The sequence below is a fragment of the Sphingomonas sp. 320_CC genome (assembly GCF_059691795.1).
Genome location: NZ_JCAWAE010000001.1, coordinates 685625 through 743295, shown reverse-complemented (window position 1 = coordinate 743295; position 57671 = coordinate 685625). Strand labels below are relative to the sequence as shown.

The following is a 57671-nucleotide window of genomic DNA, read 5'->3' as shown; positions in this document are numbered from 1 at the left end:
TGTGCGGGCGGCTCGGCGGCGACGAGTTCGCGGTCATCGTGCGGGGCGCGAGCGACGCTGGAGCGATCGACGACCTTGCGCGACAGATCATTGAGACGCTGTCGCGACCCTATGAGATCGACGCGCACACGCTGTATATCGGTGCCAGCGTCGGCATCGCGATCGGCCCGCGCGACGGCCGCACCGCGGAAATGCTCGTCCGCTCCGCCGACCTCGCGCTCTACCGTGCCAAGGACGCCGGCCGCGGGGTGTACCGCACCTACGAGCCGGAGCTGCACGTGAAGGCGGAGGAGCGGCGTGTCCTCGAAATGGCGCTTCGCACCGCGCTCGAGAATGGCGAAATGCACCTCGACTACCAGCCGGTCGTCGATGCTCGCGGCGAGACGCTGGTCGCGTTCGAAGCCCTGCTGCGCTGGACCAGTCCACGCTTCGGTATCATCGCGCCCGAAAAGTTCATTCCGCTTGCCGAGGACGCGCGCCTGATCGCGCCGATCGGGGCGTGGGCGCTGAGGACGGCGTGCGAAGAGGTTGCGAAATGGCCGTCCGACATTCGCGTTGCGGTCAACGTGTCCGCCGACCAGCTCCAGAATCCCAATTTCGTGACGACGGTCACCTCCGCGCTGGCGAACACCGGCCTGTCCGCGGATCGCCTCGAACTCGAGGTTACCGAGAGCGTATTCCTGACCGAGGCGTTGGGCGCGACCAAGGTCCTGGAGCGACTGCTCGACATGGGCGTGCGGCTTAGTCTCGATGATTTTGGCGTCGGCCATTCCTCGCTCGGTTATCTCAGCCGTACGCGGTTCTCGTCTATCAAGATCGACCGAAGCTTCGTCCGCGACGCCGCCGCCGGGACGCGGGAAGCGGTTGCGATCGTCCACGCTGTGATCGCGCTCGCCCGGAGCCTCGACATCGACACGACCGCGGAGGGCGTCGAAACCGAAGCCGAGCACCGCATGGCGCAGGCGTTCGGTTGCACCAACGTCCAGGGTTTCTATTTCGGCCGCCCGATGCCCGTCGAACAGGCGCGCGCGCTGGCACATGGTCGCTGGAAAGCATCGGCCGCCGCCTAGGCAACCGATGTGCGCCTCGACGGGCAGTTACCGGGTCGGTCGGCGGTCGCGTCCGGCGAAGCTGACGAGGCTTTCCGCGCCCGTCGCCGACAAAGCGGACACGCCGACGAAATTGTCGTCCACCGGCACCTGCGTCAGGACCGTGCCAGTCCCGGTAACGTCGCGTGTCTCCGCCCAGCTCTGCGCATCGTTGCGACGCCACCGCACGCGGTAGCCCGCAGCGCCCGGTACCGCAGTCCACTTTACCGTCGTATCGCGGGACAATGCCCCGGCGATCGACACGTCTTCAGGGGCCGCGGGGGCGCTGGCAATCCGCGACAACGTCGCGACGTTGATCGCGGTCACCTTGGCGAGATACGGAAAGTCCATGCCCTCGATCGTGTCGCCGTAGACCACGCCCTTTTCGGTGCGCAGGTCCTGATGCTGGCGATCCCAGTTCTCGGCTGCGACCGAGAACCGCACCGCGGGGTAGCCGAGCTTCAGGAACGGCTCGTGATCGCCGCCACGGCCGAACCGGTCCGGCCGGCGATCGATCATCACGTCGAGGCCGCCGGGAATGTCGCGCGCGATACCGTCGATCGCCTTGGCTAGCGCACGGCTGGGGCCGTCATCCTCGCCGCCCTCGGCGCGGCGGCCCTGCTGGGCGACCAGATCCTCGGATGCGCGAATGCCTTCGGAGAACACCCGGACCTTGTCGGCGACGCGTACGCCGCCCTGCCCGACCGTGTTGCCGACGATATCGTTGTTGAGCATCGCCGAGACCTGCCAGCCGCGCGCCTTGGCGGTATCGGCGAGCAGTTCGGCGCCCCACAGGCCCTGCTCCTCTCCCGAAAACACAGCGTAGACGATCGTCGCGTCGAACTGGCGTTGCGACAACAGCCGTGCGGCCTCCAGCACCAGTGCGACGCCCGACGCATTGTCGTTCGCGCCGGGCGCGTCGGAGGTGACGTTCATCACGTCAGTCACGCGGCTATCGATATGCGCGCCGACGATCACCACTCGGTTCGGATCGCGGCCCTTCTGAATCCCGAGCACATCCTCGACCACCACGCCGGTCGGTGCGCGTGGTCCGGTGAAGCGGCGCGAGATGCGATCGACAGTGATGCAACCGCCACACGTCGCCGCAATTTCCTGGAACCGGCTCGCGGCCCAGTTTCGGGCGGCACCGATACCGCGTTTCGGGTCGGTGGTGATCGACGCAGTGTGACGCGTACCGAAGCCAACCATCGCGGTGACGTCCGCCTTCAGGCGAACCGAAGACGGAGCAGGGTAAGGGGCGGCGGCGGCAAGTAGCAGCGGGACGGCAAAAATAGGCATGAGCCGATCGTGGCCCGATCTCGCGCCACGCTCAAGAGGGTAGCGTCACAATCGTTCCCGGCGGGCAATTTTGTGTGCCGACAAGATGTTATGCAAAATGGACCGATCAAATGTTTGAGACTTTTTAAGCCAACCGCTATTATATGATCAAGAGCGCGAGGACCTAAGATGATCATTGGCCATTCTGTTTCAGACGGCGACGGCGTTATCCTCGCGATAGACGAACCGGTCGCGGCGGTGCTGCAACGCACGCAGAAACAGCTTGTGGGCCTTTCCTACCTTTCGATAACGCACCCCGACGACGTCGCGCGTAACCTGAGCCACGTTGCGGCATTGCAACCCAATGGCAATTCAGCCCGAATCCGGAAACGTTACATCGGCGGCGAAGGCGATATCATCACGCTGGAAGTCCAGGTTTCGCGACTGGGCAACGGCAAGCCGGGTAGACTAATCGGCACCCTGTGCACCGCTCCTACGCTCGCCGACACAATCAGTGGCGATGCCATGCCGCATCATCTTTGGCGCCGGGCCAAGGACTTGCTGGGAATTATCCGTGCGCGCGACGCGGTACTCGGGTCCGATCTTTTCGCCGATCATGCGTGGACGACGCTGCTGATCGTGTACGTCGCAGAAGCCGAGAGCCGAATCGCAAGCGTCGACATGGTTGCCGACCAGCTACGCCTGTCACGGTCGACGCTCGGTCGCTGGATTCGCGTGCTCCAGGCAAAGTCGCTCATTGAACCGCCAGACAGCAATCTCGATGCGTTGCAACTCACGCAGACTGGCATCAACAGCGTGGAGCGCCTGCTGGCCACGCATTCGGCAATGGCTGTCAGTTGAGGTACGCCCCACTCAACTGAGCCGGTCGATTGCCTCGCGCGTGAGCGATCCGGGAATGATCATGACCGGCACCGGCAGCGAACCCGCGTCGGTCCCCGCGAAATGCGCGATCAGTTCGCCTGGAGCACCAGTCGCCGCGGCGCCGAGGACCAGCGCCGCGATATCGGGATTTGCCGCGATCATTTCGCGGATGATCTTGGCGCTTTCCCCCTCGCGCACCGTGATCGACGGACGCAAGCCGGACTCCTCAAGCAACGTACCCGCAGCCCCCGCTACCAACCCCTCGGCATGCAGGCGCGCTTCTTCCTCGATCGTCGCTTGGACGCCGCCGAACGCGATGAACTCCTGCGGCGGGATCACCGTGAGGATCTCGACCCCACCGCCGGTCTTCACCGCACGCCGGGCCGCGAAACGCAACGCGATCCCAGCTTCCGGACTGTCGTCGATAACCACCAGATAAATGCGCATTTTTGCCCCCGTTATCGCCGGTAATTGGGCCGCAGCGGGTCGATACGCAAGTGCGTCGGGGTTGACCCGAGCGGACGAGGGCGCGAGTAGGCATGCCGTTACGTCACGCCCTGGGGAAATCCATGTCGATCGAGATCAAGATGCCTGCGCTGTCCCCGACCATGGAGGAGGGTACCCTCGCCAAATGGTTGATCAAGGAGGGCGACGTCGTGAAATCCGGCGACCTGATGGCCGAGATCGAGACCGACAAGGCGACGATGGAGTTCGAAGCCGTCGACGAAGGCACTGTGGTCAAGATCCTCGTCGCCGAGGGTACCGACAATGTGAAGGTCGGCACGGTCATCGCGATCATCGCCGAAGAGGGCGAGGATGCATCTTCGGTCTCATCTGCGCCGATCAAGAGCGAGACACCCGAGCCTGCCGCGAAGGAATCGGAAGCCAAGCCCGATCCGACGGACCCGAACAAGACCGGCACCGAGGCCAAGCCGGTCGAGCGGACCGAGGCTTCGGCCGAGGATCACGGTCGGCCGGATGACGCCGGTGCAGCCCAGCCTGCCGCCAGCGGCGTCCGCGTGAAGGCGAGCCCGCTCGCGCGCCGTCTCGCCGCCGACAAGGGGATCGATCTCGGCGCCGTATCCGGCTCCGGCCCCAAGGGTCGTATTGTCAAGGCCGACGTCGAGAGCGCAAAGCCGGGTGCCGCACCCGCTGCTGCGAAAACCGAAGCTGCTGCGCCAACTGCCGCTGCGGCTCCAGCGCCCGCCGCAAAGCCTGCGACCGTGCCGGATATCCCGCACGAGGCGACAAAGCTCAGCAACGTGCGGAAAACGATCGCGCGTCGCCTGACAGAGTCGAAGCAGACCGTCCCGCACATCTACCTGACCGTGAACATCCGTCTCGACGCGCTGCTCAAGCTGCGCGGCGAGTTGAACAAGAGCCTCGAATCGCGCAGCGTGAAGCTGTCGGTCAACGATCTGTTGATCAAGGCGCAGGCCGTCGCGCTCATGCAGGTGCCGAGCTGCAACGTGATGTTCACGCCGGACCAGCTGATCACCTTCCAGCGCGCCGACATCTCGGTCGCGGTGAGCACGCCGTCGGGGCTGATCACGCCGATCATCGTCGGTGCGGACACCGCATCGCTGTCGTCGATCTCGACGCAGATGAAGGATCTTGCGGGACGTGCGCGCGACGGCAAGCTGAAGCCCGAGGAATACCAGGGCGGCACCGCCTCGATCAGCAACATGGGCATGTTCGGCATCACGCAGTTCGATGCGGTCATCAATCCGCCGCAGGCGATGATCCTCGCGGTCGGCGCGGGCGAGAAGCGCCCGGTCGTGATCGGTGACGAACTGGCGGTCGCGACGGTCATGTCGGCCACCGGCAGCTTCGATCACCGCGCGATCGACGGGGCCGACGGCGCGCAGTTCATGAAGGCGTTCAAGCACCTCGTCGAGAACCCGCTGGGCATGCTCGCCTGAGATGGGTCTGGTGTCATCGTTCAGGTCGCTTTCGGGCACCACCATCGAGATCCTGCACATCCTCGGCGGGCTCGTGGCGGCGGTGGCGATGACCTGGGCGGCGGCATGGTCCTACCCGCTTGGGCAGGACGTGATCTGGTCTTGCGGGGCCGCGGCGATGCTCGCGACCGTGCTGATGGGCGTGGGCCCGTTGCGGCGCGCCCGCCGGCTCGACCGAACGACCCGCAGGAGTGAAGCGTGACCGACCTGCCCCCCAACAAAGCGCCGACGATCCGCGTCACTGCCATGCCCGCCGATGCCAATCCGTATGGCGACATTTTCGGCGGCTGGCTGATGGGCCAGATGGATTTGGCCGCCGGTTCGGTCGCCTCGCGGCGTAGCGGCGGCCGTGCCGTCACGATTGCGGCGGACGCGATGAAGTTCCACATGCCGGTCGTCGTCGGTGACGAAGTGTCGGTCTATGCCGAGCTGATCGCGGTCGGTCGCACCTCGATGACGATCGAAATCGAGGCTTGGCGCCGTGCGCGTCACAGCAACGACAGCTGCAAGGTGACCCAGGCTCGCTTCATCTTCGTGGCGGTCGGCGACGATCGCAAACCGCGGCCCGTGCCGCCCGAAACCAACTGATTTTCAAAGGACTCTACCGTGGCTGATACCTATGATCTCGTCATCCTCGGCTCGGGCCCCGGCGGCTACGTCGCCGCGATCCGTGCGTCGCAGCTCGGCCTGAAGGTCGCGATCGTCGAGCGCGAGCGCTTGGGCGGCATCTGCCTCAACTGGGGCTGCATCCCGACCAAGGCGCTGCTCCGCACGTCGGAAATCTATCACTACATGCAGAACGCAGAGAGCTACGGGCTCAAGGCGGACAATGTCGGTTTCGATCTCGCCAAGATCGTCGACCGCTCGCGGAAAGTGGCGGGTCAGCTGAACGCGGGCGTGAAGGGCCTGATGAAGAAGAACAAGGTGACCGTGGTCGAGGGCGTCGGCACGGTAACTGCGAAGGGCAAGCTCAGCGTCAAGCAGGGCGACAAGACGGTCGAGCTCGAAGCTAAGAACATCATCGTCGCGACCGGCGCGCGCGCGCGCGACCTGCCGTTCGCCAAGGCCGACGGCGAGCGGATCTGGACCTATCGCCATGCGATGGTGCCGACCGAGATGCCGACCAAGCTGCTCGTCATCGGATCGGGCGCGATCGGCGTCGAGTTCGCCAGCTTCTACAATGACATGGGCGCCGACGTGACGATCGTCGAGATGCTCCCGCGAATCCTCCCCGTCGAGGACGAGGAAGTCTCCGCGTTCATGGACAAGGCGCTGTCGAAGCAGGGCATCAAGCTGCTGACCCAGACCGGTCTCGAAGGGCTCGTCCCCTCGGCGAACGGCGTCACCGCCAAGATCAAGGCGAAGGACGGTAAGGTTTCGGAAGAGACCTTCAGCCACGCGATCACCGCGATCGGCATCGTCCCCAACACCGAGAACATCGGGCTCGAGGCGCTCGGCGTCGAGACCGATCGCGGCCACATCAAGACCGACGGTTACGGCCGCACCAACGTCGACGGCATCTGGGCGATCGGCGACGTCACCGGCGCGCCGTGGCTCGCGCACAAGGCCAGCCATGAGGGCATCATCGCGGTCGAGAAGATCGCCGGCGGTTCGCCGCACCAGATGGACAAGGCCAACATCCCCGGCTGCACCTATTCGCGCCCGCAGGTGGCGAGCGTCGGCATGACCGAGGCGAAGGCGAAGGAAGCGGGCTACGAGCTGAAGGTCGGCAAATTCCCCTTCATCGGCAACGGCAAGGCGATCGCGCTGGGCGAGGCCGAGGGCTTCGTGAAGACGGTGTTCGACGCGAAGACCGGCGAACTGCTCGGCGCGCACATGGTCGGCGCGGAAGTCACCGAGCTGATCCAGGGGTATGTGGTCGCGCGCCAGCTCGAGACGACCGAGGCCGAACTTATGGAGACGGTGTTCGCGCATCCGACGCTGAGCGAGATGATGCACGAGAGCGTGCTGGCGGCCTATGGTCGCGCAATCCACTACTAAAAGTGATCGATCCTCCCCCGCCAGGGGGAGGTGGCGCCGAAGGTGACGGAGGGGGAGGATACGAAGCAGGCGTGGTCGCTTACCTCCCCCTCCGTCTGGCAAGCGCCAGCCACCTCCCCCTGGCGGGGGAGGATTCTGGTTAGGTGTCGCATCCCGCAGTTACCCGTCATCATGACGAAAGTCAGGATCCAGGATACCGCCCGCAGCCCGTTGTGACTCTGGATCCTGACTGTCGTCAGGATGACGAGGTATGATGGCAGGCGTGCTAGCGGCCCTGTACCAGCGATATCCAGCCGACCGACCGATCCGGGCAAACCATCCCGTTTCGGCCCTATCTCTCTTGACCGCCGCGCATAACGCACCGAAAGGTCGCGCCAGCCATCAGGTCCGGCTGGAAGGATCTCGCGGCTAAAACCTCAACGTGCAGGACCCGCGAATGTCGATCGAACCTGCCGCTCGCCCCCAACAGCGCTACATCGCCATAGCCGCCGCGGCGCTGTGCATCGCCTCGCTAGCACTATTCTGGCCGGGTACCGCGATGTACGACACCGTCGCGCAATACCGGCAGGTCCTGTCGGGCGTGTACGACGACTGGCACCCGCCGGCGATGGCGCGCGTCTGGGCGCTGCTCGCGGCGTTCGGCCCCGGTGCGACGCCGATGCTGGTCCTGCAACTCGTCACCTATTGGCTGGGCCTTGGCATGATCGCGGCCGCGTTAGGCCGAGTCGGGCGTTCGCGTAGCGCTGTCGCCATCCTCGCGATCGGCTTGCTGCCGCCCTTCCTCGGTTGGCAGGGCGTCGTTCTCAAGGACGCGCAACTCGCCGGGGCACTCCTCGCTGCGGTCGGGATTATCGGCTGGTGGCAGCTCGCGGGTCGTCCGCTGCCCGGCGCGACGTGGGTTCCTCTCGCGCTGCTGCTCGCCTACGCCGTGCTCGTCCGCGCGAACGCCGTCTTCATCGTCGTCCCCCTGCTCGTGACTCTCGCCCCGCGCCCAATCTACCCTGTAGCAAAGCTTGCAACCGGCCTCATTGCGGTGGTGCTCGTGCTCGGCATCGCGCCTGTCGTGAACCACCGTCTGCTCCGCGCACAACCGAGCGGCGTCGAGGCGACCCAGGCGCTCTACGACCTCGCCGGCATTGCCGCGCGCGTCCCGACCAGCGACACCACCGGCCTCACGCAGTCAGAGGTGGCGACCGTGATCGCCCGGGGTTGTGCGAAACCGTTCTTTTGGGATCCGCTCGGCGACGAGGCGCATTGCGGGACGACGATGGCGCGGCTGCGCGCGTTGCCGACGGCGACGCTGTACGTCACGCTGGCGTCGGCGGCGCTGCATCATCCGATCGCCTATGCCGGACACCGCCTTGCGCACCTGAACTCGACCGACCGCTGGCTGGTCCCGTTCCACTGGCCGAGCGCTGCGCCACCTGCCGCGTCCGAGCCGAACACGCTCGGGCTCGCCAATCCCGGTGCCGGCGCACGCGCGTGGGAGGCGCTGACCGCGGTCGTCGTCGAGACGCCGCTCGGCTGGCCAATCGCCTGGATCGTCGTCGCGCTCATCGGGCTTGCCATGAGCGTGTCACGAGCGCGCGATTCGGTCCGCGATCTTGCCACTGCGCTGCTCGTGTCCGCGCTGGCGCTCGAGGCGAGCTTCGCGGTGCTGAGCATCGCGTCCGACCTGCGCTATCACCTGTGGCCGATGATCGCGACCGCGGTGGCGGCCGTGCTGCTCGCCGATCGCGCGCCGCCGAGAAAGATACTCGCGGTCAGCCTGAGCGTACTCGTTCTAGTCGTCGCCAGCGGCACTGCCGCACGCGTCATACTGCCCCAGCCGCCGCAGACTTATGCAGGCATGCTCGGCTGAGGCCTCTCAAGCCGCAGGTCAGCGCCGCCGGCGCACCGTGCTGCGCGGACGGGACACGGTGTCGTAATATTCGGTCGTGGTAGTCGTCGTGGTCACCGGCACGGACTGCACGATCACGGTCGTCGAACCGGCAGGATACGCCTGGCCACTGGTCGTCGTCACCGTCGTAACGCCGTCGGGCGATGTCCAGATGCCGCCCGGTGCCACGGTATCGCGACCGGGTTGCCGGTATTCGGGGGCATAGGAAGGCTGTCGCGGTGGGTAGTCGGCCGCATAGGACGGCGGTGCATACTCACGGGCATAGTCGGGGGCATAATCGACCGCATCCGCTGCATAGGCAGGCGGTTGTGCATAGCCGGCGCCATAATCACGGACCGGCGGCGGCGGTGCTCGGCGACCGCGATCCTCAGCCTTGTCGATCGCATAGCCGGTCGCAGCACCGACTCCTGTACCGATCAACGTCCCGCCAAGCCGATTGCCGCGACCACCGATGACGTTGCCGGCGACGCCGCCCGCGACTGCGCCAATGGCGGCGCCACCCACACCGGTATCACGGCGGGGCGCCGGGCGATTTGCGTAGGGCTGGACGTAGCCGCGGTCGCTCGGGCTGGCATAGACGGTGTCGTTGCGCGCATAGGCGCGTGGGTCTGCTGCGACATAGCCGCCACCGCCGGCACGATCCCAGTCGATGTCGCTTGTCGTATCGTAGACCGACCCGCGCGCGTCGATTAGCACCGCATCGTCGTAGTAGCGCGTCCAGTTATAGCCCTGCGGCGGCTGCGCGAGGCCGTAGTTCGACCAGTCGCCGACGTAGAAACGCGGTGCGTTCCAATAGGCGGGCACGGCCCAACCCCGATGCGGGCGGCGATAGCCCGCCCAGCCACCGGGGGCGTTGGCACCTGCCCACCAGCGCCCGCCGATCTTGCTGCCCCAGCGCGAGGACCGCGGCGCAGCGACCGGCCGTGTCGGCGCCTGCACCACGGGCATCTGCGCGGCGATCGGACCGGGGCGTTTTGGACGGGCCATCGGCGCCTGCATCGCAGTGTCAGGGGCGGTCCCAGGCGCGGGATAGCTTGCGCCGGGACGTTGCGCGTCCGCGACACCGCTTGCCAACACCAGCCCCGCGCTCGCGATCAAAAGCCTCCGCATGTCCGTCTCCCTGGTTTGCCACCCGATCCAGCGCAAACGCCGGATTTCTTAACGCGTTGCTTACCAAGTGTGCGGGGGAGTCGCCAGAAGGCGTGCTGTCCCGAAACGGGGCGCGTCGGGCGCGTGCTAGCCTAGCCGATCGGCGAGCAATGCCGCCAGCGCCTCGCACCCTGCCGCGTCCTCGGCATCGAACCGCGCGGGTTCGGGGCTGTCGAGGTCGAGCACGGCGATCAGCATGCCGTCCTTGGTCACCGGCACCACCAGTTCGGAGCGGCTGGCGGCATCGCACGCGATGTGGCCGGGGAAGGCGTGGACGTCATCGACCAGTTGCGTCTTCAGCGTCGCGGCGGCGGCTCCGCAGACGCCCTTGCCGACCGGGATGCGGATGCAGGCGACCTTGCCCTGGAACGGGCCGAGCACGAGTTCGCCTTCCACCAGCCGGTAGAACCCCGCCCAGTTCAGGTCAGGGAGATATTCCCACACGAGCGCCGCCGCATTCGCCATGTTGGCGATCGGATCGGTCTCGTCCTTCGTCAGAGCATCAAGCGCGGCAAGCAGGTCGCGGTAGAGATCGGCCTTGGTGCCGGCGGAGATATCGAACTTGTACATGGTGTCTTCCTTGATTGAGAGGCAGCTAACGCTCCCCCAAATCCGTCACCCAGCAAAAGCTGGGGTGACGCTGCGGCAATGTAGCGATCCTCCCCCGCCAGGGGGAGGTGGCGCCGCAGGCGACGGAGGGGGAGGACACGGAACATCCGACATCGCGGGCCTCCCCCTCCGTCTGGCTAGCGCCAGCCACCTCCCCCTGGCGGGGGAGGATTGCGAGGTCGTGCGCTTGGCTGGCCGACGGACGTTAGCGAGATGCCCATAGGCATGGCCCGCTCAATCGTCGCGAACCTTGCCGCGGCCCGCCTTGACGCCGCTCCGCACCTTCTTCGTGTCGACCCGCCGCGCCTTCGCCGCCTTGGACGGCTTGGTCGCGCGGCGTGCTTTCGGGACGATCGTCGCTTCCTTGATCAGTGCGACTAGGCGTTCGCGGACTTCCTGGCGGTTGAGCAGTTGCGACCGCGAGCCCTCGCTGCGTAGTACCAGCACGCCGTCGCGCGTGAGGCGCGATCCGGCGAGCACGGCGATGCGGTTCTTCACCGCCAGTGGCAGCCCGGGCGAGAGGCCGACGTCGAAGCGCAGGATGACCGCGCTGTCGGTGGTGTTGACATGCTGACCGCCGGGGCCGCCCGAGCGCGTCGTGCTTTCGATCAGCTCGCTGTCGTCGATCGAGATCGATCGGGTGATCGGGATCGCGACCATAAGCCCCTGCCCTCAGCCCGCTCAGTCGTCGGTGGAGTCGGGCGTCGTAACTTCGGCAACCGGTGTGGCATTGGCAACCGGAGCCGCCTCATCGGCGAACCCAGCCTTGGCGAACCGCTCGGGCAGCGGCGCTTCGGCGAGCACGTCGGGCTTGCCCGGGCGCGGCACGATCAGCCGTTGCGCATGGAGCATCATGCCAAGCCCATCCGCCTTGCCGTAGACGCCGTCGCCGACCACCGGCGCACCGAGGCCGCTCGCGGCGTGGACGCGGATCTGGTGCGTGCGGCCGGTCTCGGGCAGGAACTCGACGAGCGAACGCCCGTCCTTGATCTCCAGTACGCGCCAGTTGGTCCGCGACTTCTTGCCGTCGGGATCCTCGACCATCCGCCAGCCGGTTTCGGCGGTGCTGACCTTGCCGAGCGCCATCTCGATCAGCCCCGACGTGCCCTCGACAACGCCGTCGAGCAGCGCGACGTAGCGTTTCGAGACGAGGCCCTGCTCGAACGCCTGCTGCAACCGGGCATGCGCCTTCGGGTTGCGCGACAACAAGAGGCAGCCGCTCGTGTCGCGGTCAAGCCGGTGCACCGCCTTCGGCCAGCGCTGGAAGCCGAACTTCAGGCTTTCGAGATGATTTTCGAGGCTCAGCGAGCCATCGCGGGGCGGATCGACCGGCAGCCCTGCGGGCTTGTCGATCACCAGGGCCTCGCCGTCGAGGAAGAGTACGCGTTCACCATGCATGGCGCCGCCCTTGCCATCATTAGCGCCTGCGTGCCAGAGCCCGCGTCGATGTTGCACCGCACGCTGGCCCTCGCGCTCCTGTTCGCCCCGACCGTCGCGGAAGCACAATTGTGCGAGGGGCAGAGCGCGGTGATCGCGCCCGACGGTCGCGCGTTCGGGCATTTGCCGTATGGCGATGCGCCCGAGAGCGAGCTGGTGACGCTGCCGTCGGCGTATTCGGTCGGCAATCCGTGCGTGGTGCGCGCCGACATATTGCCCGACCTGTTGCGGCTGTTCGCGGCGGCGCAGGGCGATCCTTCGGTGATGGGTCAGCTCCGCGCGCTGTCGTGCCAGCGGTCGATCGCTCGGCAACGCAACGTCTTCTGTCGCGGCGAGACGAGCAGTCCGGCGGATCGCGCGATTTCGGTCGCGCCGCCGGGGTATAGCGAGCATTCGACCGGCTATGCGCTGGACTTCGCGGTGCGTCCGGCGAACGGGTGTCCCGATGCGGAGGCTTGCATGGCCGCTACGCCTGCGGCGCGCTGGCTGCGGATGAACGCGCCGCGGTTCGGGTTCGAGCAGAGCTTTCCCGGTGGGAACAAGCAGCATGTGAAGTGGGAGCCGTGGCACTGGCGCTGGGTCGGCGCGAGCGAGAGTGCGCCTGGGGCAGCAAAGGCCCGGTTCGTATTTGCGCGGGCTCGGCGGGAGTATCCGGCGGATCCGGGGGTGTTGCCGCTGGTAGTGAAGGTTACGGTGCAACCGCCGGTGCCGGTGGCGCCGGTGGTGGTCGTGCCTTCGAAGAAGAAGCGGCGGTAGTTAGCGCCAACGCCTTTTAAGCAATTTACTTTCCCAGCGACGGCACCACCCCGGCGAAGGCCGGGGCCCAATTGGGGGACCCCGGTGATGTAGCGCGGCGCTTCGTTTCCACCACCTGACCAATTGGGCCCCGGCCTTCGCCGGGGTGGTGCTATCTGGTAGACTTGCCCTGCTAAGCAGTGCCGGTCCCATGATCAATTAGTGCAGCACCAGCCCACCCGGGCGTACCACACCATCACGCAACGCGTGATCGTACAGCAACTCAGTCTCCAGCTTCACCTGATGCGACAACCGATCGAGCATCGACTCCGCCTGCACCCCGAACGCGGCCCAGTCCTTCGGCGAGATCGTCGGCAGCCAACGGCCGATGAACGCCTTCCAATCCGAACGGAGGATGTCGAGGTCCTCCTCCATCATCGCGATCGTATCGGCCGAGCAATGCGCCTCCATCGCCACGACGGTGCGATCGATGACCTCGTCCTCGACGCCGAGATGATCGGCGACCGTGACGGCAAGTTCGATCAGCTTGCGCGAGGCGAGCGCGCTCTGGGTGCTAGGCTGCCGCGCGAGCAGGACGAGGTCGGCGCACTGCCCGGCGATCTTCTCGTGATCGTCGATCAGCCGTGTCCAGTTCGCGCGATCCTGGTCGGATACTGTCCGCACTGCGATCCTGTCGTTCATGACGCCGCCTACTCCTTGCGAGGGCCACCCGGTGATACTGGAAATACGCATTACATCGTGTCAGGGATGCAGATAGCGTCGCCCAGCACCTGGTATCTATAGTATTTCCGGCAGTGCGACCGTGTCGAAACGACCGTTTGATGCGGGCCCCTTTGACATCACGCCGTGCCACGCCTATATCCGCCTCTCACCACAGCATCCGGGAAATGACATGCCGTCGCGCAGCGTGTCGATCGTATTGGATACCGAGGTTTCATACGCTGAGAGCCGCCGCACCTGATGCGCGCGGCCTTTTTGCGTGAACGTGCGTCTCGCTCGGGGGTTCCCGAGCACGAATTTTCGGCTGACGAGGCAAAATAAACCTATGGCATCCAAGGCGATCGAACACGGCACTGCAAAGCGCCGTATCCGCAAGGTTTTCGGCAACATCCACGAAGTCGTGCAGATGCCGAACCTGATCGAAGTCCAGCGCGAGAGCTACGAGCAGTTCCTCCGCTCCGACAAGTCGATCGGCCACGTCTCGGGTCTCGAGAAGACGCTGCGCAGCGTGTTCCCGATCCAGGATTTCGCCGGCACCGCCTATCTCGATTTCGACGACTACGTCCTTGAGCCGCCGAAGTTCGACGTCGAGGAATGCCGCCAGCGCGGGATCACTTACGCCGCGCCGATGCGCGTCACCCTCCGTTTGACCGCATTCGAGGTCGATCCCGATACCGAGGCCAAGTCGGTTATCGATATCAAGGAGCAGGACGTGTACATGGGCGACATGCCGCTCATGACCGAGAACGGCACGTTCTTCATCAACGGCACCGAGCGCGTCATCGTCAGCCAGATGCACCGTTCGCCGGGTGTCCTGTTCGATCATGATCGCGGCAAGACGCACGCATCGGGCAAGTACCTCTTCGCAGCGCGCGTGATCCCGTATCGCGGTTCGTGGCTCGATTTCGAGTTCGACGCTAAGGACATCGTCAACGTCCGCATCGATCGCAAGCGCAAGCTGCCCGTCACGGCGCTGCTCTACGCGCTCGGCATGACGTCGGAAGAGATCCTCAACTATTTCTACAACCGCGTGACGTTCGTCCGCGGCCAGGGTGGCTGGATCGTTCCGTTCCAGGTCGAGAACTGGCGTGGCCAGAAGCCGATGTTCGACATCGTCGATGCGAAGACCGGCGAAGTCGTGTTCCCGAACGGCCAGAAGATCAGCCCGCGCGCTGCCAATAAGGCGTTCAAAGACGGCCTGACCGACCTGCTGATTCCGACCGAGGAAATCTTCGGCCGCTATTCGGCATACGATCTGATCGACGAGTCGACGGGCCGTATCTACATCGAAGCCGGTGACGAAGTTACGTCCGAGAACCTCGAACTGCTCGACCAGGCAGGCATCGAGCGTCTCGACCTGCTCGACATCGATCACGTCGCGACCGGTCCGTGGATCCGCAACACGCTCAAGGTCGACAAGGCCGAGGAGCGTGAGCAGGCACTGTCCGACATCTACCGCGTGATGCGCCCTGGCGAGCCGCCGACGCTGGAGACCGCCGAGGCATTGTTCTCGGGTCTGTTCTTCGATCCGGATCGCTACGACCTGTCGGCCGTCGGCCGCGTCAAGCTCAACATGCGTCTCGACCTCGACGTCGAGGACACCGTGACGACGCTGCGCACCGAGGACATTCTCGAGGTCATCAAGACGCTCGTGAACCTCAAGGACGGCAAGGGCGAAATCGACGATATCGACAACCTCGGCAACCGTCGTGTCCGTTCGGTCGGCGAGCTGCTCGAGAACCAGTACCGCGTCGGCCTGCTCCGCATGGAGCGCGCCGTGAAGGAGCGCATGTCGTCGGTCGACGTCTCGACCGTCATGCCGAACGACCTGATCAACGCGAAGCCTGCGGTTGCCGCGGTCCGCGAATTCTTCGGCTCGTCGCAGCTGTCGCAGTTCATGGATCAGACCAACCCGCTGTCGGAAGTCACCCACAAGCGCCGCGTGTCGGCACTTGGACCAGGTGGTCTGACGCGTGAGCGCGCTGGCTTCGAAGTCCGCGACGTTCATCCGACGCATTACGGCCGCATCTGCCCGATCGAGACGCCGGAAGGCCCGAACATCGGTCTGATCAACTCGCTCGCCAGCTTCTCGCGAGTGAACAAGTACGGCTTCATCGAGACTCCGTACCGCAAGGTCGTTGACCACAAGGTCACCGACGACGTCGTCTACCTGTCGGCAATGGAAGAGGCCAAGCACACGATCGCGCAGGCCAACGCCGAGCTCGATTCGTCGAACGGCTTCGTCGAGGAGCTGGTGTCGTCGCGTCAGGCTGGCGAATTCCTGATGGCGCTGCCCGACAACATCACGTTGATGGACGTCAGCCCCAAGCAGCTCGTCTCGGTCGCCGCATCGCTCATTCCGTTCCTGGAAAACGATGACGCCAACCGCGCGCTGATGGGCTCGAACATGCAGCGTCAGGCTGTGCCGCTCGTCCAGGCCGAGGCGCCGTTCGTCGGCACCGGCATGGAAGAGACGGTTGCACGTGACTCCGGCGCCGCGATCTCGGCAAAGCGTGCGGGCATCGTCGACCAGGTCGACGCGGCGCGTATCGTGATCCGGGCGACCGGCGAGATCGATGCCGGCAAGTCGGGCGTCGACATCTACACGCTGATGAAGTTCCAACGTTCGAACCAGTCGACCTGCATCAACCAGCGTCCGCTGGTGAAGGTGGGCGATGCGGTTCGTGCAGGCGACGTGCTCGCCGACGGCCCGTCGACCGAGTTCGGCGAGCTGGCGCTGGGTCGCAACAGCCTCGTCGCGTTCATGCCGTGGAACGGCTACAACTACGAGGATTCGATCCTGATCTCCGAGCGGATCGTGAAGGACGACGTGTTCACGTCGATCCATATCGACGAGTTCGAGGTGATGGCTCGCGATACCAAGCTCGGGCCTGAGGACATCACGCGCGACATCCCGAACGTCGGCGAGGAAGCGCTTCGCAACCTCGACGAGGCGGGCATCGTCTACATCGGTGCAGAGGTCGAGCCGGGCGATATTCTCGCCGGCAAGATTACGCCGAAGGGTGAATCGCCGATGACGCCGGAGGAGAAGCTTCTCCGTGCGATCTTCGGCGAGAAGGCCAGCGACGTGCGCGATACGTCGCTTCGCCTGCCGCCAGGCGTGTCGGGTACGGTCGTCGACGTTCGCGTCTTCAACCGCCACGGCATCGACAAGGACGAGCGCGCGATGGCGATCGAGCGCGAGGAGATCGAGCGCCTGAAGAAGGATTCGGACGACGAGCGTTCGATCCTGAACCGTGCGACCTGGTCGCGTCTTCGCGAGATGCTGCTCGACCAGACCGCCACCTCGGCGCCGAAGGGCGTCAAGAAGGGCGTCGTGATCGACATGGATCTGCTCGACAGCGTCGACCGCCACGAGTGGTGGAAGTTCGCGGTCGCCGACGACAAGGTCCAGAGCGATCTGGAAGCGGTCAAGATCCAGTATGACGACGCAGCCAAGCTGATCACGGACAAGTTCCACGATCGTCGCGAGAAGCTGGAGCGTGGTGACGAGCTGTCGCCGGGCGTGCTGAAGATGGTCAAGGTGTTCGTCGCGGTGAAGCGCAAGCTGCAGCCGGGCGACAAGATGGCCGGCCGTCACGGCAACAAGGGCGTTATCAGCCGCATCCTGCCGGCGGAGGACATGCCGTTCCTCGCCGACGGTACGCCGGTCGATATCGTGCTCAACCCACTGGGCGTGCCGTCGCGCATGAACGTCGGGCAGATCTTCGAGACGCATCTGGGCTGGGCCGCACGTGGCCTGGGTCAGTCGATCACCGCGGCTCTCGAGACGTGGCGTGAAGAGAATCCGGACGCCAAGCCGGGTGCGATGCCGGAGGCGGTCCGCGATCGCCTTAAGACGGTGTACGGCGAGCAGTATCACGCCGAGATCGACGCCCGCACGGGTGACGAGATCGTCGAGCTCGCCAAGAACCTGAAGGGCGGCGTGCCGATGGCGACGCCGGTGTTCGATGGTGCCCGCGAAGCCGATGTCTCGGCGATGCTGGCGCTGGCGGGCCTCGACACGTCGGGTCAGTCGGACCTGTTCGACGGCCGCACCGGCGATCAGTTCGATCGCAAGGTGACGGTGGGCTACATCTACATGCTGAAGCTCCACCATCTGGTCGACGACAAGATCCACGCACGGTCGATCGGGCCGTACTCGCTGGTCACGCAGCAGCCGCTGGGTGGTAAGGCGCAGTTCGGTGGGCAGCGCTTCGGCGAGATGGAGGTCTGGGCACTCCAGGCCTACGGCGCGGCGTACACCCTGCAGGAAATGCTGACGGTGAAGTCGGACGACGTTGTCGGCCGCACCAAGGTCTACGAGGCGATCGTCAAGGGCGACGACACGTTCGAGGCCGGCATCCCGGAGAGCTTCAACGTGCTCGTCAAGGAAATGCGCTCGCTCGGCCTGAATGTGGACCTGAAGCAGTCGGAGCCCGGCTTCGACAGCGACGGCATCCAGATCGCGGCGGAGTAAGCCTCGCTCCTCCCCTCCCGCTTGCGGGAGGGGTCGGGGGAGGGCCTGTCCCCACAGGCACCACCCCGAGAGGCTACGACATCCCCTCCCCTAGCCCCTCCCGCCATGCGGGAGGGGAATGGAGAATAAAATGAACGAGATGACCCCCTTCGCCAATCCGGTCGCCAAGACCGAGACGTTCGACCAGATCCAGATCGGCATCGCGTCCCCGGACAAGATCCGTTCGTGGTCGTTCGGCGAGATCAAGAAGCCCGAGACCATCAACTACCGCACGTTTAAGCCCGAGCGTGACGGCCTGTTCTGCGCGCGCATCTTCGGTCCGATCAAGGACTACGAGTGCCTGTGCGGCAAGTACAAGCGCATGAAGTACAAGGGCATCGTCTGCGAGAAGTGCGGCGTCGAGGTTACCGTCTCGAAGGTCCGCCGCGAGCGGATGGGCCATATCGAGCTCGCCGCGCCGGTCGCGCACATCTGGTTCCTGAAGTCGCTGCCGTCGCGCATCGGCCTGCTGCTCGACATGCAGCTGAAGCAGCTCGAGCGCGTGCTGTACTTCGAGGCGTACATCGTGATCGAGCCGGGCCTGACCCCGCTCGAGAAGTATCAGCTGATGACCGAGGACGAGCTCCTCGACGCCCAAGACCAGTATGGCGAGGACGCGTTCTCGGCCGGTATCGGTGCCGAAGCGGTCCGCATCATGCTCGAATCGCTCGACCTCGTCGGTGAGCGTACCGCGCTGCTCGAAGAGCTCGCGGTCACCAAGTCCGAGCTGAAGCCCAAGAAGATCATCAAGCGCCTGAAGGTCGTCGAGAGCTTCATCGATTCGGGCAACCGCCCCGAGTGGATGATCCTCGAGGTCGTTCCGGTCATCCCGCCCGAGCTGCGCCCGCTGGTGCCGCTGGACGGTGGTCGTTTCGCGACGTCGGATCTGAACGATCTGTATCGCCGCGTGATCAACCGCAACAATCGTCTCAAGCGCCTGATGGAGCTTCGCGCGCCGGACATCATCGTCCGCAACGAGAAGCGCATGCTCCAGGAGGCCGTCGACGCATTGTTCGACAATGGTCGCCGCGGTCGCACGATCACGGGCGCCAACAAGCGTCCGCTGAAGTCGCTGTCCGACATGCTCAAGGGCAAGCAGGGCCGCTTCCGTCAGAACCTTCTCGGCAAGCGCGTCGACTATTCGGGTCGTTCGGTCATCGTCACCGGGCCTGAGCTGAAGCTGCACCAGTGCGGCCTGCCGAAGAAGATGGCGCTAGAGCTGTTCAAGCCGTTCATCTACGCGCGTCTCGATGCGAAGGGTCTGTCGATGACCCTGAAGCAGGCGAAGAAGTGGGTCGAGAAGGAGCGCAAGGAAGTCTGGGATATCCTGGACGAGGTGATCCGCGAGCATCCGGTCATGCTGAACCGTGCGCCGACGCTTCACCGTCTTGGCATCCAGGCGTTCGAGCCGGTTCTGATCGAGGGCAAGGCGATCCAGCTTCACCCGCTGGTCTGCTCCGCGTTCAACGCCGATTTCGACGGCGATCAGATGGCTGTGCACGTCCCGCTGAGCCTCGAGGCCCAGCTCGAAGCGCGCGTCCTGATGATGTCGACGAACAACATCCTGTCGCCGGCCAACGGCAAGCCGATCATCGTTCCGTCGCAGGACATGGTCCTTGGTCTCTATTATCTGTCGATGATGAAGGAGAACGAGCCGGGCCAGGGGATGCTGCTCGGTGACATGGCCGAAGTGCACCAGGCGCTGAACGCTCAGGCGGTCACGCTGCACACCAAGGTCATCAGCCGCGTTCCGCAGACCGACGAGAAGGGCAAGCAGTACCTCAAGCGGTACGAGACTACCCCGGGCCGCATGCTGCTGGGCGAGTGCCTGCCGCACAGCCACAAGGTGCCGTTCGATACCGTCAACCGCCTCCTCACCAAGAAGGACGTGGGCGACGTGATCGACGAGGTCTATCGTCACACCGGCCAGAAGGAGACCGTGCTGTTCGCCGACGCGATCATGTCGCTCGGCTTCCGCCACGCATTCCGTGCCGGCATCTCGTTCGGCAAGGACGACATGATCATCCCGGACGCCAAGGTTGGTCTCGTCGACGACACCAAGGCGCTCGTGAAGGACTTCGAGCAGCAGTATCAGGACGGCCTGATCACGCAGCAGGAGAAGTACAACAAGGTGATCGACGCCTGGAGCCGTTGCGGCGACCAGGTCGCGAACGCCATGATGGACGAGATCCGTGCGGTGAAGGTCGACGAGGAGACCGGCCGTGAAAAGCCGATCAACTCGATCTACATGATGGCCCACTCGGGTGCGCGTGGTTCGCAGGCGCAGATCAAGCAGCTTGCCGGCATGCGCGGCCTGATGGCCAAGCCGTCGGGCGAGATCATCGAAACGCCGATCATCTCGAACTTCAAGGAAGGCCTGACCGTCCTCGAATACTTCAACTCGACCCACGGCGCTCGCAAGGGCCTCGCGGATACGGCGTTGAAGACCGCGAACTCGGGCTACCTGACGCGTCGTCTGGTCGACGTCTCACAGGATTGCGTCATCATCGAACCGGATTGCGGTACGACCCGCGCGCTGGAGATGAAGGCCATTCTTCAGGGTGGTTCGACCATCGCATCGCTCGGCGAGCGCATCCTCGGTCGTACGACCGCGGAGGATATCGTCGATCCGAAGACCGGCAAGGTCGTCATCCCGTCGGGCACGCTGCTCGACGAGCCGATGATCACGACGATCGAAGGCCTCGGCACGCAGTCGTGCAAGATCCGCAGCCCACTGGTCTGCGAATCGAAGATCGGCGTCTGCGGCAAGTGCTACGGGCGCGATCTCGCCCGCGGTACGCCGGTCAACATCGGTGAAGCTGTCGGCGTCATTGCCGCGCAGTCGATCGGTGAGCCGGGCACGCAGCTGACGATGCGTACGTTCCACATCGGTGGTGCGGCGCAGCTCAACGAAACGTCGAACCTCGAGGCGCATGCCGACGGTACGGTGCAGTTCCGCGATCTGCGTATCATCGTCGACCAGCGTGGCCGTCGCGTGGTGCTCAGCCGCTCGGGTGAAATCGCGATCGTCGACATGGACGGCCGCGAGCTCTCGGTCGATCGCATCCCCTACGGTGCATACGTGCTGTTCGACGATGGTCACATCGTGTCGCGCGGCGACCGGATGGCCGAGTGGGATCCGTTCACCATGCCGGTGATCACGGAGAACCCGGGCACGATCAAGTATGTCGACCTGATCGAGGGCAAGACGCTCACCGAGCAGACCGACGAAGCCACGGGCATCGCCCAGCGCGTCGTGATCGAATATCGTGCGGCAACCAAGTCGAAGGAGGATCTGCGTCCGCGCATGACCCTGCTCGACGAGACGTCGGGCGAGACCGGTCGTTACATGCTGGCGATCGGCGCGACCCTGTCGGTCGAGGATGGCGCACAGGTGTTCGGCGGCGACGTCGTGGCCCGTGTCAGCCGCGAGAGCGCCAAGACGCGCGACATCACCGGTGGTCTGCCGCGTGTTGCCGAGCTGTTCGAGGCGCGTATCCCCAAGGACTCGGCGATCATCGCCAAGATCTCGGGCCGCGTCGTGTTCGGCAAGGACTATAAGGCGAAGCGCAAGATCGGCATCCAGCCCGAGGATGGCGGCGACGTCGTCGAGTATCTGGTGCCGAAGTCGAAGGTCATCGACGTCCAGGAAGGCGATTACGTCAAGCGCGGCGATAACCTGATCGGCGGTTCGCCCGATCCGCACGACATCCTCGAGACGATGGGCATCGAACCCCTCGCCGAGTATCTCGTATCGGAAATCCAGGAGGTCTATCGTCTCCAGGGCGTGAAGATCAACGACAAGCACATCGAGACGATCGTTCGTCAGATGCTGCAGAAGGTCGAGATCACCGACGGCGGCGACACCACGCTGCTGAAGGGCGAGCAGGTCGATCGCGAGGAAATGGACGCGACCAACGAGAAGCTTGAGAAGAAGCAGACCCGCGCACAGGGTAAGCCCATCCTGCTCGGGATCACCAAGGCGTCGCTGCAGACCCGCAGCTTCATCTCGGCGGCATCGTTCCAGGAGACCACCCGCGTCCTCACCGAGGCAGCGGTCCAGGGTAAGCAGGACATGCTGATGGGCCTGAAGGAGAACGTGATCGTCGGCCGGCTCATCCCGGCAGGCACCGGTGCAGGCCTCAACCGCCTGCGTGTCGTGGCCAACAGCCGCGACGCCGCGATGCGCGTCCAGCAGCGCAAGATGGCGGAGGTGTCGATCGTGGCACCGATGTCGGCTGCCGACGAGCATGCCGCCGAGCTGGCACGTTCGCCGCGTGATGCAGGCGGCACGGGTGAGGATCCGCTCGCAGCGGTCGTCACCTCGGGCACCGGCACCGACGCGGATGCCGGCGAGTATCTGAACGAGACCGAATAATTGGTTTCGTCAGACGCCTTCCGCGCTGACTAAAAGAATGGCCGCCGTCCGGGACACCGGGCGGCGGCCTTTTTCGTTTTCAGGCGCAGATGCAGAGAAGGACTGATCGACCTTCAAAACTTTGGAAGAGCTTCAGTCCAAATCTTCCCGGCCGGTTTGATGGGTTCGATGGGTGCAGCTGTCAGGCAAGCTGTTTCCCCGCGAAGGCGGGGATCCAGACTGAGCTCCCGCCTTCGCGGGAGAACAAGAGTGTGCCGCCGTCGAATTGCGAGCCGGCTCTTACTCAAGAGGGATACCGACGCGGTCCGGCGTTCACCTCCGCAAGACAAAGTCTTTTGGTTTTGCGCCACCGTGGGTGCCGGAACTTGTTCGGCATGACGGGAAAATATGATCTTGCGGTTCGAACTGACCGTAGATCGGCCCTACCCCCAGCGCATCTGGCTTCATGCCCCGCGCCACGGCACCGGCAATTCCCCGCAACAAAGGAGTCGCATTCCCGCTGTACGGCTTCGGCGGGTGCCGTGGAAATTCGCGACCGGGAAGGACAACACAGAGCCGATGCGAAAGATCGTCCTCGCCACGATCGGCTCGCTCGGCGACCTGCATCCCTTCATTGCGATCGGCCTCGCTCTTAAGGCTCGTGGGTTCACGGTCGTGCTGGCGGTACCGGCTGACCACGTCGCCAAGGTCGAAGCCGCAGGCCTCACCGGCGTGGCCATCGTCGGCGGGTTCGACGCGCTGACCGAGACGTTGGGCATGCCGCCCGACCAGGTCGCAAAGCGGATCATGTCGGATCAGACGTATCTGATGAACCGGATCCTGATGCCGTGGCTGGCCGACAGCACGACGGCTCTCGACGACGCGATGGAGGGGGCAGTCGCGCTGGTCGCCTCGCTGTTCGTGTTCGCCGCGCCGATCGTCGCGGAGACGCGCGGCGTGCCGCTGGTCAACGTCCTGCTCCAGCCGATGGCTACCTTCTCCGCCTATGCGCCCCCCCGCACGCCCGACTTCGCGATGATGGCCCACGCACCGACCGGGCCGATCGGTCGTGCCTGGAACCGGTCGGTGTACCGGGTCATGCGCGGCGTGCTGCGACATCGATATGGACGCCCCGTCGACGCGGTTCGCAAGACACGCGGCCTGCCGCCGTCACGCCAGGCGTTGCTGCTCGAGACGCCCGCGAGCGCCGACCTGACCTTGTGCTGCTATTCGCCGGCCATCGCGCCGCGCCAGCCCGATCTTCCCGACATCGCGCGCGTCACCGGCTTTGCGATCTTCGACAGCGACTCCGGAGCGCCCGAAACGCTTGAGCCAGCGCTAGAGGCGTTTCTTGCTGCCGGCCCATCACCGCTGATCTTCACGCTGGGATCCTTCGCGACGTTTGCGCCGGGCAACTTCTACGCCGCTGCAGCCTCGACCGCGCGAACGCTCGGGCTGCGCGCGGTACTGCTGACCGGTAGCGACGATCAGGCAGCAGCGAGCGAACACGTGCATGTCTGCCGCTATGCGCGGCACTCACTGCTGTTCCCGCGGGCCTGCGCGATCGTCCATCACGGCGGCGCGGGCTCCACCGGCCAGGCGCTACGGGCAGGCAAGCCGCAACTTGTCGTCCCGCACATGGGCGATCAGTACGACAACGGGCACCGCATCCAATCGATCGGCGTCGGCAAGACGCTGTCGTCGAGGCACTTCACGATCGCGCATGATGGTGCCGCGATCACCGCCATCCTGACCGACCGGATACGCGAGAAGGCCGCGCATGTCGGCGCGCAGGTTGCACTGGAGAACGGTGCAGAGGCCGCCGCGGACGCGATCGCGGCGCTCGTCGATGAGCGCGGCTGACTTCGTCGACAGTTTTCAGTGACCATGGTGACAAAAAGATCATCGACGCCGGGCGTTGCCGTCGCGCCTTGGCGGGGCTAGGCGGACTGCCGATGCGGTCGGCGTACCATCCTTCGTCGATCGAGACACGCGGTTCGACCCGACGGCGCAGCGGCGCGTTCGTGCTGACCGTCATCGCGCACGTCCTGATCCTCCTGCTGCTGTTACGATTGGCGCCCTCGGTTACCTCGAAGCCCGAGGAGCGCCGCGAACCGGTCACGTTCCAGATCGCCCCGGATCAGACTGCGCCTACGCCCGAGAAGCGCACGCCGTCGCCGACCAAAGCAAAGCGTGCGAGCGGCGGATCGCCGCAGCGTGCCGCACCCAGGGTCCCCTCCGCACAGGCACCCCCTGCCCCGCCGACATCGCCGCCACCGCTGCCGATCAAGATGCTTGGTGGGATGGAGATGTTCGATGCTGCCGATATCTCGAAGATGCCGTCGCACCCCGACGACCAGCTCGCCGGCGGGGACGGTGGCAGCGGGTCGGGCAAGGGTAAGGACATTGGTGCCGCCTATGGCCCCGGCGAAGGTCCGGGTGGCGAGCGGCTATACAAGGTCGAATGGTATCGCCGACCGACCGATGCGGAGCTTAACGGCTATCTGAAGAGCCCGCCTCCGCCGAACAGCTGGGCCAAGATCGCCTGCCGGATGATCGCGAATTACCAGGTCGAGAATTGCCGTGCGCTCAGCGAGTCGCCGGTCGGGTCGGGTCTCGCGCGGGCAATGCGCCAAGCCGCGTGGCAGTTCCGCGTCCGTCCCCCGCGTGTCGGCGGGAAACAAATTCTCGGCGGCTGGGTGGAGATCGATATCGAGTTCAATTCCGGGAAAGCACCGGACTAGGCAAGCTCCTGATCCTCCCCTGCAAGGGGGAGGTGGCTGGCGCTTGCCAGACGGAGGGGGAGGTAAGGGACAAACTTGGTTGCGTGTTCCTCCCCCTCCGCCGCTTCGCGCCACCTCCCCCTGGCGGGGGAGGATCGAAACTCTCGTCAGACTTCGCTCGTGATCGAGTGCTTCGCCTCGTCGGACAATGTCCGCGCCAACGTCTCGAACCGCCCGTTCTCCACGCGAATCTCGTTGAACGCAGGCGGGCTACCCCGCGTCCGCTTCGACAGCGTGCCCGCACCAATCATCCGAATGATCCGCCCTGCCCGCTCGACCGGCACGTCGAACGGGTCGTGGACGTGCCCCGACAACACGGCATGCGCCCCCGCTTCAGCCAATGCCGTCAGCGCCTCGTCGCCATTACGCGTCTTCGCAGTCCCGGTGGTACCGCCTTCGATCAGCGGATGATGAGCACCGATGAGGATCAAATTACCCTTCGGCACGTCCGCGATCATTGCCAGAGCACGCTTGAGCGACCCGGGACTAACGCGCCCCTTCGACCAGTTCCACCGCCACTGCGCCCGCGCCGTCGTCTTAAGCGGCACGACGGTAACGCCGGGAAGCTCCAGCGGCTTCTCGATCATCTGCTCGACCGCCGCGTAGCGCTGGTACGGCGCGAACAGCCGGCGGAACGGATCCCAGTAATAGGGGATGTCGTGATTGCCGACCTCCAGCGTCACTGGCACGCCCAACGAGCGCAACCAGTCGCCCCCCTGCTGAAACTCATCCTTCGTCGCGCGCATCGTCAGGTCGCCGGTCATGATGACCGCGTCCGGCTTCTCGTCGGCGACGCGTTCGGAGAACCAGGCGATCGCCGCCGGGTCCTCCGCACCAAAATGCACGTCGCTGACGTGGAACAGCTTAAGTGTACCGCCCCCCATCGTCGTGTCAGGCGAGTTCGGACAGCTTGGCGGGCTCATGCATCGGACAACCGTTGAATTTGCCGCGGAAATCCGCCGACTGTTTGTACGTGTCCTTGCGCGTGCGATTGACGCCGCCGAGCGGCTGATGCGCGGTGATGCCGTGCCAGATGCTGTACGACAACGCGTCGTCGGTATGGTCGGTAACGCCCTGTTCCCAGGAAAGCTGCGCCGGCACTTCGAGCGTCGCGACCGTCGCGAACGGGCTCTCCGCCTCGTCCCAGACCACCGAAGCGTTCTCGATCGGCATCTTTTCGAGATCGGTGTTCAGCTGCACGCGGAACTCCCACTTGCCGCCATGCTCGATGAGTTCCTCGCGCACGACTTCGCGCAGCGCATCCGGGCGCGCGGTGATGTCGACGAGATCGCCGGTCAGCCGCGTCAGCTCGGGCGAGACGGGGAACAGCGCGACCTTCGCGATATAATCGCCGAAGCGGAACGGCGTCTGCGAGTAATAGGTCTCGCCGAGCGGATGGACGGGCTTGGCACCGCCGAGCGTGGTCAGCGTCGCCGACTGGCCGCCGACCGCCTCGAGCGCGGACTCGACGACGCGGAAGGTGGCCGACATTGCCTTCTTCACGCCCTCGAAGCGGTCGGTCGTCTTCGCGAGCAGCTTCAGGTTCTTGGCGAAGGCCTTGGGGTCGGACGCGGAGAAGGCCGGGCCGTTGACCATGATGAAGTCCTGCGTCGTGTCGCCTTCCGACCCCGGCAGGCGGGCGCCATCGACATCGAGGATCTTTAGCGCGAGCCCACGCGGCAGGCTGATGCTGTCGTCGAGGATATCGCCGGCGTTAGTGGAGATCCGGATGATCGCCTCGTGGCGGCCGGGCGTTGCGAAGATACCCTGTGCGAGCTCGGGCGGCAGATTGTCGGCGATCGTGAACGTACCGCGCGCGATGCCGTGCGCCTTGGCATGGACCGAGCGGACCGCATGGCCGTAATCCTGCGAGGTCGTTTCCAAAATCTCCTGGAACGAGTCCTTCATGCCCTGCAAAGTCTCCTGCTCGTCGGGAGCGATCGTTTCGACGGACGGATCGAAACGGACGGGCTGGTTGCTGGGCATTGGGGTATCTCCGGTTAGTGCCTAGCCGTAACCCGTTGAGTCGGCAGACGTTCCGCTTCGTTGCTGCGAGCGGCCGTTGCAAAGCATGCGTCTGCGGTCGATGAGAGCGCGCGAAGGAGCCATCATGCACATCCCCACGATCACTGCGCCGACCGTCGCTATCGCCGGCACGACCGACCGCTTCCCCGTCCGCCGGATTTACTGCGTCGGCCAGAACTATGCCGACCACGCCCGCGAGATGGGCTCGGATCCCGATCGGCAGGAGCCGTTCTTCTTCTCCAAGCCCGCCGATGCGGTCGTCGCGGACGGCAGCACGCTCCCCTTCCCGCCGCAGACGGAAGACCTGCACCACGAAGTCGAGCTGGTGATCGCGCTCGGCACGGGCGGCAAGGATATCGCGGTCGAGGACGCCGCTGCGACGATCTTCGGTGCAGGCGTCGGCATCGACCTGACGCGGCGCGATCTCCAGGCGGCGGCGAAGAAGACCGGGCGCCCGTGGGACATGGCGAAGGGCTTCGATCGGTCCGCCCCCGTCGGCGCACTGACGCCAGGCGTGCCCGCAACTAAGGGCAGCATCGCACTCGCGATCGACGGCGAGACGCGCCAGTCCGGCGACCTGTCGATGATGATCTGGAGCGTGCCCGAGATCATCGCGACGCTGTCGACCTTCGTCGAGCTGGCACCGGGCGACCTGATCTTCACCGGCACCCCCGCCGGCGTCGGCCCGATCCGGCGCGGACAGACAGTGCACGCTACGATCGACGGGTTCGAAACACTGGAGGTGACATTCGCGGCGTGATCGCCCATCGTCCGGTGCATAAACAAAGCTAAACAGGGGGTTGCATGCCGGACACGAGAGACCTGGGCGCGGAGGGCTTTCTCAGCCGGGCGCGCACGGTTGCAGGCCCAGGCTTCAACCGGTGGCTCGTGCCGCCCTGTGCGCTCGCGATCCACCTGTGCATCGGCATGGCGTACGGGTTCAGCGTGTTCTGGTTGCCGCTGTCGCGCGCGATCGGGATCACGGATCCGGTCGCCTGCCCCAACCTTACGCTACTCGGCGCGCTGACCACCACGACCTGCGACTGGCGGGTGAGCGATCTCGTCTGGACGTACACGCTGTTATTCGTGGTACTCGGTGCCGCCGCCGCGATCTGGGGCGGCTGGCTCGAACGCGCCGGCCCGCGGAAGGCCGGCGTGGTCGCCGCATTCTGCTGGTGCGGCGGCATGGGCATTGCCGCGATCGGCATCGCGACGCATCAGCTCTGGCTGATCTGGCTCGGGTCGGGCGTGATCGGCGGTATCGGGCTTGGCCTTGGGTACATCTCGCCCGTCTCGACGCTGATCAAATGGTTTCCCGATCGCCGCGGCATGGCGACCGGCATGGCGATCATGGGCTTTGGCGGCGGCGCGATGATCGGCGGGCCGCTCGCCGACCTGTTGATGAAGCATTTCGCTAGCCCCGCAGGCGTCGGCGTCTGGCAGACGTTCCTCGTCCTGGCCTGCATCTATTTCGTGTTCATGATGGCCGGCGCGATCGGCTACCGCGTGCCTGCCGAGGGTTGGGCGCCCGCCGGCTGGACCGCGCCGACCAGCGCCAAGGCATCAATCAGCCGCTTCAACGTCGCGCTGTCGGATGCGCACCGCACGCCGCAATTCTGGCTGGTGTGGCTGGTGCTCTTCTTCAACGTCTCCGCCTCGATCGGGATCATCGGTATCGCCTCGCCGATGTTGCAGGAGCTGTTTGGCGGACGCCTGATTGATGCGCCGAGCGTGTTGTTCACCGCGTTCGACGACGACCAGAAGAAGGCGGCAGCAGCGGTCGGCGCTGGGTTCGTGGGTGCGATCAGCCTGTTCAACATCGGCGGGCGGTTCTTCTGGGCTTGGCTGTCCGATCGCATCGGGCGCAAACCCCTGTTCGCGACGATCCTCGCGGCGGGCGCGGTGCTCTACGGTTTCGCCGCACCGGCGCTGGCGGGCACGACCTTGGGCCTGTTCATCCTGGTCTTCTGCATCCTCGCCTCGATGTACGGCGGCGGGTTCGCGACTGCGCCGGCGTATCTCGCCGACCTGTTCGGGACGAAATATGTCGGTGCGATCCATGGCCGGTTGCTGACCGCCTGGTCAACCGCAGGCGTGGTCGGGCCGCTCCTCGTCGCCAACATGCGTGACCGCGCGATCGCGGCGGGCGTGCCCCGCAGCGATATCTATCCGCCGATCTTCCTCGTGCTGGCGGCGATGCTCGTCGCGGGGTTCGTCGCGAACCTGTTCGTCCGGCCGGTCGCGGCCAAGTTCCACATGGCGGCGGACGACCGGCCGATCGCGGTCGACACGGTGGCCGGTGGTACGGCTACTGCGGCAACCGGGACGTCGCCACTTGTCGTGTTCGCATGGCTGGCAGTCGGACTGCCGATCCTCTGGGGGATCTACATGACGCTGTCGAAGGCGTTGATCCTGCTCAAATAGGGCGCAACCTATCCGCGCCGGCATGGGTTGCTCCTGTTCATTCGACACAGGAGCACCCCATGGACGACCGGCTCACGATGCAGGATCCGCGCACGCAATATCCGCAGCCCCCCTTCCCGCAGCAGCCGCAGGAAGCGCCGGGGATCGCGTCGAAGATGGATCCGAAACCCAATCACGGCGAGACCAGCTACAAGGGTTCGGGCAAGCTCGCGGGGCGCAAAGCGCTCATCACCGGCGGCGACAGCGGTATCGGCCGTGCCGCGGCGATCGCCTATGCCCGCGAAGGTGCCGACGTCGCGATCGTCTACCTCCCCGCCGAAGAGTCCGACGCGAAGGAAGTCGTCGCGCTGATCGAGGCAGAGGGGCGCAAGGCGCTCGCGCTGCCGGGCGATGTGAAGGACGAGTCGTTCTGTCGCGCCGCAGTCCAGCAGACGGTCGATGCATTCGGCGGACTCGACGTGCTGGTCGTCAACGCGGGCCGCCAACAGACGCGACCGACCGTCGCCGAAATCTCGACCGACGATTTCGACCAGACGATGAAGACCAATGTCTATGCGTTGCACTGGTTCGTGCAGGCCGCCGTCCCGCATCTCCCCGTCGGCGCGGCCGTGATCACGACCGCGTCGGTGCAGGGCTATGACCCGTCCGACAATCTGCTCGACTATGCGACCACCAAGGCCGCGATCGTCGCCTACACCAAGGGTCTAGCCAAGCAGCTGATCGAGAAGGGCATCCGCGCCAACGTCGTCGCGCCGGGCCCGTTCTGGACGGTGCTCCAGCCCAGCGGTGGCCAGCCGCAAGAAACGCTCGAGACGTTCGGTTCGAAAAGCCATTTCGGCCGTCCGGGCCAGCCGGTTGAGATCGCCCCGGTGTACGTGCTGCTCGCCTCGCAAGAAGGCAGCTACATCACGGGTGAAGTCTACGGCGTAACCGGCGGCGCAGGGGTCGCTTGACTGCTGATCCTCCCCCGCCAGGGGGAGGTGGCTGGCACTTGCGAGACGGAGGGGGAGGTAAGGATTACCGTCGTTGCGCGTTCCTCCCCCTCCGTCACCTGCGGTGCCACCTCCCCCTGGCGGGGGAGGATCAGCTAGTAAGGCCCTAGCACCAACGTCGCTATTGCACATCGTTATCAAATCTGTACCTGTGCGCTGGTGACCGCTCAGCAGATCATACCCCTCATCGAAACCACTCCCCGCGCATGACCCGCGGTACGATCAAGACCTGGTATCTCGTCCACAAATGGACGAGCCTGATCTGCACCGCGTTCCTGCTGATGCTGTGCGTGACCGGCCTGCCGCTGATCTTCGACGAGGAGATCGACGGCTGGCTCGACCCGCCCGCGCCGATGGCCACGCTTCCGGCAAACACGCCATCGCTGTCGCTCGACGCCATTCTCAGCCGCGCTGCGAAGGCGGCGTCCGGCGAGGTCCCCCTCTACATCAGCTTCGATGACGAGCGCCCGATCGTCTACGTGACGACCGGCCCAACGCCCGATGCCGCGCCCGCAGCGATGCATTTCCTTGCGTTCGACGCGCGCACCGGGGCAAAGATGCCGCCCTATGTCCCCGGCGTGATGGCGTTCATCCTGAAGCTCCACACCGACATGTTCCTCGGTTTCTGGGCAGAAATCTTCCTGGGCGTGATGGGCCTGCTCTTCTTCGCCGCGATCGTCTCGGGTGTCGTGCTCTACGCACCGTTCATGGCCAAGCTCGACTTCGGCACATTACGTCGCGGGCGCAGCAAGCGTCTCGGCTGGCTCGATCGCCACAATCTCCTCGGCATCGTCACGCTCACCTGGGCGAGCGTCGTCGGCGTGACGGGCACGATCAACACCTTCGTCGTGCCGATCACCGGTATCTGGAAGGCTAACGGCCTTGCAGAGATCATCGCCAGCGAGGCACGCACGCCACTGCCGGCCCAGCGCGCCTCGGTCCAGGCCGCGCTCGACGCGGTGCAGCGCGAGGCGCCCGAGATGAAGCCGCAGTTCATCGCCTTCCCCGGCGTCGTCTTCAGCAGTCACCATCACTACGCCGTCTTCCTGAAAGGCGCGACGCCGCTGACGTCGAAGATGTTGCTGCCCGGCTTCGTCGATGCCGCGACCGGACGGCTCGACGCGGTCGTGCCGATGCCCTGGTACATGCAGGCGATGCTGCTCGCGCAACCGCTGCATTTCGGGAATTACGGCGGCCTCGCGATGAAGATCGTCTGGGCGATCTTCGACATATTGACGATCATCGTGCTCGGTAGCGGGCTGTATCTTTGGCTGCGTCGTCGCGGTGGTCCGAGCGACCAACGCGTCCGCGAAGTCGTGATGGCGGGAGAAATGGCATGACACACAAGACCAACGGCCAGATCTTCGCATTGCCGATCCTGCTTGGCGTGTCGACCGTCGCCGGGCTCGGCGCAGGCCTGATCGGCGACGGCGTCTGGGATGTCGGTGCAGGCCTGCTGCTTGCGTTGCCGCTGGTCGTGACCGGCCGCTACTGGGTCCGCCCGCCCGAGCCGGCACAGCGCCGTCAACATCTCCAGCCCGCACCGATACGGCGATAACGCGGAGCCAGCATAATACCGGCCCCGCGCTGGTGTTGTGACCGTCAGGCGGCCGGCATCAGGTCGCCGGCGTACCCTGCCGGGCCGGCGCGGTCGTTGGCACCCCGACCGGAGGGGCAACGGGTGCGGGCGCGACTGCACCGTTAGCCATTGGCGGCGGCGGGGGCGCCATACCCACCGGCGGCGGCGGAGGGGCACCCGGACCGCCGGGAACCCCAGGACCTTCCGGCCCACCGGGGCCATCACGCCCCGGACCGTCGCGTCCCGGGCCACCAGGACCATGCGGGCCACGCGGCGGGCCGCCGACCGGGCCGAGCGCCATTACCTTGCCACCGGGTGCCACCAGGAACGAAGCGTGGACGAAGCCATCCTCGAACCGACCCTGGATCGTCACGGGCTGACCCGCCGCGATCAAGTTGCTGCCATCGCCTTCCCGACCGAGATCGACCAGCGCGCGACCGGTGCGGTCGGCCATCACGAACTTGTTGCCGTAGGTCTCCGCGACCGTGCCGCGGATCGTGACGATGCCGTCGGACTGGAGCGAACGGATCGCGGTTGGCGTGGCGGGCGCCATCGTCACGCTCGGGCGCGTGGCGGCAACCGTGACGGCACCCGCTGCACCGCCGACCACCAGCAAACCAGCCGCGGCGAGTGCCAGGCGATTGCGGCGGAGATTGAAGCGCTTGTTCGGCGCGATATGGGAATGTTCGGTCACGTGCGTCGTTCCTCTCATTGGTTGACGAATCACCGTCTAGGCGCGCGCTGCCGACGCCCGCTGAACCAAGCCGTTCAGTTTCCGTTGGGGTCTCAGGCATAGGGACAGGCGAATGCGGGTATTATTGGTCGAGGACGATGCGGCGATCGCCGACGGGTTGGCGCGAGCGTTGCGCGCGGAGCATTTCGCGGTCGACGTCGCGACCAACGGTGAGGACGGCGGTCATCTTGGCGCGACCGAAATGTACGACGCGGCGGTCCTCGATCTCGGCTTGCCCAAGCGCGACGGGCTGTCGGTCTTGCGTGACTGGCGTGCGGCGGGACGCGACCTGCCCGTCCTGATCCTCACCGCCCGCGACGGCTGGTCGGAAAAGGTCGAGGGCTTCAAGGCCGGTGCCGACGATTATGTCGTGAAGCCGTTCCGCGTCGAGGAGGTGGTCATGCGGCTGCGGGCGCTTGTCCGTCGTGCAGCCGGTCATGCGGCGGCGCGCGTCACGTGCGGACCGCTGACCTTCGACGCGCAGCTCGGCACGTTCGAGCTGAACGGCCTGCCGCTGAAACTCACCGCGTTCGAATGGCGCGTGCTCTCCGCCCTGATGCTCCGCCGCGAAGTCGTCATCGAGCGCGCCGACCTGATCGAGCGCGTTTACGAGGGCGATGCGGATGTCGACTCGAACTCGATCGAGGTCATCATCGGCCGGTTGCGGCGGAAGATCGGTGCGCAGATGATCGAGACGGTGCGCGGACGCGGGTATCGGCTGACGGCGGATGGGTCGTGATGACCGGACAAACGATTCGCCACAACAAAGACACCACCCCGGCGAAGGCCGGGGCCCAATTGGAAATGAATAGTAATGGCGCGTCGTCCATCATAATCGAAACCTCTCCAATTGGTCCCCGGCCTTCGCCGGGGTGGTATGTGACGGGCGGTTCACTCGACACCAGCGCGCGAAGCCGGCGATGACCCGCCTCCGCCTCATCCCCCGCTCGCTCTTCGGCCGCATGCTCGCGATCGCCGCGCTTTCGACCGGGATCGCGCTGCTGTTCGCCGGCATCACGATCGGCCACGTCCTCGAACGCTTCGTCACGCGCGGGCTCGACGAACGCCTCGATGCGCAAGTCGCGGTGTTGGCGCGGGCTGTCCGCCCGGACGGTTCGCTAGACCGGATGCGCGCGATCGACCTGCCCGAGTTCGGCGAACCCGGGTCCGACTGGTCATGGCAGGTCGAAGGTCCCGCCGGTCGCTTCGATAGCGGCACGACCCCGCCCCCAACCATTTCAAAGCCAGCCTCAACCATTCCACCGCCGCCGCCCGTTCTACCTCGCAGTGAAGAGCGCCCGCTTCCACCCGGCCCCGGCGGGCAGGAAGACCGACAGGTTCACCCTGGCGAAGCGCGCGACCAAAGCGGCGAGCGGCTGCACTCGCGCAGCCTGGACGTCACCACCCCACGCGGCACGGTGACCATCACCGCGATCGGCCCCCGCCGGATCGTCGAGGAGCCGTTGCGCGAGGCGATGATCCCGCTGCTCGGCTCGCTCGCCTTACTCGGCGTCGGCCTTGCGCTGGCGACGCTGGTGCAGTTGCGCTTTGGCCTGCGCCCCCTGCGCGATCTCCGCACCTCGCTCGCAGCCGTTCGCGCCGGCACCGAGCGCCACGTCCCCGACGACCAGCCCGGGGAATTGCAACCGCTCGTCGCGGAACTCAATGCACTGATCGACCAGAACGCGGCCGGGCTCGCGCACGCCCGCCAACACGTCGCCAACCTAGCGCACGGGTTGAAGACCCCCCTCGCCGCGCTCTCGCTGAAACTGGCCGAAGCGAACGCCGACGCAGACGTCCGCGACATGGTCGACCAGATCGATCGTCGAGTCCGCCATCACCTCGGTCGCGCTCGCGCGGATGCGACCGGCGGCGCGCGCACCCGGACGCCGATCGCCCCCGCCGTTGCCGATCTCATCGCGGTCTTGCGCCGCATTCACGCCGATCGCCCGATGACGATCGACATCGCGATTCCCGACGACCTAGCCGTCGCAATCGACCCGCAGGACTTGGACGAGATGATCGGCAACCTCCTCGACAACGCATGGCGTCACGCGCGCGCCGCGGTTTCGATCACTGCGAACTCGGTCGACGGCACCGTCACGCTTGAGATTGCCGACGACGGTCAAGGTCTCGACGACACGGCGATGGCGCAAGCGGTCCTGCCCGGCCGTCGTCTCGACGAACGCGGCGACGGTCACGGCTTCGGACTGTCGATCACGCGCGAGCTCGCCGAACTGAACGGGGGCACGGTGACGCTCGACCGTTCCCCCGTCCTCGGCGGCTTGTTAGTCCGCCTGACGCTACCTCAGCGCGGCTGATTTCACAGTGCGCGGACGACGACCGGCGACGGCGAGGCCTTGGCCAGCGTGTTGCGCAACGGCAGCGTGAACGGCGGCGCCTCGATCTCGAAAACGTCGCCCTCCCGCGTCGTCACGCCTTCGCTGAATGACAACGTTGCCGTCCCGAAGAAATGGACGTGAACGTCGCCCGGCCGGCGAAACAGATCGTATTTGAAGTGATGCGCCTCGAGGTTGGCGATCGTGTGCGACATGTTCGCCTCGCCCGAGAGGAACGGCTTTTCCCAAAGCAACGCACCGTCGCGGTGGATGCGGCTCATGCCCTCGACATGGTCGGGAATTGGGCCGGTCAGCAATTCCGGACCGAGCGCCGCCTGCCGCAGCTTGGAATGCGCGAGCCAGAGGTAATTGTGCCGCTCGGTCACGTGATCGCTGAACTCGTTGGCAAGACAGAGGCCAAGGCGGAACGGCGTACCGTCCGGGCCGATCAGGTAGATGCCGGCGAGTTCGGGCTCCTCGCCGCCGTCCTGCGCGAAGGCCGGGCTGGTGAGTGCGCCGCCAGGCCCGACCAAACCCGATCCATCACCCTTGTAGAACCATTCGGGCTGCTGGCCCGTCTCGCCCACCGCCGGCTTGCCGCCCGCGACTCCGTCGAGAAACATGCGCATCGAATCCGTCAGCGTTTCGGCTGCAGCCGCAGCGCGGTGCATCTTGTCGCGCCCTTCCGCGGAACCGAGATGCGTCAGTCCGGTGCCGGTCATGATGAGATGAGCGGGATCGCCATGATCGATCGGTGACAGCAGGCGGCCGGCGGCAAGTTCGGCGGCGATTTCAACCGTCGCGCCGGTCCCACACGCCCGAACCGCCGTCGCAAGATCGGTGCCCGCTGCGATCGCGCGCGTCGCAAGTTCACGGACGCTGTCCACGCCCAGGACGAGGCTCGCGCCCTCGTCGGAAGCGGCGATCACCGACCGCGTGCCGTTCGCTGCGCGATGCTGCAATAGGCGCAAACTGCTCACTTCTAATTCTCCTGCTAACGAGCGAAGGGCATACCCTATTACTCGGACTGATTACAGCCGCTAGCGATGCCGATCGTGCTACTTTGAACCTTACTCAACTACGCAAGAGACACTAACCGGTCGGCTAATTGTCAGACCAAGAGGATCTGAGAGTGTTGGTCCTTTAGCGCACCGCTTGTTCCGGCAACGCGTTGGTCGTCCGCGATCCCCACACGGCGTAGAACAACACGTAGAGTTCGCACGCCGCGGTCAGCAGGAACGAGTTCTGGAGACCGTAGGTATCTGCGAGCCAGCCCTGGACGATGACTAGCGCGCCGCCTGCGATCGCCATGATGAGCAGGCCCGACCCTTCCTCGGTGAGCGGCCCAAGCCCCTTGATGCCGAGCGTAAAGATCGTCGGGAACATGATCGAGTGGAACAGACCGACGGAGATCAGCGCCCACATCGCGACGTGCCCTGTGGTGAAAGTAGCGATAAGCATCACGACGCAGGCGCCGATGCTCGCAAACGCCAGCACGCGCTCGGCAGGGATCGTGCGCATCACCACGCTGCCGATCAGGCGGCCGACCATCATCCCGCCCCACAGGATGAACAGGTAATGCGATGCCTGCTCGTGCGTCAGGTTGCCGATGTTCGGTTGGCTGACGAAATTGATGAACAGGTTGGCGACACCAATTTCGGCTATCAGATAAATGAAGATCGCCGGGATGCCGAATACGAGGTTGCGATGCGACCAGAGCGACTGGCCCTTGCGATCCGCCTTCGCCGAACGCTGCGTCGCAGACCCCATCGCGGGCAGCGGGAAGCGCGCGATCACGATCGCCAGCACGACCAGCACGGCCGCGACGATCAGATAGGGCAGCACCACTGACTGCGCGTCGGCAATCCGCTCGGCCTGCGTCAGCACCGCGGTTGAACCGGCGGCGGCCGTGCCGGAGGTCGAACGACCCAGGATCAGGTAGCCACCGAACAGCGGCGCGAGTGTTGCGCCCGCCGAATTGAACGCCTGCACGAGGTTCAGCCGCGACGACGCTGTCTCGGGCGGACCAACGACGGCGACGTAGGGATTCGCCGCAACCTGCAGCAGCGTGATGCCACTCGCGATCACGAACAGCGCGACCAGCGTCACGCCGTACGACGGCAGCCGCGCGGCGGGCACCATCATCAATGCGCCGACCGCCATCAGGCCGAGCCCGAACACCATTGCGCGCTGATACCCGACACGCTCGATCAGCTTGGCCGACGGGATCGAGGCGAAGAAATACGCGATGAACCAGACGCTCTCGATCAGTGTCGTCTGCGTATAGCTGAGGTCGAACACGCTGCGCAGGTGCGGCAGCAGCGTGTTGTTGATGACCGTGATGAAGCCCCACATGAAGAACAGGCTGGCGAGCAACGTGAGCGCGGATCGATAGCTCGGCGCGCCTCCCGCGGCATGCACCGCCCCGGCCTCAACGGGCTTTTGCGTCTGTATCGGCATCGCCATAGTCGTTTCATCCTCCGTGCCCTGTCGGTGACTGCAACAGTCTTTTCCCGCAAGGCTTGCCCAGAAATATATTGTCCGACTATATAGCCACACAAGGCGCGTCAACGGCGTCAGACGAATAAGGAGGGGAACCGGAATGCGCGCAATCACAAAGTCGGGGATCATCGTGGCAACCTTGCTGGCAGCGCTTTCGGCGCACGCAGCCGACGCGGCAGAGGCGAAGCGCACGCCTGCCGGTACGCTTAAGGACGGTACCACGATCGAGGCCGTGACGCTCAGCAACGCGCATGGCGTCTCCGCGCGCATCCTGTCGTACGGTGCCACGCTGCAATCGTTGATGGGCCCGGACCGCAACGGCAAGATCGCCGACGTCATGCTCGGCTATGACGACCTCGCCTCCTACGTCGAGCATCCCAATTTCTTCGGCGTGACGGTCGGCCGTTTCGCCAATCGCATCGCCGGTGGCCGCTTCACGCTCGACGGCAAGGCGTACCAGTTGCCGCTCAACGACAAGGTCAATTCGCTGCACGGCGGCGGCAAGGGCTTCGACAAGGTCGCGTGGAAGATCGTCTCGGCGACGAACGGCCCGACCGCGACGCTCGTGCTGGGCTACCGCAGCCCGGACGGCGATTCCGGCTATCCCGGCAATCTGGACGTCACCGTCACCTATACGCTCGACGAAGCCGGCAATCTCGGCATCGCGTATGACGCGAAGACCGACAAGCCGACGATCGTGAACATGACCAATCACGGCATCTTCGATCTCGGCGGCGAAGGCTCGGCGATGGGCGCGTATGGCCACCGGCTGACGATCCCCGCCAAAGCGATCACGCCGGTCGACGACAAGCTGATCCCGACCGGTACGCTGCAGCCCGTCGCCGGCACGGTGTTCGATTTCCGAAACGGCCGCATCGTCGGCGAGGGCATCCGCGATGGTCGCGACCAGCAGATCCGCTACGGCCATGGCTACGACCATAATTTCGCGCTCGACAAGGGTCTGACCGCCAAGCCCGAACTGGCCGCGCGGCTGGAGGATCCTGTCTCGGGCCGCGTGCTCGAAGTCCTGACGACCGAGCCCGGCGTGCAGTTCTACACCGGCAATTTCCTCGACGGCACGTTCATCGGCAAGAAGGGTCATCTGTACCGCATGGGCGACGGCATCGCGCTCGAACCGCAGAAATTCCCCGATGCGCCGAACAAGCCGAACTTCGTCTCCGCACGCGTCGATCCGGGCAAGCCGTATCATCACGCCATGATCTACCGCATTTCCGTCGCCCGCTGATATTTGATCTCCAGAAAGCTCCTCATGACCGACATGCCTAAGCTCCGCTCGCGCGCGTGGTTCGACAACCCCGAGAATATCGACATGACCGCGCTCTATCTGGAGCGCTATCTGAACTTCGGGCTGAGCCTAGAGGAACTGCGCTCGGGCAAGCCGATCATCGGGATTGCGCAGACCGGCAGCGACCTGTCGCCGTGCAATCGCCACCACCTCGTGCTCGCCGAACGCCTGCGCGAGGGCATCCGGGAAGCCGGCGGCATCGCGCTCGAATTCCCGGTCCACCCGATCCAGGAAACCGGCAAGCGCCCGACCGCCGGGCTCGACCGCAACCTCGCCTATCTGGCATTGGTCGAGGTGCTCTACGGGTATCCGCTCGACGGCGTCGTGCTGACGATCGGTTGCGACAAGACCACGCCCGCCTGCCTGATGGCGGCGGCGACCGTGAATATTCCGGCGATCGCGCTATCGGTGGGGCCGATGCTCAACGGCTGGCACAAGGGCGAGCGGACCGGTTCGGGGACGATCGTGTGGAAGGCGCGCGAACTGCTCGCGACCGGTGCGCTCGACGACGAGGGCTTCATCAAGCTCGTCGCGTCGTCGGCGCCGTCGACCGGCTATTGCAACACGATGGGCACCGCGACGACGATGAATTCGCTCGCCGAGGCGCTCGGCATGCAGTTGCCCGGCTCGGCTGCGATCCCCGCGCCGTACCGTGATCGCCAGGAGGTCGCCTATCGCACCGGCAAGCGGATCGTCGACATGGTTTCGGAAGATCTGAAGCCGTCGGAGATTCTGACCAAGGAGGCGTTCCACAACGCGATCGTCGTTAATTCGGCGATCGGTGGCTCGACCAACGCACCGATCCATCTCGCCGCGATCGCGCGCCACATCGGCGTCGACCTGCCGATCGACGACTGGCAGACGCACGGTCACAAAGTGCCGCTGATGGTCAACCTCCAGCCCGCGGGCGAGTATCTCGGCGAAGATTACTACCATGCCGGCGGCGTCCCCGCGGTGGTCGCCGAGCTGATGAAGCAGGGCCTGATCCACGAGGACGCGATGACCGCGAACGGCAAGTCGATCGGCGACAATTGCCGGACCGCGACGATCGAGGACGAGCGCGTCATCCGCCCGTTCGCGACGCCGCTGCTCGAGGATGCCGGCTTCATCGTGCTGCGCGGCAATTTGTTCGACTCGGCGATCATGAAGACCAGCGTGATCTCGCCCGAGTTCCGCGAGCGGTATTTGAGCAACCCGGACGATCTCGAGGCGTTCGAGGGCCCCGCGGTCGTGTTCGACGGGCCGGAGGATTACCACCACCGGATCGACGATCCGTCGCTCGGGATCACCACCGATACGTTGCTGTTCATGCGTGGCGCGGGGCCGATCGGCTATCCGGGTGCGGCGGAAGTCGTGAACATGCGGCCGCCGGCGTATCTGATCCGGGAGGGGGTGCATGCCCTCCCCTGCATCGGCGACGGTCGCCAGTCGGGGACGTCGGGGTCGCCGTCGATCCTCAACGCCTCGCCTGAGGCGGCGGCGATGGGGGGGCTTGCGTTGATCCGGACTGGCGACCGAGTTCGCATCGACCTCGCCAAGGGCAGCGCTAACGTGCTGATCTCGGACGAGGATCTCGCCGAACGTCGCCGTGCGCTGACCGAAGCGGGTGGCTATGCCTATCCGCGTTCGCAGACGCCGTGGCAGGAAATCCAGCGCGCCACGGTCGGCCAGATGGAGACGGGTGCGATCCTCGAAGGCGCCGAGAAGTACCAGCGGATCGCGCAGACGATGGGCCTACCGCGCGATAATCACTGAGGAGGACTTGCGCGCCGCTCGATCAGGGCGGTGCGCAGGCATTGGCACACGATCTCGTCGCGCTGGTTGATGAGCCGGTGCGTGAAGGTGACGATGCCCGCGTTGGGGCGCGACTTGCTGGGCTTGAGCTCGGTCACTTCGGTTTCGCAGCGCATCGTGTCGCCGATGAACACGGGCTTCGGATGCACCAGCTTATCGTAGCCGAGATTGGCGACGAGCGTGCCGAGCGTCGTCTCGCCGACCGACAGCCCGACCATCAGTGCGAAGGTGAAGGTGCCGTTGACGAGGATTTGGCCGAACTCGCTCGCCTTGGCGGCCTCGATATCGAGATGCAGCGGCTGCGGATTGTGCGTCATCGTCGAGAACAGCAGGTTGTCCGTCTCGGTCACCGTGCGACGGATCTCGTGCTCGATCCGGTCGCCGATGCTCCAGTCGTCGAAATAGCGGCCGGCCATTAGCTATCCTTCTCGATGCGGACGAGCATGGTGCCCTCGGTCACCTGCCCGCCCTCGATGGCGTTGAGGTCCGCGACTATGCCGTCGAACGGCGCTGTCAGCGAATGCTCCATCTTCATCGCCTCGAGCGTGACGAGCTTCTGGCCCTTCGCGACGGTGTCGCCCGCTGCCACGTCGACCGCGATGATGCGGCCCGGCATGGGCGACAGGATAGCGCCGTCCGCTGCTCCGCCCGCAGCGACACCCGACGCACGCCAAGGCTTGAGCTGCCAGGTCTGGCCAGCTTCGGAGATCAGGACGTCTTCGAACGCCGACGTCGTTCCGGCCTGTCCGTCGAGTTCGACCTCGACCGGTTCGCCGTCGAGCAGGAACGTCGCGCTGCGGCGGGGGGCGGCATTGAGACGGAAGCCGGCGATTGGATCGGCTGATACGAGCGCCCCGGCGGCGTCGGCCAACGCCTCTTCGGTCGGGTGCGTCGGCGGCATGAGCGTGTCGCCTTCGCGCGCGATCAGACCGGTGTCGAGCGTGCCCGCCACGAAGTCGGGATGGTCGAGCGCCTCGACGAGGAACCCCGCGTTTGAGCGTACCGGCCAGACGACCGCACCATTGAGCGCATACGCCAGGGCTTCGCGCGCAGTCTCTCTGTCTTCGCCCCAAGCGATGACCTTGGCGATCATCGGGTCGTAGAACGGCGAGATTTCAGCGCCCTGCTCTACCCCGGTATCGACGCGCGCGGTGGTGCCGAGATCGAAGCGTTGGAGCGTTCCGATCGACGGCAGGAACCCCTTGGCGGGATCTTCGGCATAGAGCCGTGCTTCCATCGCCCAGCCGTCTATAGCCAGTTCGTCCTGACGCTTCGGCAAGGGCTCGCCGGACGCGACGCGGAGTTGCCATTCGACGAGGTCCTGGCCGGTGATCTCTTCGGTCACCGGGTGCTCGACCTGCAGCCGCGTGTTCATTTCCATGAACCAGATGCGGTCGGCGCGGAGGCCTTCGCTGGCGTCGGCGATGAACTCGATCGTACCGGCGCCGACGTACTCGACTGCCGTGGCGGCCTTTACCGCGGCGGCGCAGATCGCTTCGCGGGTGGCGGCGTCCATACCGGGTGCGGGCGCTTCCTCGATCACCTTCTGGTGGCGGCGCTGGAGCGAGCAGTCGCGTTCGAACAGGTGGACGACGTTGCCGTGGCTGTCGCCGAAGACCTGCACCTCGATATGGCGCGGCGAGAGGATGTATTTCTCGATCAGCACGTCGGTGTTGCCGAACGACGACGCCGCCTCGCGCTGGCACGAGACGAGCGCGTCGGCGAACTCGGCGGCCGTATCGACGCGACGCATACCCTTGCCGCCGCCGCCGGCGACTGCCTTGATGAGGACGGGATAGCCGATCGCATCGGCCTCCGCCTTCAGACGCTCGGGAGACTGGTCCTCGCCGAGATAGCCCGGCGTGACGGGCACGCCGGCAGCGATCATGCGCTGTTTCGCGGCGTCCTTGAGGCCCATTGCGCGGATGCTATCGGGGTTGGGGCCGACCCAGATCAGTCCGGCGTCTAGCACGGCTTGGGCGAAGTCGGCATTCTCGGACAGGAAGCCGTAGCCGGGGTGGATCGCCTGGGCGCCGGTCTCCTTCGCGGCGGCAATGATGCGGCCGCCGACGAGGTAGCTTTCGCGTGCCGGGGACGCACCGATATGGACGGCTTCGTCCGCCTGGCGGACGTGGAGCGCGTTCGCGTCAGCGTCCGAATAGACCGCTATCGTGCGGATGCCGAGTGCCCTTGCGGTGCGGATGATGCGGCAGGCGATCTCGCCGCGATTGGCGATCAGGAGGGACTCGATCATCGATTCGCTCCGCGGAAGTGCACAAAGTGCAGACGCTCCAGCGATGTGCACATCGGGCTCGAAAGCCGCTCGACGGCAGGAAGATCGGCGGAAAGGGTCGACTGGTTCATCATGGTCATTCCGGCATAAGCCGATGCGGGCGGTGTAGGACAGGCCATGTCAGTTCGCACATCCGGTGGTGCGCTTGGACCAGGTGATGTTGGCGATCTTCCAGCGGCCGGCGTCGCGGACCATGTCGAAATGGTCGGTGCCGCAATGCGAGACCTTGCCGTCGATCGTGAAGACGTAGGGCGACCAGACCATCGCGATGTCGCCGTCGATGTCGACTGCGGGATCGGTCAGGCGCTCGGCGTAGCGCTCGGGGCCGGGCTTGATCGATGCGGCGAACTCGGGCCAGCTCGTGCGGCGGACCGAGCGCGTGCCGTCTGGCTTTTCCTCCGCGACGGTGGCGCCTCCGTCGGAGCGGACCTGCGCGAGGATCGCCTGGCCGTCGCGGGCGGCGAGCGCGGCGAAGAGCGCATCGATCGGGACCATGACGCCCGCCTCTTCGGTCACTACCGCGGGCGGCAGGCCGGTGCCTTTGACGATCGGCTGGACCGGGGTGATCTGACCGGCGGCGAGGAGAAGTGACAGCAGGATCATCGGGTTACATCCTGAACACGCCGAACGCGGGGCGTTCGGGGATGGGAGCGTTGAGCGTCGCGGCGAAGGCCAGGCCAAGCACGTCTCGCGTTTGGGCGGGATCAATGATGCCGTCGTCCCAGAGGCGCGCGGTGGCGTACCAGGGGTTGCCCTCGTCCTCGTATTTCTGGCGGACCGGCGCCTTGAAGGCTTCGGCCTGCTCGGGCGTCCAGCCGTCCGCGTCGCGGTGGACGGTGGCTAGGACGGAGGCCGCTTGCTCGCCGCCCATCACGCTGATCCGGCTGTTGGGCCAGGTGAACAGGAAGCGCGGCGAATAGGCCCGGCCGCACATGCCGTAATTGCCCGCGCCGAAGCTGCCGCCGATCAGCACGGTGATCTTCGGGACGGTCGCGGTGGCCACGGCGGTGACGAGCTTTGCGCCATGTTTCGCAATGCCTTCCGCCTCGTATTTGCCGCCGACCATGAAGCCCGAGATGTTCTGGAGGAACAGCAGCGGGATTCTGCGCTGGCAGGCGAGCTCGATGAAGTGCGCGCCCTTCTGTGCGCTCTCGCTGAATAGCACGCCGTTGTTGGCGAGGATCGCGACCGGGATGCCCCAGATGTGCGCGAACCCGCAGACGAGCGAGGTGCCGTAGAGCGCCTTGAACTCGTGGAACTCGCTGCCGTCGACGAGGCGCGCGATCACTTCGTGGACGTCGTAGGGCGCGCGGACGTCGCTAGGGACGATGCCGTACAGTTCTTCGGGGGCGAACTTCGGCGGCCTGGGCTGCTGGAGGTTCACCGCGGTCTGCGCCTGCGGTTGCAGCGTCGAGACGATGTCGCGGACGATCGTTAGCGCGTGCTCGTCGTTCTCGGCGACGTGATCGACCACGCCCGAGCGGCGGCCATGCGTGTCGGCGCCGCCCAGTTCCTCGGCCGAAATGACTTCGCCGGTCGCGGCCTTCACCAGCGGTGGGCCGGCGAGGAAGATCGTGCCCTGCCCGCGGACGATGATCGTCTCGTCGGACATGGCGGGGACGTACGCGCCGCCCGCGGTGCAGCTGCCCATGACGCAGGCGATCTGCGGGATGCCGAGCGCCGACATCTGCGCCTGGTTGAAGAAGATGCGGCCGAAGTGATCGCGGTCTGGGAAGACCTCCGCCTGGTGCGGCAGGTTGGCGCCGCCGCTGTCGACGAGGTAGATGCAGGGGAGCCGGTTCTCCTGCGCGATTTCCTGCGCGCGGAGGTGTTTCTTGACGGTGAGCGGGTAGTAGGTGCCGCCCTTCACCGTCGCGTCGTTGCACAGGATCATGCACTGGCGACCCGACACGCGGCCGATCCCGGCGATCACGCCGGCGCCGGGGACCTCATCGTCATAGAGGCCGTTGGCGACGAGCTGGCCTATTTCGAGGAACGGCGAGCCGGGGTCGAGCAGACGTTCGACGCGATCGCGTGGGAGGAGTTTTCCGCGCGCGGCGTGGCGCTCGCGGGATTTCGCGTTGCCGCCTAGCGCGGTGCGGGCGACGTTTTCGCGGAGGGTTTCGGCAAGCGCGCGGTTGTGGGTCGCGTTGGCGCGGAAGGTCTCGCTGTCGGGCGACAGTGCGGAGCTGAGGACGGGCGCGGTCACGCAAATCCTCCCCGACACGGGGAGGGGGACCGTTCGACCGCTTGGGCGAAGGGTGGAGGGGGGGCTTCTGCCAGCGTTACGTGCGGGGTGAGCCCCCTCCACCGCTACGCGGTCCCCCTCCCCGTTCCGGGGAGGATTTGCGGGGGCCATCACTGCGCCACCTTGGGGGCGGCTCCGATGAGTTCTCTGCCGATCAGCATGCGGCGAATCTCGTTCGTCCCAGCGCCGATGTCGAGCAACTTCGCATCCCGCATGAACCGCTCGACCGGCCAGTCCTTGGTGTAGCCTGCCCCGCCGAGCGCCTGGATCGATTCGAGCGACACTTTCACCGCGCTCTCGCTCGCCAGCAGGATCGCGCCCGCCGCATCGAACCGCGTGGTCTTGCCCGCATCGCACGATTTCGCCACCGCATAGACGTACGCGCGCGCCGAACTCAGCGCGACGTACATGTCGGCGACCTTTGCCTGGATCAGCTGGAACTGGCCGATCGCCGTCCCGAACTGCTTCCGCTCACGGACGTACGGGATCACCACGTCCAAGCACGCCTGCATGATGCCGAGCTGGATGCCCGCGAGCACCGCGCGCTCGTAGTCGAGGCCCGACATTAGTACGCCGACGCCGCCATTCTCGGGTCCCATCACGTTCTCGAACGGGACCTCACAATCGGTGAACACGAGTTCCGCCGTGGGAGACCCACGCATACCCATCTTGTCGATCTTCTGGCCGATCGAGAAGCCCGGCATGTCCTTCTCGATCAAGAACGCGGTGATCCCGCGCGAGCCCTCGCCGGTCTTCGCATAGACGACCAACGTGTCTGCATAGGCCGCATTGGTGATCCAGAACTTCGTGCCGTTGAGGACGTAGCCGGTGTCGGTCTTCACCGCCTTGAGCTTCATCGAGACGACGTCGGAGCCCGCGCCCGCCTCGGACATGGCGAGGCTGCCGACATGCTCGCCCGACACGAGCTTGGGGAGGTACTTCGCCTTCTGCTCGGGATTGCCCCACCGGCGGATCTGGTTGACGCACAGGTTCGAATGCGCGCCGTAGCTCAAGCCGATCGAGGCGGACGCGCGCGAGACTTCCTCGACCGCGACGACGTGCTCCAGATAGCCGAGGCCGAGGCCGCCAAACTCCTCCTCGACGGTGATGCCGTGGAGGCCGAGTTCGCCCATCGCCGGCCACAGCTCGCGCGGGAACCAGTCGTCGGCGTCGATCTTGGCGGCCAGCGGCGCGATCTTGTCGGTGGCGAAGCGGTGCGTGCTCTCGCGGATCATGTCCGCGGATTCGCCGAGCGCGAAATCGAAATCGGGTATCATGCAGCCTCTCCAGACCTTGTGTTGCTGGCATGATACCCGGTCGCGGCGTCCAAGAGAAATTGATACGACCGAACACATGCGATAGATCGTGTCTATGGTCGTATCGCTATGATCGAACGCGCATGATCGAACGCTATGTATTGCGCTATTTCCTGGCGGTCGTGGACCAAGGCAATTTCACGCGCGCCGCCGCGCAGTGCCGGATCTCGCAACCGACGCTGTCGGTCGGGATCGCCAAGCTCGAGGCGTCGCTCGGACAGACGCTGTTCCTGCGGACCAACCGGCGTATCGAACTCACGCCCTCGGGTACGCGGTTCGCGGTGCATGCGCGCCGGATCGAAGCCGAGTTCGCCGCCGCCGAGCGGGATTTGCAGGACACGGCTCCGACCAAGCTTGTCCGGCTCGGGATCGCTACGACGTTACCGCCGTCCTGGATAGCGGCCGCGCTAGGCCGGGCGCGACGCGCCTCCACCACCGAACGCCTCGAAGTCGTCGAGGGACGGAGCAGCGAACTCGTCGCGTTGCTCGATCGCGGGCGGATCGACGTTATGCTCGGCGCGATCGGCGACGATGCGCGCGGTCGCGTGCTGCTCGAGGAGGGTTTCGCGGTCGCGGTGGCGAACGACCACCGACTGGCCGGACGTGCCACGCTCGCGGTCGCCGACGTCGCCGAGGAAACGATGATCGTCCGCCGCCACTGCGAAGCGCTGGCCGAAACGAGCCGCTTCTTCACCGCGCGCGGCGTGCGACCGTTCATGGCCGCCCGCACCGTCAGCGACGACCGCGCGCTGACCTATGTCCGTGCAGGGCTGGGTATGACGGTCATGCCGCTGAGCTTTGCCAGCGAAGGCATCGCGATGATTCGGTTGACGGGCTTCGATCCGACGCGGCGCGTAGGCGTGCTGGTGGCGAACGATTCTGCCTCGCGCATCGAGGGAAGCGCCGTGGTCGCGGCGATCGAGGAGACGTTCAGGGACCTGCACGCGGCGCGGGCCGGCGCCGACGATCTCGACTAACGCTATGTAAAAAGCTGTCCCGGCGGACCAGTCATCAACGGAAATGGTGGAGCCGAGGGGGATCGAACCCCTGACCTTTCGCATGCCATGCGAACGCTCTCCCAGCTGAGCTACGGCCCCATTCCCGTTGGGAGGCGGGTCACTAACCGGACCCGCCCGGGTTGGCAAGCGGCGTAAATGCCGCCTGCCAAATTTATTCAAACTTAACGCTCGTGCTCGTCCTGCGGCGTCTCGACGCCGAGGTCGTCGTCGCCGCCGAGATCGACTTCGTCGTCCGCCGACGGCTCTTCGTCCTCGCCGGTGATCGAGGCGATGTCCTCTTCCTCGTCACCCTCGAGATCCGCGTCGGGCTTCTTGGTGTCGGGCTTGGCGACCTCGAACGGCAGCGGCTGCTTCGACTTCAGGATGGGCTCGGGCTCCCACGCATACCCGCATTCGATGCAGGTCACGGGGTCGGCTTTTTCGAGGTCGTAGAAACGCGTCGCGCATTTCGGGCACGAACGCTTCGTGCCCCATTCCGGCTTGATCATGCCGATAGAACCTTTCGGATGAATGGATTGCGGGGGGATACCCTCGCAAAGTGGGCGCGCCTTGCCATAGCGCAAGGCCACTGTCAAAAGCCCGGCCCCATGGCACACCCCCTCCCCACTTCGATGGACGTCGTCGCACGCGGTCCACTGACCGGTTCGATCGCGGTCCCCGGCGACAAGTCGATCAGCCACCGCGCGCTGATGTTCGCGAGCCTGGCGGTCGGCACCAGCCGGATCGAGGGGTTGCTGGAGGGCGAGGACGTGCTTGCCACTGCGGCTGCGATGCGCGCGATGGGCGCGACGATCGAGCGGGGCGAGGACGGGATCTGGGTGGTGGACGGCGTTGGCGTCGGCGGATTGCTCCAGCCCGAGACGGCGCTGGAGATGGGCAATTCGGGGACGTCGACGCGGCTGCTGATGGGGCTGGTGTCGAGCCATCCGATCACCTGCACCTTTACCGGCGACGCGTCGCTGTCGGGGCGACCGATGGGACGCGTGATCGAGCCGCTGTCGCAGATGGGGGCGGACATTACCTCTTCGCCGGGCGGGCGGCTGCCGTTGATGGTGCGCGGGATGTGTCCGGCGGTGCCGATCGAATACACGCTGCCGGTCGCTTCGGCTCAGGTGAAGTCGGCGATCCTGCTGGCGGGGCTCAACACGCCGGGGATCACGCGGGTCATCGAGCCGGTCGCGACGCGCGATCATAGCGAGCGGATGCTGACCGGGTTCGGCGCGAAGCTGACCGTCGAGGAGACGAACCAGGGCCGTATCATTTCGATCACTGGCGAAGCCGAGCTGAAGCCGCAGGACATCGTCGTGCCGGGCGATCCTTCGTCTTCGGCGTTCTGGCTGGTCGCGGCGTCGATCGTGCCGGGGTCGGATATCGTCGTACGCAACGTCGGGCTGAACCCGACGCGGATCGGGATCGTCACGGCTTTGCGGATGATGGGCGCGGATATTACCGAGCTCGACCCGCGAACCGTCGGCGGCGAGCCGGTCGCCGACCTGCGCGTCCGGCATGCGCCGCTGACCGCGATTGAAGTGCCAGCCGATCTCGCGCCGAGCATGATCGACGAATATCCGGTGCTGTTCGTCGCCGCCGCGTTCGCGACCGGAACGACCGTCGCGCGCGGCGCGCATGAGTTGCGGGTCAAGGAATCGGACCGGATCACGACGATGCGGATCGCGCTCGAAGCGTGCGGGGTTCCTTGCGAGGAGTATGAGGATGGCATGGCGATCACCGGGTCGGGCGGCGCGGCGATTCGCGGTGGCGCTCGGGTCGCCTCGAAACTCGACCACCGCATCGCAATGAGCATGGTCGTGGCCGGACTTGGCGCCGTCGAGCCCGTCACGATTGACGATGTATCGCCGGTGGCGACGAGCTATCCCGTGTTCTTCCGGTCGCTCGATGCGCTTACCGGCCGGGGGAATTAAGATGATCATCGCAGTCGACGGTCCGGCGGCATCGGGCAAGGGCACGATCGCGCGTGCCTTGGCCAAGCATTACAAGCTGCCGTATCTCGATACCGGGCTGCTCTACCGCGCGGTCGCGTTGAGCGTGGCGCGGATGGGACTCGATCCGGAGACCGAGGCCGACGCGGTCGCGGCATGCGATTTCAGCGATGCGCTGTTGAGCGATCCGGCGTTGCGCGATGACGATATCGGCGCGCTGGCGTCGGTGGTGTCGGCGCATCCGCTGGTGCGGGCGGCGTTGCTGCACCGGCAGAAGCGGTTCGCGGCGCAGGATGGTGGCGCGATTCTGGACGGGCGCGACATCGGCACGGTGATTGCGCCGGATGCGGATGCGAAGCTGTTCGTGAAGGCCACGCCGAATATCCGGGCGCAGCGGCGGCATGCGGAGTTGCAGGCGCGCGGTGGGACGGCGAGCAAGGATCGGGTGCTGGCGGATATTCGGGCGCGGGATGCTCGGGATAGCGGGCGGTCGACTGCGCCGTTGGTGATGGCGGCGGATGCTGCGTTGCTGGATACGAGCTTTTTGTCGATTGAGGCTTCTGTGCAGCGGGCGGTTGCGTTGGTGGAGGCGCAGCGGGCGAAGAGGGCGGCTTCGGTTTAAGCCACTCCCCTGTCCTCAGGGGCCACCACCCCGGCGGAGGCCGGGGCCCAATTGGAACGTCGCAGTAACGAAGGACGGTCCTCAGTTAGCGACGTCCCCCAACTGGGCCCCGGCCTTCGCCGGGGTGGTTGCCCTGTTGGGGTGAGCTACCGCGACCCAACATTGTTTCCCCGCGAAGGCGGGGACCCAGACTGGGCTCCCGCCTTCGCGGGAGAACAAGGAAGCAGGCGCTATCGCCAGTTGTGACCCCCGCCGCGTACAGCGCCGCTTCCCCCTCCCCTAAAGCGCAGTAACCAGCGCGACCGCTCCGAACACCACCCCCGGAAAATTCGCCACGACGATCGGCCAGTCCCGCTTGTCCTTCAGAAACCCGTACCCGACCCACAGCGCGCAATTCACCATCGTCGCGAACGGCTGGACCACCGATCCTTTCTGACCCGCAAGGTTCAGCATGATCTAGTCGATGTACGACAGGTACATCACGATCGCCGTCACGGTGGCGACCCAGCCCAGCACGAGAATGCCGCGTTCGTTCAAATCTTCGCCCCTGTTGTGAGCGGCCCCTAACGAAGCAGCGGCGAACTTGCTCCGAGACGGGGTTTCGGCTATACGGAACCGTCCGGCGAGCGATGCTCGTGGAGGAAGGCGCGGAGACCCTCGAGTCTCACGCGCCGTTTTCGCATTCAGCGTCTACGTCCTCCGCGCTTCGTGCCGTCCGGATGCTGCGCCGGCGTTCGGTCGTCGCGGCAACGAAGGCCAAGACCAGCGGACCCAACCGCTTGGCCGGAAACAGACTAGGATTACTGAATTCTATGGCAACCCAGGTAATGCCGACCCGCGACGATTTCGCGGCGATGCTGAACGAAACGCTCGGCGACGCCGACAGCTTCGAGGGCCGCGTGGTGCATGGCACCGTGACCGGCATCGAGAACGACATGGCCGTCATCGACGTCGGCCTGAAGTCGGAAGGCCGCGTGCCGCTTCGCGAATTCGCAGCGCCGGGCCAGAAGGCTGACCTCAAGGTCGGCGACGAAGTCGAAGTCTATGTCGATCGCGTCGAGAACGTCCACGGCGAAGCGATGCTTAGCCGCGATCGCGCCCGTCGCGAAGCCGCATGGGACAAGCTGGAAACCGAATTCTCCAAGACGACCCGCGTCGAAGGCGTGATCTTCGGCCGCGTGAAGGGTGGCTTCACCGTCGACCTGAACGGCGCCGTTGCCTTCCTGCCCGGTTCGCAGGTCGATATCCGCCCCGTGCGCGATGTCACCCCGCTGATGGACATCCCCCAGCCGTTCCAGATCCTGAAGATGGACCGCAAGCGCGGCAACATCGTCGTGTCGCGTCGCGCCGTTCTCGAAGAGACGCGCGCAGAGCAGCGTTCGGGCCTCATCCTCAGCCTGGCCGAGGGCCAGATCATCGACGGCGTCGTCAAGAACATCACCGATTACGGTGCGTTCGTTGATCTCGGCGGCATCGATGGCCTGCTGCACGTCACCGATCTCAGCTACAAGCGCGTCGGTCACCCGAGCGAAGTCCTGAACATCGGCGACACCGTCAAGGTGCAGATCATCCGCATCAACAAGGACACCCAGCGCATCAGCCTCGGCATGAAGCAGCTGGAAAGCGATCCCTGGGATGGCGCGATGGTCAAGTATCCGGTCGGCGCGAAGCTCACCGGCCGCGTCACGAACATCACCGAATATGGTGCGTTCGTCGAGCTGGAAGCGGGCATCGAAGGCCTCGTCCACGTGTCGGAAATGTCCTGGACCAAGAAGAACGTCCATCCCGGCAAGATCGTGTCGACCTCGCAGGAAGTCGACGTCATGGTCCTCGAAGTCGATTCCGAGAAGCGTCGCATCTCGCTCGGCCTCAAGCAGGCTCAGGCCAATCCCTGGGAGGCATTCGCTGCCGCTCATCCGATCGGTTCGACCGTCGAAGGCGAAGTCAAGAACGCGACCGAGTTCGGTCTGTTCATCGGCCTCGACAACGACGTCGACGGCATGGTCCACATGTCCGACATCGCTTGGGGTGTTTCGGGCGAGGACGCGCTCAACCTGCATCGCAAGGGTGAGACCGTCGAGGCCGTCGTGCTCGACATCGACGCCGAGAAGGAGCGTATCTCGCTCGGCATGAAGCAGCTCGAGCGTGGCGGGCCATCGGCCGGCGGCATCGCAGCAGCAGGCGACAAGCTGAACAAGAACGCGATCGTTACCGTGACCGTTCTCGAAGTCCGCGATGCGGGCCTCGAAGTGCAGCAGGGCGACGATGGCGCGACCGGCTTCATCAAGCGCACGGATCTGGGTCGCGATCGCGACGAGCAGCGTCCGGAGCGTTTCCAGGTCGGCCAGAAGTTCGACGCGATGGTCACCGGCTTCGATCGTTCGAAGAAGCCGACCTTCTCGATCAAGGCCATGCAGATCTCGGAAGAGAAGCAGGCTGTGGCGCAGTATGGTTCGTCGGACTCCGGCGCGACCCTCGGCAACATCCTGGGCGAGGCTCTCAAGGCTCGCACGGACGCCGAGAAGAAGTAAGTGTTAAGAAAAGCCTAACGGCTTATCGATGAAAACGCCCGGCATGTCTCGAACATGTCGGGCTTTTTATTGTCAGATCCACTTTGGTTTTTGACTGTTCGGTAATAAGTGCTAATGCCTCGCAGGTTGACCTGTATCAATCTGTACGCGTTTTTTTAGATGGGCGGGGGCTCGAATGATCCGATCTGAACTGGTCCTTAAGATCGCCGAGGCGCATCCGGACCTACAGCCTAACGAAGTGGAGCTGATCGTCAGCACCTTCTTCGACGAGATATCCAAGCGACTGGCCGCCGACGGTCGAGTCGAACTGCGCGGTTTCGGTGCATTCTCCACGCGTGCGCGCGATGCGCGGACCGGCCGCAACCCGCGTACCGGCGAAGTCGTCGAGGTCGAGGCCAAGCGCGTGCCGTATTTCAAGCCGGGCAAGGAAATGCGCTCACGCCTGAACGTGTGAGCGGTACCACTGCGCGGGACCGTAGACAGTCGGAGAATATGCTGCCGGCCTGGCAAGATGGGTTGACGCTGCGCGCGACCTCGTCTTGTTGGGCGCGTGTGCGGACGTGGCGAAACCGGTAGACGCAGGAGACTTAAAATCTCCCTCCCTAGGAGTGCGGGTTCGAGTCCCGCCGTCCGCACCAATCCTATTTATCTCACCGGACCTGCCTGACCACTCAACGGTCGACGCCGCTGGGTCGCCGGCAGTCTAGCGTGGCGATGTTGAAGCCAGGAACGCCGATCGCCAGCGTTCCGGCCTTTACGCCTTCGACGGCCAGCATCCCGGCGCGACGGCCTGCCGACCAGCGCTGTTCGATCGTGGGGCCTGAGAAATCCAGCGCCTTGCCGGCGACTTCATCGGCCTGCTCGGTGTAGGCGAGTCGGACCAGCGCCAGCGCGAAGTCCTGGCAGCCGGCGTGCGCGGCTTGCCACCGTTCGATCGTGCGGCGGGATTGCGCGGCGAAGATCAGGTCCTGCATGCGGCTCGTCGCCTCGCCCAACGTCGTCGGGCGCGGGCCGTGGAGCGGCAACAGGTCGACCGCGATGCAGAATGTCGGTCGCAGTGGTGGCTCGCTGAGAACCGGGTCGAGCGGTAGGTTTGCGGACAAGCCGCCGTCGACCAGCCAGCGGCCGTCGATCTCCACTGGGGGGAACGCGACCGGCAGTGCGGCGCTGGCACGGACATGATCGGGTCCGATCTGCATCGCGGCGCTGTCGAATACGACGTCGTCGCCGGTTTCGAGGTCTACCGCAGTCGCGGTGTAGCGGCACGGGCCGGCATTGAGGCGCTCGAAGTCGACCAGCTTTTCCAGTGTCGTGCCAAGCTGATTGGTTTCGAAGATCGACGGCCGGCTGTCGGTCCACGGTGCCAAGGTGGAGAGCATGGGGCCGAAGATGCCGGGGCGACCCAGCGTTGCGGACCAGCCGACTGCGTTCGTGCGACGGCTGGTTTCGAGCGCACCTAGCCACGGAAGCGCCGGGGCGCCGGACGGTGCGGGTCGCCAGAACGTTCGCAACGTCTCGATCCGGCGATCGGTAGGGGAACCGGTGATGAGGGCCCCGTTGATCGCGCCGATTGAGGCGCCGATGATCCAGTCCGGTTGGAGATCGTGCTCATGCAGTGCTTCGTAGACACCCGCTTCGAATGCGCCGAGCGCGTTGCCGCCGCTGAGGACGAGCACGACGTCGAAGTCGCGCGCGGCCCCTGCCCGTTCGGCGTCCGGTGTCACCGGCTGGTATCCTTCGGCCGGCTGAGGGCAACCGCGATCCCGGCTCCGACGACACCGAGCACCAAGATGGCGGGGTGGAGTTTCTGGGCCTGCAACACGGCGCTCGATCTCCGCGCGTGGACGTCCTGGCTTCCGCGCAATGCATCGACGCGCGGCTCATAGAGGTTGTCGCGGCGTGTCGGGTCGCCGGGATCTTGCGGCTTCTGCTGCGCGACGGTGCCGACCAGTTCCATGATCTTGTCGCTCAACCGTGGCGCGGCGCGCGATAGGAGCGAGGACAACAGCCCCCCGCCCCCCGCATACAGTGTGCGTCGCGGCGTCTCGCAGGCGAACAACACCGCGTCGGCAACGACCGACGGTGCGTAGAGCGGCGGCGGCAGGCGGGGCGGCTCGTCCATGAAGTTGCGCGCATGCTCGGGAAACGGCGTGTCGATCGCGCCGGGCTTGATCAGCGTCACCGAGATCGCGGCCCCCTCCTGCTCCAATTCCATCCGCAGCGTGTCGGTCAGCGCCTGCACCGCATGCTTGGTCGCGCAATACGGTCCCTGCTCGACGATCGCGCGGTCGCTGAGGATCGAGCCGACGTTGATTATCGCCCCGCCACCGCGGCCGCGCAGATGGCGCGCGGCGACCAGCGATCCGTGCAGCACGCCGAAATAATTGACGTCGAATACGCGGCGGTGATCGGCGACCGGCACCTGCTCGAGCGTGCCGTAGGTCCCGGTGCCGGCGTTGTTGACCCAGCTGTCGAACCCGCCGAACGCTTCGATCGCGACGGCGGCGACACGCTCGACTGCCGCCATGTCGCTAACGTCGGCGGCGCAGATCGCTATGCGTCCGCCGTCGGCCGACAGGCGGTCGCGAAGGGCCTCAAGTGCCGCTTCGTTCCGCGCGGTCGCGACGACGGCGGCACCGCGACGCACGGCTTCCTCGACGATCGCGAGACCGTTGCCGCTGGTTGCGCCGGTGACGATGATGATCTGATCGCGGAGGGGTTTCAGGGTGATGGCCATGTCGATCAGCGTCCCAGCGGCGAGGTTGCGTAGTCGGCAAGCAAGGCCGCCACGTCGTCGTAGATCGCGATCGCACCTGCCGACTTGAGTTGCTCGTCCTTGAACTTGCCCGATCGGACGGCGACCGCAGCGATGCTGCATTTGGCCGCGGCCTCGATGTCATAGGGCGTGTCGCCGACGACGATCACCTCGGTGGGATCGATGTTCGGCAGCTTCTTGAGCGCGGTCGCGAAGATGTCGGGCGCGGGCTTGGTCTTCTCGACGTCGTCGCTGCTCGTCGTCGCGACGAGCAGGTCGCGTGCGTCGAGCAGGTCTATGTAATGGTCGAGTTCTGCCTCGGACGCAGACGATGCCAATACGACCTGCTGCCCGAGACCATGCGCGTGGGCCAGCAGGTCGTGCGCCTGCGCGAACGGCTTGGCGGTCTCCAGGTATTTCGCCTTGAAGATCGCGCCGTGCGTGTCGCCGAGCTTTTCCTGCTGCGCCTCGTCCGCGTCGGGCAGCAGAGTCGGCACGAGCATGTCGGTCCCCTTGCCGATCTGGTCGTGGATCACCCGGCGGTCGAACGACGCGCCGACAGTCGCGAACGCCGCCTCCCAGGCGAGGACGTGCATGTCGTTGGTGTCGACCAGCGTACCGTCGATGTCGAAGAGAATGGCTTTGATCTGCATGAGGCTATCCCGGATCTTAAATCGTGCACCCGCCCGTCGGAACGCCGCAGCGCCGTGCAAGGCGTGGCGGGCGAACGGCGTCGGCAGACTGCGATAGCGTCCTAACGGTCCACACTCAGAATTGGCCCCGGCGTCCGCGAACTTGGTAGGGCGATCGCCGTTGCGCAGAGCAAGCCGCAGCATCAATGTCGCAACCGCAACGATGTCGCAGAGCGACCAAGCTCGACAAGTCCTTACGATCTATGGACTTTCATTGGGGTATCTCGATTTAGTTTAAGTTCATCGATATTGATCGCAATCAACATAAAATTTTAACTGCGGATATTGGCGTGACGCAGGAACGATGACGCCACTTTGATCGCTATACTCCCCAGAATATGTTCACGCTGACGGCGGTGACGCGGAAACGTCGCGGCCGAGACTTCGTGGCGATAGTGCATAGTTTTGATGATGATCAGGCGGCGTTTGCGCCATTGCCGAGTCATGTCTGAAGGGATGTCGTGTCGTGCGTGAGCACTAGGCTGTAATTCTATGACGGAGATCTTCTGATGCGCGCACTTGTTTGGCATGGAAAAGGCGATGTTCGGGTCGATACTGTTACAGATCCCGAGATCAAGCATCCGCGCGATGCGATCATCAAGGTGTCGGCCTGCGCGATCTGCGGGTCCGATCTTCACTTGCTTGATGGCTACCAACCGACGATGCAGGCGGGCGACATCCTGGGTCATGAGAACATGGGCGTCGTCGTCGCACTCGGCTCCGAAGTCACCAATCTGAAGATCGGCGACCGCGTCGTGGTGCCGTTCACGATCAGCTGCGGCGATTGCTTCTTCTGTCGCAAGGGGCTGTTCTCGGCGTGCGAGCGGACCAATCCGAATGCGGAGATGGCGATCAAGGCGATGGGCCATTCGCCCGCCGGCCTGTTCGGGTTCAGCCACATGCTGGGCGGTTATTGCGGTGGCCAGGCCGAGTATCTGCGCGTGCCGATGGCCGATATCGGTCCGATCAAGGTTCCCGACAGCGTCACCGACGAACAGGCGCTGTTCCTCTCCGACATCTTCCCGACCGGCTACATGGCCGCGGAGAATGCGCAGATCGAGCCGGGCGACACCGTGGCGATCTGGGGCTGCGGTCCGGTCGGCCAGTTCGCGATCCGCTCG

The 57671-nt window shown here is 65.4% G+C and carries 50 protein-coding genes and 2 tRNA genes (2 of these 52 running past the window's edge); 28 read left to right on the top strand and 24 right to left on the bottom strand.

All coding sequences use genetic code 11. The annotated features are described in order from the left end of the window. Positions 1-1070, top strand: the final stretch of a protein-coding gene (locus tag AC59GX_RS03435; RefSeq protein ID WP_426280977.1) for an EAL domain-containing protein. 1258 nt of this gene lie to the left of the window's left edge; 1070 of the gene's 2328 nt are visible here — the last part of the coding sequence; the start codon falls outside the window, past its left edge; it ends in the stop codon at positions 1068-1070. 27 nt (positions 1071-1097) lie between these two features. Here the strand turns inward: AC59GX_RS03435 and AC59GX_RS03430 are convergent, their stop codons facing one another. Further along, complete coding sequence (locus AC59GX_RS03430) at positions 1098-2387, bottom strand: M20/M25/M40 family metallo-hydrolase (protein WP_426280978.1); 1290 nt, start codon at positions 2385-2387, stop codon at positions 1098-1100. A 168-nt stretch (positions 2388-2555) separates the two neighbouring features. Here AC59GX_RS03430 and AC59GX_RS03425 point away from each other — a divergent pair, with 168 nt between their 5' ends. After that, positions 2556-3227 (top strand): PAS domain-containing protein, encoded by a 672-nt coding sequence (locus AC59GX_RS03425; protein ID WP_136189454.1) that lies wholly within the window; start codon positions 2556-2558, stop codon positions 3225-3227. Positions 3228-3239: 12 nt separating this feature from the next. On the opposite strand, the gene AC59GX_RS03420 is transcribed toward AC59GX_RS03425, so the two are convergent. Beyond that, positions 3240-3695 (bottom strand): universal stress protein, encoded by a 456-nt coding sequence (locus AC59GX_RS03420; RefSeq protein ID WP_056060288.1) that lies wholly within the window; start codon positions 3693-3695, stop codon positions 3240-3242. Between the two features lie 122 nt (positions 3696-3817). Between AC59GX_RS03420 and AC59GX_RS03415 the strand changes: the two genes are divergently transcribed. From AC59GX_RS03415 to AC59GX_RS03395, 5 genes are all read left to right on the top strand, one after another. Next, positions 3818-5170 carry a pyruvate dehydrogenase complex dihydrolipoamide acetyltransferase gene (locus AC59GX_RS03415; RefSeq protein ID WP_426280979.1) on the top strand — a complete coding sequence of 451 codons (1353 nt, stop codon included), beginning with the start codon at positions 3818-3820 and terminating at the stop codon, positions 5168-5170. A 10-nt stretch (positions 5171-5180) separates the two neighbouring features. Further along, positions 5181-5411, top strand: coding sequence for a hypothetical protein (locus AC59GX_RS03410; RefSeq protein ID WP_426280980.1), 231 nt, complete (start codon positions 5181-5183; stop codon positions 5409-5411). 44 nt (positions 5412-5455) lie between these two features. Next, positions 5456-5797 (top strand): acyl-CoA thioesterase, encoded by a 342-nt coding sequence (locus AC59GX_RS03405; protein ID WP_426281113.1) that lies wholly within the window; start codon positions 5456-5458, stop codon positions 5795-5797. An 18-nt stretch (positions 5798-5815) separates the two neighbouring features. Then, complete coding sequence (lpdA, locus tag AC59GX_RS03400; RefSeq protein WP_426280982.1) at positions 5816-7210, top strand: dihydrolipoyl dehydrogenase; 1395 nt, start codon at positions 5816-5818, stop codon at positions 7208-7210. A 436-nt stretch (positions 7211-7646) separates the two neighbouring features. After that, positions 7647-9071, top strand: a complete 1425-nt coding sequence (locus AC59GX_RS03395) for a hypothetical protein (protein ID WP_497300815.1) — start codon at positions 7647-7649, stop codon at positions 9069-9071. Positions 9072-9089: 18 nt separating this feature from the next. Here the strand turns inward: AC59GX_RS03395 and AC59GX_RS03390 are convergent, their stop codons facing one another. From AC59GX_RS03390 to AC59GX_RS03375, 4 genes are all read right to left on the bottom strand, one after another. Then, positions 9090-10220: an RcnB family protein gene (locus AC59GX_RS03390; RefSeq protein WP_426280985.1), complete on the bottom strand. Its 1131-nt coding sequence runs from the start codon at positions 10218-10220 to the stop codon at positions 9090-9092. 126 nt (positions 10221-10346) lie between these two features. Beyond that, entirely contained in the window at positions 10347-10829 is a 483-nt protein-coding gene (locus tag AC59GX_RS03385; protein WP_426280986.1) for a GAF domain-containing protein, read from the bottom strand. 273 nt (positions 10830-11102) lie between these two features. Further along, positions 11103-11528, bottom strand: coding sequence for an alternative ribosome rescue aminoacyl-tRNA hydrolase ArfB (gene arfB, locus AC59GX_RS03380; RefSeq protein WP_093399511.1), 426 nt, complete (start codon positions 11526-11528; stop codon positions 11103-11105). A gap of 21 nt (positions 11529-11549) precedes the next feature. Further along, a complete protein-coding gene (locus AC59GX_RS03375; RefSeq protein ID WP_426280987.1) occupies positions 11550-12266 on the bottom strand; it encodes an RluA family pseudouridine synthase in 717 nt (238 codons plus the stop codon). Between the two features lie 30 nt (positions 12267-12296). Here AC59GX_RS03375 and AC59GX_RS03370 point away from each other — a divergent pair, with 30 nt between their 5' ends. Further along, complete coding sequence (locus AC59GX_RS03370; RefSeq protein WP_497300812.1) at positions 12297-13061, top strand: M15 family metallopeptidase; 765 nt, start codon at positions 12297-12299, stop codon at positions 13059-13061. A 198-nt stretch (positions 13062-13259) separates the two neighbouring features. Here AC59GX_RS03370 and AC59GX_RS03365 read toward each other — a convergent pair whose 3' ends face one another. After that, a complete protein-coding gene (locus AC59GX_RS03365; RefSeq protein ID WP_056486723.1) occupies positions 13260-13742 on the bottom strand; it encodes a hemerythrin domain-containing protein in 483 nt (160 codons plus the stop codon). Positions 13743-14106: 364 nt separating this feature from the next. Between AC59GX_RS03365 and rpoB the strand changes: the two genes are divergently transcribed. From rpoB to AC59GX_RS03345, 4 genes are all read left to right on the top strand, one after another. Beyond that, a complete protein-coding gene (gene rpoB / locus AC59GX_RS03360) occupies positions 14107-18261 on the top strand; it encodes a DNA-directed RNA polymerase subunit beta (RefSeq protein ID WP_060526672.1) in 4155 nt (1384 codons plus the stop codon). A gap of 130 nt (positions 18262-18391) precedes the next feature. Further along, positions 18392-22678, top strand: coding sequence for a DNA-directed RNA polymerase subunit beta' (rpoC, locus tag AC59GX_RS03355; protein ID WP_056060318.1), 4287 nt, complete (start codon positions 18392-18394; stop codon positions 22676-22678). Between the two features lie 558 nt (positions 22679-23236). Continuing rightward, positions 23237-24520, top strand: coding sequence for a glycosyltransferase (locus AC59GX_RS03350; protein ID WP_426280989.1), 1284 nt, complete (start codon positions 23237-23239; stop codon positions 24518-24520). A 92-nt stretch (positions 24521-24612) separates the two neighbouring features. Further along, on the top strand, positions 24613-25401 hold the full coding sequence (locus tag AC59GX_RS03345; RefSeq protein WP_426280990.1) for a hypothetical protein: 789 nt from the start codon (positions 24613-24615) through the stop codon (positions 25399-25401). Between the two features lie 146 nt (positions 25402-25547). Here the strand turns inward: AC59GX_RS03345 and AC59GX_RS03340 are convergent, their stop codons facing one another. Beyond that, on the bottom strand, positions 25548-26363 hold the full coding sequence (locus AC59GX_RS03340) for a metallophosphoesterase family protein (protein ID WP_497300809.1): 816 nt from the start codon (positions 26361-26363) through the stop codon (positions 25548-25550). After that, positions 26332-27426, bottom strand: coding sequence for a catalase family protein (locus tag AC59GX_RS03335; RefSeq protein WP_426280992.1), 1095 nt, complete (start codon positions 27424-27426; stop codon positions 26332-26334). The genes AC59GX_RS03340 and AC59GX_RS03335 overlap by 32 nt, the downstream gene beginning before the upstream one ends. A gap of 124 nt (positions 27427-27550) precedes the next feature. Here AC59GX_RS03335 and AC59GX_RS03330 point away from each other — a divergent pair, with 124 nt between their 5' ends. The 5 genes from AC59GX_RS03330 (at position 27551) to AC59GX_RS03310 (ending at position 32439) form a co-directional block, all read left to right on the top strand. Then, complete coding sequence (locus AC59GX_RS03330) at positions 27551-28225, top strand: fumarylacetoacetate hydrolase family protein (protein WP_426280993.1); 675 nt, start codon at positions 27551-27553, stop codon at positions 28223-28225. A gap of 44 nt (positions 28226-28269) precedes the next feature. After that, positions 28270-29889 (top strand): OFA family MFS transporter, encoded by a 1620-nt coding sequence (locus tag AC59GX_RS03325; protein ID WP_497300807.1) that lies wholly within the window; start codon positions 28270-28272, stop codon positions 29887-29889. 59 nt (positions 29890-29948) lie between these two features. Continuing rightward, positions 29949-30842 (top strand): SDR family oxidoreductase, encoded by an 894-nt coding sequence (locus AC59GX_RS03320; protein ID WP_497300805.1) that lies wholly within the window; start codon positions 29949-29951, stop codon positions 30840-30842. A gap of 245 nt (positions 30843-31087) precedes the next feature. Further along, positions 31088-32221 carry a PepSY-associated TM helix domain-containing protein gene (locus AC59GX_RS03315; RefSeq protein ID WP_426280997.1) on the top strand — a complete coding sequence of 378 codons (1134 nt, stop codon included), beginning with the start codon at positions 31088-31090 and terminating at the stop codon, positions 32219-32221. Then, the gene (locus tag AC59GX_RS03310) at positions 32218-32439 is read left to right on the top strand and encodes a hypothetical protein (protein ID WP_426280998.1); all 222 of its coding nucleotides are present in this window, start codon (positions 32218-32220) and stop codon (positions 32437-32439) included. The genes AC59GX_RS03315 and AC59GX_RS03310 overlap by 4 nt, the downstream gene beginning before the upstream one ends. Positions 32440-32497: 58 nt before the next feature. Here the strand turns inward: AC59GX_RS03310 and AC59GX_RS03305 are convergent, their stop codons facing one another. After that, positions 32498-33154, bottom strand: a complete 657-nt coding sequence (locus tag AC59GX_RS03305; RefSeq protein ID WP_426280999.1) for a hypothetical protein — start codon at positions 33152-33154, stop codon at positions 32498-32500. Between the two features lie 112 nt (positions 33155-33266). On the opposite strand from AC59GX_RS03305, the gene AC59GX_RS03300 reads away from it, so the two are divergent. Further along, complete coding sequence (locus AC59GX_RS03300; RefSeq protein WP_426281001.1) at positions 33267-33932, top strand: response regulator transcription factor; 666 nt, start codon at positions 33267-33269, stop codon at positions 33930-33932. A gap of 181 nt (positions 33933-34113) precedes the next feature. Beyond that, the gene (locus tag AC59GX_RS03295) at positions 34114-35514 is read left to right on the top strand and encodes a sensor histidine kinase (protein ID WP_426281002.1); all 1401 of its coding nucleotides are present in this window, start codon (positions 34114-34116) and stop codon (positions 35512-35514) included. A 2-nt stretch (positions 35515-35516) separates the two neighbouring features. Here AC59GX_RS03295 and araD1 read toward each other — a convergent pair whose 3' ends face one another. Next, positions 35517-36512: an AraD1 family protein gene (gene araD1 / locus AC59GX_RS03290; protein WP_426281003.1), complete on the bottom strand. Its 996-nt coding sequence runs from the start codon at positions 36510-36512 to the stop codon at positions 35517-35519. A 163-nt stretch (positions 36513-36675) separates the two neighbouring features. Beyond that, positions 36676-37998 carry a sugar MFS transporter gene (locus AC59GX_RS03285; protein ID WP_426281005.1) on the bottom strand — a complete coding sequence of 441 codons (1323 nt, stop codon included), beginning with the start codon at positions 37996-37998 and terminating at the stop codon, positions 36676-36678. Between the two features lie 136 nt (positions 37999-38134). On the opposite strand from AC59GX_RS03285, the gene AC59GX_RS03280 reads away from it, so the two are divergent. Next, positions 38135-39280, top strand: a complete 1146-nt coding sequence (locus AC59GX_RS03280) for an aldose epimerase family protein (RefSeq protein WP_426281006.1) — start codon at positions 38135-38137, stop codon at positions 39278-39280. Between the two features lie 24 nt (positions 39281-39304). Continuing rightward, positions 39305-41095 carry an IlvD/Edd family dehydratase gene (locus AC59GX_RS03275; protein WP_426281007.1) on the top strand — a complete coding sequence of 597 codons (1791 nt, stop codon included), beginning with the start codon at positions 39305-39307 and terminating at the stop codon, positions 41093-41095. Here the strand turns inward: AC59GX_RS03275 and AC59GX_RS03270 are convergent. From AC59GX_RS03270 to AC59GX_RS03250, 5 genes are all read right to left on the bottom strand, one after another. Further along, positions 41089-41550, bottom strand: a complete 462-nt coding sequence (locus AC59GX_RS03270) for a MaoC family dehydratase (protein ID WP_093400360.1) — start codon at positions 41548-41550, stop codon at positions 41089-41091. The genes AC59GX_RS03275 and AC59GX_RS03270 overlap by 7 nt on opposite strands. Then, the gene (locus tag AC59GX_RS03265; protein ID WP_426281008.1) at positions 41550-43388 is read right to left on the bottom strand and encodes an acetyl/propionyl/methylcrotonyl-CoA carboxylase subunit alpha; all 1839 of its coding nucleotides are present in this window, start codon (positions 43386-43388) and stop codon (positions 41550-41552) included. The genes AC59GX_RS03270 and AC59GX_RS03265 overlap by 1 nt, the downstream gene beginning before the upstream one ends. Positions 43389-43547: 159 nt before the next feature. After that, positions 43548-44030, bottom strand: a complete 483-nt coding sequence (locus AC59GX_RS03260; protein ID WP_426281009.1) for a nuclear transport factor 2 family protein — start codon at positions 44028-44030, stop codon at positions 43548-43550. A gap of 4 nt (positions 44031-44034) precedes the next feature. Beyond that, the gene (locus AC59GX_RS03255; RefSeq protein WP_426281010.1) at positions 44035-45636 is read right to left on the bottom strand and encodes a carboxyl transferase domain-containing protein; all 1602 of its coding nucleotides are present in this window, start codon (positions 45634-45636) and stop codon (positions 44035-44037) included. 149 nt (positions 45637-45785) lie between these two features. After that, positions 45786-46952, bottom strand: a complete 1167-nt coding sequence (locus AC59GX_RS03250; protein ID WP_426281011.1) for an isovaleryl-CoA dehydrogenase — start codon at positions 46950-46952, stop codon at positions 45786-45788. Between the two features lie 122 nt (positions 46953-47074). On the opposite strand from AC59GX_RS03250, the gene AC59GX_RS03245 reads away from it, so the two are divergent. Continuing rightward, the gene (locus tag AC59GX_RS03245; RefSeq protein ID WP_426281013.1) at positions 47075-47968 is read left to right on the top strand and encodes a LysR family transcriptional regulator; all 894 of its coding nucleotides are present in this window, start codon (positions 47075-47077) and stop codon (positions 47966-47968) included. A gap of 44 nt (positions 47969-48012) precedes the next feature. On the opposite strand, the gene AC59GX_RS03240 is transcribed toward AC59GX_RS03245, so the two are convergent. Together AC59GX_RS03240 and AC59GX_RS03235 are read right to left on the bottom strand one after the other, a co-directional pair. Beyond that, positions 48013-48088 (bottom strand) — tRNA-Ala (locus AC59GX_RS03240). Between the two features lie 83 nt (positions 48089-48171). Then, positions 48172-48498, bottom strand: a complete 327-nt coding sequence (locus tag AC59GX_RS03235) for a TIGR02300 family protein (RefSeq protein ID WP_031395784.1) — start codon at positions 48496-48498, stop codon at positions 48172-48174. 99 nt (positions 48499-48597) lie between these two features. Here AC59GX_RS03235 and aroA point away from each other — a divergent pair, with 99 nt between their 5' ends. After that, complete coding sequence (gene aroA, locus AC59GX_RS03230; protein ID WP_426281014.1) at positions 48598-49932, top strand: 3-phosphoshikimate 1-carboxyvinyltransferase; 1335 nt, start codon at positions 48598-48600, stop codon at positions 49930-49932. Between the two features lies 1 nt (position 49933). Beyond that, on the top strand, positions 49934-50572 hold the full coding sequence (gene cmk / locus AC59GX_RS03225) for a (d)CMP kinase (protein WP_426281015.1): 639 nt from the start codon (positions 49934-49936) through the stop codon (positions 50570-50572). 279 nt (positions 50573-50851) lie between these two features. Here cmk and AC59GX_RS03220 read toward each other — a convergent pair whose 3' ends face one another. Continuing rightward, positions 50852-51025 (bottom strand): SemiSWEET family transporter, encoded by a 174-nt coding sequence (locus tag AC59GX_RS03220; protein WP_426281017.1) that lies wholly within the window; start codon positions 51023-51025, stop codon positions 50852-50854. A gap of 359 nt (positions 51026-51384) precedes the next feature. On the opposite strand from AC59GX_RS03220, the gene rpsA reads away from it, so the two are divergent. From rpsA to AC59GX_RS03205, 3 genes are all read left to right on the top strand, one after another. Then, positions 51385-53103: a 30S ribosomal protein S1 gene (gene rpsA / locus AC59GX_RS03215; RefSeq protein ID WP_056060414.1), complete on the top strand. Its 1719-nt coding sequence runs from the start codon at positions 51385-51387 to the stop codon at positions 53101-53103. A gap of 175 nt (positions 53104-53278) precedes the next feature. Then, positions 53279-53557: an integration host factor subunit beta gene (locus AC59GX_RS03210; protein ID WP_056060417.1), complete on the top strand. Its 279-nt coding sequence runs from the start codon at positions 53279-53281 to the stop codon at positions 53555-53557. Between the two features lie 100 nt (positions 53558-53657). Then, positions 53658-53741, top strand: a tRNA-Leu gene (locus AC59GX_RS03205). Positions 53742-53774: 33 nt separating this feature from the next. On the opposite strand, the gene AC59GX_RS03200 is transcribed toward AC59GX_RS03205, so the two are convergent. From AC59GX_RS03200 to AC59GX_RS03185, 4 genes are all read right to left on the bottom strand, one after another. Beyond that, positions 53775-54827 carry a patatin-like phospholipase family protein gene (locus AC59GX_RS03200; protein WP_426281018.1) on the bottom strand — a complete coding sequence of 351 codons (1053 nt, stop codon included), beginning with the start codon at positions 54825-54827 and terminating at the stop codon, positions 53775-53777. Continuing rightward, entirely contained in the window at positions 54824-55840 is a 1017-nt protein-coding gene (locus AC59GX_RS03195) for an SDR family oxidoreductase (RefSeq protein ID WP_497300799.1), read from the bottom strand. The genes AC59GX_RS03200 and AC59GX_RS03195 overlap by 4 nt, the downstream gene beginning before the upstream one ends. Positions 55841-55845: 5 nt before the next feature. Beyond that, the gene (locus tag AC59GX_RS03190; RefSeq protein WP_497300798.1) at positions 55846-56511 is read right to left on the bottom strand and encodes an HAD family hydrolase; all 666 of its coding nucleotides are present in this window, start codon (positions 56509-56511) and stop codon (positions 55846-55848) included. A gap of 311 nt (positions 56512-56822) precedes the next feature. After that, entirely contained in the window at positions 56823-56996 is a 174-nt protein-coding gene (locus AC59GX_RS03185) for a hypothetical protein (protein WP_426281021.1), read from the bottom strand. A gap of 63 nt (positions 56997-57059) precedes the next feature. Between AC59GX_RS03185 and AC59GX_RS03180 the strand changes: the two genes are divergently transcribed. Beyond that, positions 57060-57671, top strand: partial view of a zinc-dependent alcohol dehydrogenase gene (locus tag AC59GX_RS03180; protein ID WP_426281022.1) — the 5' portion only. It continues 561 nt past the right edge of the window; 612 of the gene's 1173 nt are visible here — the first part of the coding sequence; the start codon lies at positions 57060-57062; the stop codon falls past the right edge of the window.

What these genes read in the sequence shown, in the direction of transcription:
- AC59GX_RS03430 (WP_426280978.1), bottom strand. Translation starts at nt 2,387, where the DNA reads ATGCCTATTTTTGCCGTCCCGCTGCTACTTGCCGCCGCCGCCCCTTAC.
- AC59GX_RS03425 (WP_136189454.1), top strand. Translation starts at nt 2,556, where the DNA reads ATGATCATTGGCCATTCTGTTTCAGACGGCGACGGCGTTATCCTCGCG.
- AC59GX_RS03420 (WP_056060288.1), bottom strand. Translation starts at nt 3,695, where the DNA reads ATGCGCATTTATCTGGTGGTTATCGACGACAGTCCGGAAGCTGGGATC.
- AC59GX_RS03415 (WP_426280979.1), top strand. Translation starts at nt 3,818, where the DNA reads ATGTCGATCGAGATCAAGATGCCTGCGCTGTCCCCGACCATGGAGGAG.
- AC59GX_RS03405 (WP_426281113.1), top strand. Translation starts at nt 5,456, where the DNA reads ATGCCCGCCGATGCCAATCCGTATGGCGACATTTTCGGCGGCTGGCTG.
- AC59GX_RS03395 (WP_497300815.1), top strand. Translation starts at nt 7,647, where the DNA reads ATGTCGATCGAACCTGCCGCTCGCCCCCAACAGCGCTACATCGCCATA.
- AC59GX_RS03390 (WP_426280985.1), bottom strand. Translation starts at nt 10,220, where the DNA reads ATGCGGAGGCTTTTGATCGCGAGCGCGGGGCTGGTGTTGGCAAGCGGT.
- AC59GX_RS03385 (WP_426280986.1), bottom strand. Translation starts at nt 10,829, where the DNA reads ATGTACAAGTTCGATATCTCCGCCGGCACCAAGGCCGATCTCTACCGC.
- arfB (WP_093399511.1), bottom strand. Translation starts at nt 11,528, where the DNA reads ATGGTCGCGATCCCGATCACCCGATCGATCTCGATCGACGACAGCGAG.
- AC59GX_RS03375 (WP_426280987.1), bottom strand. Translation starts at nt 12,266, where the DNA reads ATGCATGGTGAACGCGTACTCTTCCTCGACGGCGAGGCCCTGGTGATC.
- AC59GX_RS03365 (WP_056486723.1), bottom strand. Translation starts at nt 13,742, where the DNA reads ATGAACGACAGGATCGCAGTGCGGACAGTATCCGACCAGGATCGCGCG.
- rpoB (WP_060526672.1), top strand. Translation starts at nt 14,107, where the DNA reads ATGGCATCCAAGGCGATCGAACACGGCACTGCAAAGCGCCGTATCCGC.
- rpoC (WP_056060318.1), top strand. Translation starts at nt 18,392, where the DNA reads ATGAACGAGATGACCCCCTTCGCCAATCCGGTCGCCAAGACCGAGACG.
- AC59GX_RS03350 (WP_426280989.1), top strand. Translation starts at nt 23,237, where the DNA reads ATGCGAAAGATCGTCCTCGCCACGATCGGCTCGCTCGGCGACCTGCAT.
- AC59GX_RS03345 (WP_426280990.1), top strand. Translation starts at nt 24,613, where the DNA reads ATGCGGTCGGCGTACCATCCTTCGTCGATCGAGACACGCGGTTCGACC.
- AC59GX_RS03340 (WP_497300809.1), bottom strand. Translation starts at nt 26,363, where the DNA reads ATGAGCCCGCCAAGCTGTCCGAACTCGCCTGACACGACGATGGGGGGC.
- AC59GX_RS03335 (WP_426280992.1), bottom strand. Translation starts at nt 27,426, where the DNA reads ATGCCCAGCAACCAGCCCGTCCGTTTCGATCCGTCCGTCGAAACGATC.
- AC59GX_RS03330 (WP_426280993.1), top strand. Translation starts at nt 27,551, where the DNA reads ATGCACATCCCCACGATCACTGCGCCGACCGTCGCTATCGCCGGCACG.
- AC59GX_RS03325 (WP_497300807.1), top strand. Translation starts at nt 28,270, where the DNA reads ATGCCGGACACGAGAGACCTGGGCGCGGAGGGCTTTCTCAGCCGGGCG.
- AC59GX_RS03320 (WP_497300805.1), top strand. Translation starts at nt 29,949, where the DNA reads ATGGACGACCGGCTCACGATGCAGGATCCGCGCACGCAATATCCGCAG.
- AC59GX_RS03315 (WP_426280997.1), top strand. Translation starts at nt 31,088, where the DNA reads ATGACCCGCGGTACGATCAAGACCTGGTATCTCGTCCACAAATGGACG.
- AC59GX_RS03310 (WP_426280998.1), top strand. Translation starts at nt 32,218, where the DNA reads ATGACACACAAGACCAACGGCCAGATCTTCGCATTGCCGATCCTGCTT.
- AC59GX_RS03300 (WP_426281001.1), top strand. Translation starts at nt 33,267, where the DNA reads ATGCGGGTATTATTGGTCGAGGACGATGCGGCGATCGCCGACGGGTTG.
- AC59GX_RS03295 (WP_426281002.1), top strand. Translation starts at nt 34,114, where the DNA reads ATGACCCGCCTCCGCCTCATCCCCCGCTCGCTCTTCGGCCGCATGCTC.
- AC59GX_RS03285 (WP_426281005.1), bottom strand. Translation starts at nt 37,998, where the DNA reads ATGGCGATGCCGATACAGACGCAAAAGCCCGTTGAGGCCGGGGCGGTG.
- AC59GX_RS03280 (WP_426281006.1), top strand. Translation starts at nt 38,135, where the DNA reads ATGCGCGCAATCACAAAGTCGGGGATCATCGTGGCAACCTTGCTGGCA.
- AC59GX_RS03275 (WP_426281007.1), top strand. Translation starts at nt 39,305, where the DNA reads ATGACCGACATGCCTAAGCTCCGCTCGCGCGCGTGGTTCGACAACCCC.
- AC59GX_RS03270 (WP_093400360.1), bottom strand. Translation starts at nt 41,550, where the DNA reads ATGGCCGGCCGCTATTTCGACGACTGGAGCATCGGCGACCGGATCGAG.
- AC59GX_RS03265 (WP_426281008.1), bottom strand. Translation starts at nt 43,388, where the DNA reads ATGATCGAGTCCCTCCTGATCGCCAATCGCGGCGAGATCGCCTGCCGC.
- AC59GX_RS03260 (WP_426281009.1), bottom strand. Translation starts at nt 44,030, where the DNA reads ATGATCCTGCTGTCACTTCTCCTCGCCGCCGGTCAGATCACCCCGGTC.
- AC59GX_RS03250 (WP_426281011.1), bottom strand. Translation starts at nt 46,952, where the DNA reads ATGATACCCGATTTCGATTTCGCGCTCGGCGAATCCGCGGACATGATC.
- AC59GX_RS03245 (WP_426281013.1), top strand. Translation starts at nt 47,075, where the DNA reads ATGATCGAACGCTATGTATTGCGCTATTTCCTGGCGGTCGTGGACCAA.
- AC59GX_RS03235 (WP_031395784.1), bottom strand. Translation starts at nt 48,498, where the DNA reads ATGATCAAGCCGGAATGGGGCACGAAGCGTTCGTGCCCGAAATGCGCG.
- aroA (WP_426281014.1), top strand. Translation starts at nt 48,598, where the DNA reads ATGGCACACCCCCTCCCCACTTCGATGGACGTCGTCGCACGCGGTCCA.
- cmk (WP_426281015.1), top strand. Translation starts at nt 49,934, where the DNA reads ATGATCATCGCAGTCGACGGTCCGGCGGCATCGGGCAAGGGCACGATC.
- AC59GX_RS03220 (WP_426281017.1), bottom strand. Translation starts at nt 51,025, where the DNA reads ATGCTGAACCTTGCGGGTCAGAAAGGATCGGTGGTCCAGCCGTTCGCG.
- rpsA (WP_056060414.1), top strand. Translation starts at nt 51,385, where the DNA reads ATGGCAACCCAGGTAATGCCGACCCGCGACGATTTCGCGGCGATGCTG.
- AC59GX_RS03210 (WP_056060417.1), top strand. Translation starts at nt 53,279, where the DNA reads ATGATCCGATCTGAACTGGTCCTTAAGATCGCCGAGGCGCATCCGGAC.
- AC59GX_RS03195 (WP_497300799.1), bottom strand. Translation starts at nt 55,840, where the DNA reads ATGGCCATCACCCTGAAACCCCTCCGCGATCAGATCATCATCGTCACC.
- AC59GX_RS03190 (WP_497300798.1), bottom strand. Translation starts at nt 56,511, where the DNA reads ATGCAGATCAAAGCCATTCTCTTCGACATCGACGGTACGCTGGTCGAC.
- AC59GX_RS03185 (WP_426281021.1), bottom strand. Translation starts at nt 56,996, where the DNA reads ATGACTCGGCAATGGCGCAAACGCCGCCTGATCATCATCAAAACTATG.